Source organism: Peribacillus sp. NPDC058075 (assembly GCF_042885195.1).
In the GTDB taxonomy this organism is placed as follows: domain Bacteria; phylum Bacillota; class Bacilli; order Bacillales; family DSM-1321; genus Peribacillus.
On record NZ_JBHVSL010000001.1, the window covers coordinates 2,490,291 to 2,547,961 of the forward strand.

At 35.3% G+C, this 57,671-nt stretch carries 55 protein-coding genes and 8 pseudogenes (1 of these 63 only partly in view); 10 read left to right on the forward strand and 53 right to left on the reverse strand.

Annotation, left to right across the window (positions count from 1 at the left end):
• Positions 1 to 838 precede the first annotated feature (838 nt).
• The 4 genes and pseudogenes from xylE to xylA form a co-directional block, all read right to left on the reverse strand.
• Positions 839 to 2,259, reverse strand: a pseudogene (gene xylE / locus ACFVS1_RS12350) (D-xylose transporter XylE).
• Between the two features lie 189 nt (positions 2,260 to 2,448).
• Positions 2,449 to 3,495: an aldose epimerase family protein gene (locus ACFVS1_RS12355; protein ID WP_387547731.1), complete on the reverse strand. Its 1,047-nt coding sequence runs from the start codon at positions 3,493 to 3,495 to the stop codon at positions 2,449 to 2,451.
• A 48-nt stretch (positions 3,496 to 3,543) separates the two neighbouring features.
• The gene (gene xylB, locus ACFVS1_RS12360) at positions 3,544 to 5,046 is read right to left on the reverse strand and encodes a xylulokinase (protein ID WP_387547734.1); all 1,503 of its coding nucleotides are present in this window, start codon (positions 5,044 to 5,046) and stop codon (positions 3,544 to 3,546) included.
• A 58-nt stretch (positions 5,047 to 5,104) separates the two neighbouring features.
• The gene (gene xylA, locus ACFVS1_RS12365) at positions 5,105 to 6,442 is read right to left on the reverse strand and encodes a xylose isomerase (RefSeq protein ID WP_387547737.1); all 1,338 of its coding nucleotides are present in this window, start codon (positions 6,440 to 6,442) and stop codon (positions 5,105 to 5,107) included.
• 231 nt (positions 6,443 to 6,673) lie between these two features.
• Here xylA and xylR point away from each other — a divergent pair, with 231 nt between their 5' ends.
• Positions 6,674 to 7,828: a transcriptional repressor XylR gene (xylR, locus tag ACFVS1_RS12370; protein WP_387549334.1), complete on the forward strand. Its 1,155-nt coding sequence runs from the start codon at positions 6,674 to 6,676 to the stop codon at positions 7,826 to 7,828.
• A gap of 486 nt (positions 7,829 to 8,314) precedes the next feature.
• On the opposite strand, the gene ACFVS1_RS12375 is transcribed toward xylR, so the two are convergent.
• The 7 genes and pseudogenes from ACFVS1_RS12375 to ACFVS1_RS12405 form a co-directional block, all read right to left on the reverse strand.
• Positions 8,315 to 8,965: a class D sortase gene (locus ACFVS1_RS12375; RefSeq protein ID WP_387547739.1), complete on the reverse strand. Its 651-nt coding sequence runs from the start codon at positions 8,963 to 8,965 to the stop codon at positions 8,315 to 8,317.
• Position 8,966: 1 nt separating this feature from the next.
• Entirely contained in the window at positions 8,967 to 10,376 is a 1,410-nt protein-coding gene (locus tag ACFVS1_RS12380) for a processed acidic surface protein (protein WP_387547742.1), read from the reverse strand.
• Between the two features lie 769 nt (positions 10,377 to 11,145).
• The gene (locus ACFVS1_RS12385; protein WP_387547745.1) at positions 11,146 to 11,313 is read right to left on the reverse strand and encodes a hypothetical protein; all 168 of its coding nucleotides are present in this window, start codon (positions 11,311 to 11,313) and stop codon (positions 11,146 to 11,148) included.
• A gap of 149 nt (positions 11,314 to 11,462) precedes the next feature.
• Positions 11,463 to 11,702 (reverse strand): molybdopterin-binding protein, encoded by a 240-nt coding sequence (locus ACFVS1_RS12390; protein ID WP_387547748.1) that lies wholly within the window; start codon positions 11,700 to 11,702, stop codon positions 11,463 to 11,465.
• Positions 11,594 to 11,902, reverse strand: a complete 309-nt coding sequence (locus tag ACFVS1_RS12395) for a hypothetical protein (RefSeq protein WP_387549428.1) — start codon at positions 11,900 to 11,902, stop codon at positions 11,594 to 11,596. The genes ACFVS1_RS12390 and ACFVS1_RS12395 overlap by 109 nt, the downstream gene beginning before the upstream one ends.
• Before the next feature lie 18 nt (positions 11,903 to 11,920).
• Positions 11,921 to 11,977, reverse strand: a pseudogene (locus tag ACFVS1_RS12400) (hypothetical protein); the annotation flags it as partial.
• A pseudogene (locus ACFVS1_RS12405) lies at positions 11,964 to 12,280 on the reverse strand (molybdopterin-dependent oxidoreductase). The pseudogenes ACFVS1_RS12405 and ACFVS1_RS12400, both read right to left, overlap by 14 nt.
• A gap of 416 nt (positions 12,281 to 12,696) precedes the next feature.
• Here ACFVS1_RS12405 and ACFVS1_RS12410 point away from each other — a divergent pair.
• Both ACFVS1_RS12410 and ACFVS1_RS12415 read left to right on the forward strand, forming a co-directional pair.
• On the forward strand, positions 12,697 to 13,248 hold the full coding sequence (locus tag ACFVS1_RS12410) for a hypothetical protein (protein WP_387547750.1): 552 nt from the start codon (positions 12,697 to 12,699) through the stop codon (positions 13,246 to 13,248).
• Between the two features lie 785 nt (positions 13,249 to 14,033).
• Positions 14,034 to 14,486: a hypothetical protein gene (locus tag ACFVS1_RS12415; protein WP_387547753.1), complete on the forward strand. Its 453-nt coding sequence runs from the start codon at positions 14,034 to 14,036 to the stop codon at positions 14,484 to 14,486.
• Positions 14,487 to 14,835: 349 nt separating this feature from the next.
• Here the strand turns inward: ACFVS1_RS12415 and ACFVS1_RS12420 are convergent, their stop codons facing one another.
• Positions 14,836 to 15,150: an MTH1187 family thiamine-binding protein gene (locus tag ACFVS1_RS12420; protein WP_352921140.1), complete on the reverse strand. Its 315-nt coding sequence runs from the start codon at positions 15,148 to 15,150 to the stop codon at positions 14,836 to 14,838.
• Between the two features lie 258 nt (positions 15,151 to 15,408).
• Positions 15,409 to 15,642 (reverse strand): annotated as a pseudogene (locus ACFVS1_RS12425) (MFS transporter); the annotation flags it as partial.
• Between ACFVS1_RS12425 and ACFVS1_RS12430 the strand changes: the two are divergent.
• Positions 15,615 to 16,036: pseudogene (locus tag ACFVS1_RS12430) on the forward strand (IS1595 family transposase); the annotation flags it as partial. The pseudogenes ACFVS1_RS12425 and ACFVS1_RS12430 overlap by 28 nt on opposite strands.
• Before the next feature lie 15 nt (positions 16,037 to 16,051).
• Positions 16,052 to 16,639, forward strand: a complete 588-nt coding sequence (locus tag ACFVS1_RS12435; protein ID WP_387547756.1) for a hypothetical protein — start codon at positions 16,052 to 16,054, stop codon at positions 16,637 to 16,639.
• Positions 16,640 to 16,807: 168 nt separating this feature from the next.
• Here ACFVS1_RS12435 and ACFVS1_RS12440 read toward each other — a convergent pair whose 3' ends face one another.
• From ACFVS1_RS12440 to ACFVS1_RS12455, 4 genes are all read right to left on the reverse strand, one after another.
• The gene (locus ACFVS1_RS12440; protein WP_352921144.1) at positions 16,808 to 17,185 is read right to left on the reverse strand and encodes an FAS1-like dehydratase domain-containing protein; all 378 of its coding nucleotides are present in this window, start codon (positions 17,183 to 17,185) and stop codon (positions 16,808 to 16,810) included.
• 147 nt (positions 17,186 to 17,332) lie between these two features.
• On the reverse strand, positions 17,333 to 18,109 hold the full coding sequence (locus tag ACFVS1_RS12445; protein ID WP_387547760.1) for an AraC family transcriptional regulator: 777 nt from the start codon (positions 18,107 to 18,109) through the stop codon (positions 17,333 to 17,335).
• A 16-nt stretch (positions 18,110 to 18,125) separates the two neighbouring features.
• Positions 18,126 to 18,701 (reverse strand): LysE family translocator, encoded by a 576-nt coding sequence (locus tag ACFVS1_RS12450; RefSeq protein ID WP_387547763.1) that lies wholly within the window; start codon positions 18,699 to 18,701, stop codon positions 18,126 to 18,128.
• A 271-nt stretch (positions 18,702 to 18,972) separates the two neighbouring features.
• On the reverse strand, positions 18,973 to 20,349 hold the full coding sequence (locus ACFVS1_RS12455) for an aminotransferase-like domain-containing protein (protein WP_387547766.1): 1,377 nt from the start codon (positions 20,347 to 20,349) through the stop codon (positions 18,973 to 18,975).
• Positions 20,350 to 20,510: 161 nt separating this feature from the next.
• On the opposite strand from ACFVS1_RS12455, the gene ACFVS1_RS12460 reads away from it, so the two are divergent.
• Positions 20,511 to 21,413: a DMT family transporter gene (locus tag ACFVS1_RS12460; protein WP_387547769.1), complete on the forward strand. Its 903-nt coding sequence runs from the start codon at positions 20,511 to 20,513 to the stop codon at positions 21,411 to 21,413.
• A gap of 478 nt (positions 21,414 to 21,891) precedes the next feature.
• Here ACFVS1_RS12460 and ACFVS1_RS12465 read toward each other — a convergent pair whose 3' ends face one another.
• The 6 genes from ACFVS1_RS12465 to ACFVS1_RS12490 all read right to left on the reverse strand — a co-directional run bounded on the left by ACFVS1_RS12465 (position 21,892) and on the right by ACFVS1_RS12490 (position 26,750).
• Entirely contained in the window at positions 21,892 to 22,026 is a 135-nt protein-coding gene (locus ACFVS1_RS12465) for a hypothetical protein (RefSeq protein ID WP_387547772.1), read from the reverse strand.
• A gap of 74 nt (positions 22,027 to 22,100) precedes the next feature.
• Entirely contained in the window at positions 22,101 to 22,484 is a 384-nt protein-coding gene (locus ACFVS1_RS12470; protein WP_241592880.1) for a VOC family protein, read from the reverse strand.
• A 101-nt stretch (positions 22,485 to 22,585) separates the two neighbouring features.
• Positions 22,586 to 22,864 carry an ArsR/SmtB family transcription factor gene (locus tag ACFVS1_RS12475; RefSeq protein ID WP_101221498.1) on the reverse strand — a complete coding sequence of 93 codons (279 nt, stop codon included), beginning with the start codon at positions 22,862 to 22,864 and terminating at the stop codon, positions 22,586 to 22,588.
• Between the two features lie 423 nt (positions 22,865 to 23,287).
• Positions 23,288 to 25,903: a phosphoenolpyruvate synthase gene (gene ppsA, locus ACFVS1_RS12480; protein WP_387547776.1), complete on the reverse strand. Its 2,616-nt coding sequence runs from the start codon at positions 25,901 to 25,903 to the stop codon at positions 23,288 to 23,290.
• A 347-nt stretch (positions 25,904 to 26,250) separates the two neighbouring features.
• Entirely contained in the window at positions 26,251 to 26,466 is a 216-nt protein-coding gene (locus ACFVS1_RS12485; protein ID WP_137019808.1) for a hypothetical protein, read from the reverse strand.
• An 89-nt stretch (positions 26,467 to 26,555) separates the two neighbouring features.
• Entirely contained in the window at positions 26,556 to 26,750 is a 195-nt protein-coding gene (locus ACFVS1_RS12490; protein WP_387547779.1) for a hypothetical protein, read from the reverse strand.
• A 545-nt stretch (positions 26,751 to 27,295) separates the two neighbouring features.
• Between ACFVS1_RS12490 and ACFVS1_RS12495 the strand changes: the two genes are divergently transcribed.
• Positions 27,296 to 27,805 carry a cupin domain-containing protein gene (locus tag ACFVS1_RS12495; RefSeq protein ID WP_387547782.1) on the forward strand — a complete coding sequence of 170 codons (510 nt, stop codon included), beginning with the start codon at positions 27,296 to 27,298 and terminating at the stop codon, positions 27,803 to 27,805.
• 214 nt (positions 27,806 to 28,019) lie between these two features.
• On the opposite strand, the gene ACFVS1_RS12500 is transcribed toward ACFVS1_RS12495, so the two are convergent.
• From ACFVS1_RS12500 to ACFVS1_RS12580, 17 genes are all read right to left on the reverse strand, one after another.
• A complete protein-coding gene (locus ACFVS1_RS12500; RefSeq protein WP_387547785.1) occupies positions 28,020 to 28,538 on the reverse strand; it encodes a GNAT family N-acetyltransferase in 519 nt (172 codons plus the stop codon).
• A gap of 606 nt (positions 28,539 to 29,144) precedes the next feature.
• Complete coding sequence (locus ACFVS1_RS12505) at positions 29,145 to 29,996, reverse strand: DUF1206 domain-containing protein (RefSeq protein WP_387547788.1); 852 nt, start codon at positions 29,994 to 29,996, stop codon at positions 29,145 to 29,147.
• A 253-nt stretch (positions 29,997 to 30,249) separates the two neighbouring features.
• A complete protein-coding gene (locus ACFVS1_RS12510) occupies positions 30,250 to 30,600 on the reverse strand; it encodes a phosphotransferase family protein (protein ID WP_387547791.1) in 351 nt (116 codons plus the stop codon).
• 1,166 nt (positions 30,601 to 31,766) lie between these two features.
• Positions 31,767 to 32,891 carry an NADH-dependent flavin oxidoreductase gene (locus ACFVS1_RS12515; protein ID WP_387547794.1) on the reverse strand — a complete coding sequence of 375 codons (1,125 nt, stop codon included), beginning with the start codon at positions 32,889 to 32,891 and terminating at the stop codon, positions 31,767 to 31,769.
• Between the two features lie 172 nt (positions 32,892 to 33,063).
• Positions 33,064 to 33,438 (reverse strand): MerR family transcriptional regulator, encoded by a 375-nt coding sequence (locus ACFVS1_RS12520; protein ID WP_387547797.1) that lies wholly within the window; start codon positions 33,436 to 33,438, stop codon positions 33,064 to 33,066.
• A 356-nt stretch (positions 33,439 to 33,794) separates the two neighbouring features.
• Positions 33,795 to 34,127, reverse strand: a complete 333-nt coding sequence (locus ACFVS1_RS12525) for a YolC/YozM family protein (RefSeq protein WP_252270610.1) — start codon at positions 34,125 to 34,127, stop codon at positions 33,795 to 33,797.
• Between the two features lie 280 nt (positions 34,128 to 34,407).
• Positions 34,408 to 35,151: a DUF1129 family protein gene (locus ACFVS1_RS12530; protein WP_387549336.1), complete on the reverse strand. Its 744-nt coding sequence runs from the start codon at positions 35,149 to 35,151 to the stop codon at positions 34,408 to 34,410.
• 50 nt (positions 35,152 to 35,201) lie between these two features.
• Entirely contained in the window at positions 35,202 to 35,522 is a 321-nt protein-coding gene (locus tag ACFVS1_RS12535) for a PadR family transcriptional regulator (RefSeq protein ID WP_063596962.1), read from the reverse strand.
• 925 nt (positions 35,523 to 36,447) lie between these two features.
• Positions 36,448 to 37,068 (reverse strand): polysaccharide deacetylase family protein, encoded by a 621-nt coding sequence (locus ACFVS1_RS12540; protein ID WP_387547801.1) that lies wholly within the window; start codon positions 37,066 to 37,068, stop codon positions 36,448 to 36,450.
• A gap of 731 nt (positions 37,069 to 37,799) precedes the next feature.
• On the reverse strand, positions 37,800 to 38,444 hold the full coding sequence (locus ACFVS1_RS12545; RefSeq protein ID WP_252270614.1) for a YczE/YyaS/YitT family protein: 645 nt from the start codon (positions 38,442 to 38,444) through the stop codon (positions 37,800 to 37,802).
• A gap of 354 nt (positions 38,445 to 38,798) precedes the next feature.
• Complete coding sequence (sigH, locus tag ACFVS1_RS12550) at positions 38,799 to 39,446, reverse strand: RNA polymerase sporulation sigma factor SigH (protein ID WP_387547804.1); 648 nt, start codon at positions 39,444 to 39,446, stop codon at positions 38,799 to 38,801.
• A gap of 573 nt (positions 39,447 to 40,019) precedes the next feature.
• Positions 40,020 to 40,208: a hypothetical protein gene (locus tag ACFVS1_RS12555; protein WP_387547807.1), complete on the reverse strand. Its 189-nt coding sequence runs from the start codon at positions 40,206 to 40,208 to the stop codon at positions 40,020 to 40,022.
• 124 nt (positions 40,209 to 40,332) lie between these two features.
• A complete protein-coding gene (locus ACFVS1_RS12560; RefSeq protein ID WP_387547810.1) occupies positions 40,333 to 40,617 on the reverse strand; it encodes a hypothetical protein in 285 nt (94 codons plus the stop codon).
• 169 nt (positions 40,618 to 40,786) lie between these two features.
• Complete coding sequence (locus tag ACFVS1_RS12565; protein WP_387547813.1) at positions 40,787 to 41,200, reverse strand: hypothetical protein; 414 nt, start codon at positions 41,198 to 41,200, stop codon at positions 40,787 to 40,789.
• 443 nt (positions 41,201 to 41,643) lie between these two features.
• Positions 41,644 to 41,916 carry a hypothetical protein gene (locus ACFVS1_RS12570; protein WP_387547815.1) on the reverse strand — a complete coding sequence of 91 codons (273 nt, stop codon included), beginning with the start codon at positions 41,914 to 41,916 and terminating at the stop codon, positions 41,644 to 41,646.
• A gap of 147 nt (positions 41,917 to 42,063) precedes the next feature.
• On the reverse strand, positions 42,064 to 42,381 hold the full coding sequence (locus tag ACFVS1_RS12575) for a hypothetical protein (protein ID WP_387547818.1): 318 nt from the start codon (positions 42,379 to 42,381) through the stop codon (positions 42,064 to 42,066).
• A 121-nt stretch (positions 42,382 to 42,502) separates the two neighbouring features.
• Entirely contained in the window at positions 42,503 to 42,919 is a 417-nt protein-coding gene (locus ACFVS1_RS12580) for a cytidine deaminase (protein ID WP_387547821.1), read from the reverse strand.
• A 243-nt stretch (positions 42,920 to 43,162) separates the two neighbouring features.
• On the opposite strand from ACFVS1_RS12580, the gene ACFVS1_RS12585 reads away from it, so the two are divergent.
• Positions 43,163 to 43,633 carry a hypothetical protein gene (locus ACFVS1_RS12585; protein WP_387547824.1) on the forward strand — a complete coding sequence of 157 codons (471 nt, stop codon included), beginning with the start codon at positions 43,163 to 43,165 and terminating at the stop codon, positions 43,631 to 43,633.
• Between the two features lie 203 nt (positions 43,634 to 43,836).
• Here the strand turns inward: ACFVS1_RS12585 and ACFVS1_RS12590 are convergent, their stop codons facing one another.
• From ACFVS1_RS12590 to ACFVS1_RS12610, 5 genes are all read right to left on the reverse strand, one after another.
• Positions 43,837 to 44,613 carry a VOC family protein gene (locus ACFVS1_RS12590; RefSeq protein WP_387547826.1) on the reverse strand — a complete coding sequence of 259 codons (777 nt, stop codon included), beginning with the start codon at positions 44,611 to 44,613 and terminating at the stop codon, positions 43,837 to 43,839.
• Between the two features lie 173 nt (positions 44,614 to 44,786).
• Positions 44,787 to 45,257 carry a DinB family protein gene (locus ACFVS1_RS12595; protein ID WP_387549338.1) on the reverse strand — a complete coding sequence of 157 codons (471 nt, stop codon included), beginning with the start codon at positions 45,255 to 45,257 and terminating at the stop codon, positions 44,787 to 44,789.
• Positions 45,258 to 45,504: 247 nt separating this feature from the next.
• Positions 45,505 to 45,648 (reverse strand): hypothetical protein, encoded by a 144-nt coding sequence (locus tag ACFVS1_RS12600; RefSeq protein ID WP_387547829.1) that lies wholly within the window; start codon positions 45,646 to 45,648, stop codon positions 45,505 to 45,507.
• 380 nt (positions 45,649 to 46,028) lie between these two features.
• Positions 46,029 to 46,919 carry a hypothetical protein gene (locus ACFVS1_RS12605; protein WP_387547831.1) on the reverse strand — a complete coding sequence of 297 codons (891 nt, stop codon included), beginning with the start codon at positions 46,917 to 46,919 and terminating at the stop codon, positions 46,029 to 46,031.
• Positions 46,920 to 47,185: 266 nt separating this feature from the next.
• Positions 47,186 to 47,692, reverse strand: a complete 507-nt coding sequence (locus ACFVS1_RS12610; protein ID WP_387547833.1) for a hypothetical protein — start codon at positions 47,690 to 47,692, stop codon at positions 47,186 to 47,188.
• A 429-nt stretch (positions 47,693 to 48,121) separates the two neighbouring features.
• Between ACFVS1_RS12610 and ACFVS1_RS12615 the strand changes: the two are divergent.
• Positions 48,122 to 49,288, forward strand: a pseudogene (locus ACFVS1_RS12615) (MFS transporter).
• Positions 49,289 to 49,521: 233 nt separating this feature from the next.
• Here the strand turns inward: ACFVS1_RS12615 and ACFVS1_RS12620 are convergent.
• The 8 genes and pseudogenes from ACFVS1_RS12620 to ACFVS1_RS12655 all read right to left on the reverse strand — a co-directional run bounded on the left by ACFVS1_RS12620 (position 49,522) and on the right by ACFVS1_RS12655 (position 54,644).
• Positions 49,522 to 50,205: pseudogene (locus ACFVS1_RS12620) on the reverse strand (DUF554 domain-containing protein).
• A gap of 62 nt (positions 50,206 to 50,267) precedes the next feature.
• The gene (locus ACFVS1_RS12625; protein WP_387547835.1) at positions 50,268 to 51,086 is read right to left on the reverse strand and encodes a MerR family transcriptional regulator; all 819 of its coding nucleotides are present in this window, start codon (positions 51,084 to 51,086) and stop codon (positions 50,268 to 50,270) included.
• A 210-nt stretch (positions 51,087 to 51,296) separates the two neighbouring features.
• Positions 51,297 to 51,908, reverse strand: a complete 612-nt coding sequence (locus ACFVS1_RS12630; protein WP_387547838.1) for a sunset domain-containing protein — start codon at positions 51,906 to 51,908, stop codon at positions 51,297 to 51,299.
• Between the two features lie 231 nt (positions 51,909 to 52,139).
• Positions 52,140 to 52,700 carry a hypothetical protein gene (locus ACFVS1_RS12635; protein WP_387547840.1) on the reverse strand — a complete coding sequence of 187 codons (561 nt, stop codon included), beginning with the start codon at positions 52,698 to 52,700 and terminating at the stop codon, positions 52,140 to 52,142.
• 36 nt (positions 52,701 to 52,736) lie between these two features.
• Positions 52,737 to 52,917 (reverse strand): annotated as a pseudogene (locus ACFVS1_RS12640) (IS1595 family transposase); the annotation flags it as partial.
• Between the two features lie 176 nt (positions 52,918 to 53,093).
• Entirely contained in the window at positions 53,094 to 53,552 is a 459-nt protein-coding gene (locus ACFVS1_RS12645; protein ID WP_387547842.1) for a GNAT family N-acetyltransferase, read from the reverse strand.
• Between the two features lie 159 nt (positions 53,553 to 53,711).
• Positions 53,712 to 54,059 (reverse strand): VOC family protein, encoded by a 348-nt coding sequence (locus tag ACFVS1_RS12650; protein WP_387547845.1) that lies wholly within the window; start codon positions 54,057 to 54,059, stop codon positions 53,712 to 53,714.
• A gap of 237 nt (positions 54,060 to 54,296) precedes the next feature.
• A complete protein-coding gene (locus tag ACFVS1_RS12655) occupies positions 54,297 to 54,644 on the reverse strand; it encodes a cupin domain-containing protein (RefSeq protein WP_387549340.1) in 348 nt (115 codons plus the stop codon).
• A 419-nt stretch (positions 54,645 to 55,063) separates the two neighbouring features.
• Here ACFVS1_RS12655 and ACFVS1_RS12660 point away from each other — a divergent pair, with 419 nt between their 5' ends.
• Positions 55,064 to 57,671, forward strand: partial view of an efflux RND transporter permease subunit gene (locus tag ACFVS1_RS12660; RefSeq protein WP_387547847.1) — the 5' portion only. 518 nt of this gene lie beyond the right edge of the window; only the first 2,608 of its 3,126 coding nucleotides appear in the window; the start codon lies at positions 55,064 to 55,066; its stop codon lies off the right edge, out of view.

The window sequence follows — 57,671 nt, forward strand, 5'->3', positions numbered from 1 at the left end:
GACTCGTGAGTTTTACTGTTTTACTCGTGAATTCGTGCTATTTACTCGTGAATTCATGCTACACTGGTGAATTCGCTCCGCTTACTCGTGAGTTTTACTGTTTTACTCGTGAATTCACACTGTTTACTCGTGAATTCATGCTACACTGGTGAATTCGCTCCGCTTACTCGTGAGTTTTGCTGTTTTACTCGTGAATTCGTGCTATAATCGTGAATTCGGCCTATTTACTCGTGAATTCCTGCTGTACCCATGACTTCGCGCCGTTTACTATAACACCTGCCAGTTCTCTTGCATCTCTGGTTTTAAGTTGATAACCTTTTTTAGATATACAATAACCTTTATAGGAAATTCCATATATGTCCGTAACCAAACCGCAAAGCTTAAATAAGTTTGTCTTATTGATGGATTTATATCCTTTTCACAGCTGACTCTTAAACCTAGTAGTAGATATTGCACATCACTTGTGGTCATATCATATAGTTACCTTTAATTTCATTTTATTGCATAATTCGCTATCTTACCGAAATTTCCTTCTCCCAAACCTGCCCCGTTAGTAGCATAAGAAAAAGGCTGCCTCAGCAACCTTCCTTTTTAGAGTAAGAGACCCATTAGGTGAAGATCAAAGTATTATTATACAAGACATTTTAATCCAGAAATACCCAAACAGAATTTGTCCTAAAGATTCGACTTTTTGTTTTTTCTGAATGAAAATTTGCTCTTTGTTGTTGTCCACCTGTCCATGCTCCGATAAAAACCCTGAAATAACAATACTTATTATCCCAACAATAGGAATTCTTTTATTTTATAATTTGTGTCCAGTTTAAGTGAATTTTACTATTTAAATAATTTGACTATCTTCTGAACTTTTAACATTTCTTCTCCATATATTCTCCATTTGTTCAAGAGTCTTGCCTTTGGTTTCAGGAACCATTTTCCAAACAAATAGGGCAGAAAGCACGCTCATCAAACCATAGAAACCGTATGTTAATCCCCCACTATATTCCATCATCATAGGATATGTAGAAGAAATAAAATAGTTAGCCGCCCATTGGGCAGCTACAGCAATAGCTACAGCCCTACCTCGAATTTTATTAGGGAAAATTTCTGAAATTAGCACCCAGCAGATGGGACCCCACGACATCATAAATGAAGCTGTATAAATAATGATAAACACAAGCGTCCCTATTCCAATAATATTTAAAAAAGCCATGCTTGCTACACCTAACATACCCATTGTCATTCCAATAGAACCTACTATTAATAATGGTTTTCTTCCCCATCGATCAACTGTTAAAATCGCGATAACTGTAAAGATAACATTTACTAATCCCATAATAATGGTTTGCAGCATAGAAGAATCTTTTGCTGCTCCCATGCTTTCAAAGATACGCGGTGCGTAGTATAAGGCTACATTTATACCTACAAATTGTTGAAATACAGAAAGCAGTACACCTACAATAATAACTAATTTTCCATAAGCGAATAATTTTTCGGAAGAAATATTGATAGTGGTCGTTTTTTAATATCACTCAGAATCGCTTTCGCTTCTGAAGATCCATTGATTTTTGTAAGTATAGCTAAAGCTTTTTGATCTTGATTCTGTATGGCCAAATAGTGGGGTGTTTCTGGAACTAATAACAAAAGTACAGCAAAGATTAAAGCTGGTATTGCTCCTGAAGCAAACATGTATCTCCATCCTACATCATTTATCCATTCTAACGTTTCACCATTTGCAATACCCCAGTTTACAAAGTAAACGACTAACATACCAAAAATAATCATAAACTGATTAAATGATACCAATCTGCCGCGAATATCAGCCGGAGCAATTTCTCCTATATAGATTGGACAAATGGCAGACGCTAATCCAACACCAATCCCCCCTATAATTTGATAAAAGTTAAAAGCTAGTAATAAAGAAAGTGTTGGTTCACCTTTTGTAAAAAATAAAAATTCAGGATAAGAAGCACCTAATGCTGATACTATAAAAAGAATCGCTGCAAGTATAAGTGATTTTTTACGTCCTAGTCTTGATCCAAAATAGCCGGAAATTAAACCTCCGATAATACATCCTATTAAAGCACTTGATACGGTGACGCCATGTGCCAAAGGTCCTAACCCTAAGCTATCGATTAAATAAACCTTTAAAGATTCTTCAGCTCCAGAAATTACAGCTGTATCATATCCAAACAGCAATCCTCCAATTGCGGCGACTAATGTAATCGAAAAGATATATAATGAGTTTCGTTTTTGCTTCATGTTTTATTAAAAACAGTTATGAATGAAGTTTATTTAATATTAAAGCGCATACTTTTGGTTGCGCTTTCAAAATTAATGAACAAGAAGGAATTCTTCCCTCACCCATTCTACTAACTGCTTTTATCCTCCCTTCCATAGTAGATTTTCATTTCACTAAAACAACATTAGACCTTTGAATACCAAAGGTTTTTACTCGACGGTAAACGTAAAACGAGTTTTAGAATGATATTCTTTATTTTTTTCTAATAAAATAGAAGGTAATTGCTGATTATGAATGGCATTTGGCGGATGTTGAGTTTCGAAACATAAGCCAAGGTTTTTTTGACAAGGAACCCCTCTAATTAGAAAAGTATCTTCTAACATATTTCCCGTATATAAAACAACATATGGCTCATCTGTTTCCACTATCATTTTCCGTCCGTTAGAAGGATTAACCAAACAAATTTCCTTTTGATGATTTTCACTTAATAAGAATGGATGGTCATACCCATTTCCAACTATTTCATTTTGTTGATGTTTGGATTTTACTCCTTCAATAATTCGCTTTCCCGCTCTAAAATCAAAAGGTGTATGTTCAACGTCTATTAAATTGCCTGATGGCAGTAAGGACCGATCGAGCTCTAAAAACTTATCACTTTTCATAGTTAATTCATGCTGTAAGATATCTTCTTTTAAATTGCCACTCAGATTAAAGTACGTATGATTGGTTAAGTTTAATAACGTATTTTTATCTGAAATACCATGATAGGTTATTATAAGATCATTATTATCAGTGAGAGTGTAAACGACGCTTACCTCAAGATTTCCAGGATAACCAGCTTCTCCATCTGCACTCATATAAGTAAATGTCACACTAGCCTCATCTACACTCTCACTAGTAGAGGATTTCCAGATTACGTTATGGAATCCCTCAGGACCACCGTGTAAATGAGTTCTCCCTTCATTCTCAGCGAGGAGGTATGTAACCCCTTCTATATCAACTCTTGGTGGATTAACCCTCCCTGCCACTCGACCGATTACCGCACCAAAATAAGGGGAATAAAGTAAATAATCTTCTGCAGAATCAAATCCTAACACGATATTTTCTATATTCCCTTCTTTGTCTGGTACATCAATTCTAGTAATCGTACATCCATAATCAATACAGGTTACTTTTATGTTTTGATTGTTCATGATTGTATAAGACTTTACCAATTCTCTATTTATTTCACCGAAAATTCCCTCTTCTACTTTCATATTACTCTCCTTTTCGAAGAAAGGGATGCATGATTCAAATGCAACCAGTTACTTTCTGCTAAATTGATTCAGCTTTTTGCTTAAGTCTTTTGTTTGGTAATATACCTCTTTATATAAAGCATAAAGTTGTTTATAAACTGGAACATTTTCTAATTTAGGTTGATATGTTTTTGAAGTAGATATGAATACATCTGCGCATTCTTCTAATGAGTTGTACCACCCACATCCATAAGCGGCTAACATGGCTGCCCCTAGCGCCGGTCCTTGCTCAGTAGATAGTTTTATTATTTTTGTGTTAAAAACGTCTGCTTGAACCTGAAGCCAACTATCGTTTTTTGCTCCCCCGCCAATTGATACAATTGATGTAATTTCTTTTCCATTTTCTCGAATAATTTCTATTGATTCATTTAATGAGAAGGTAATTCCTTCAATGACTGCCCTTGTAAAATCCCTCTTTTTATGAGAAGCATCCATTCCTATAAAGCTTCCACGTATAATAGCATCTGCATGTGGTGTTCGTTCCCCAACTAAGTATGGAGTAAATAGAAGCCCATTTGAACCAATTGGAACATTGTTTATATCAGCCAGTAGTTCTTCAAATGACTCATTTTCAGCAAAATTATCTCTAAACCAACTTAAACTGTGACCAGCAGATAATGTAACTCCCATCGTATAAAAAGCATTTTCTTTTCCATGGTTGAAATAATGCAATTTCCCAGCAAAGTCCCTATCATTTCGCTCCTCATAAGAAAGTACGACACCAGATGTCCCGATGCTGCATAACGTTTCTCCTGATGATAGAATACCGGCTCCAATTGCTCCACAAGCATTATCAGCTCCACCCGCAAATACCTTAGTTGATAATGTTAGCCCTGTTTTTTGAGAGAATTCTTCATTAATTGTTCCGACACATTCACTGGATTCCACTAGCGATGGGCAAATGCTGATATCAATGCCCACTAATTTACAAAGCTCTTCGCTCCATTTTTTCTCACTCACGTTCAACAATAATGTACCGGCAGCATCTGAATATTCACTATGAATTAAGCCTGTCATTTTGAAGCGTAAATAGTCTTTAGGCAGCATAAATACAGCTGCTTGATCAAATATCTCCGGTTCATGCTCTTTAACCCATAGCAGCTTAGGTAGTGTAAACCCTTCCAAAGCTTGATTTTTTGTTATTTCTAAAAGACGTTTCTCTCCAATCGTTTCATATAGCTGCTGACACTGTGCTGTCGTCCTTGTATCGTTCCATAATATAGCATGACGTAAGAGATTATGATTCTTATCCAACAGTACTAGACCGTGCATTTGTCCAGAATAACTTAATCCTTCTATATCTTCTGGCCTTACATCGGATTTGGAGATTAGCTCATTTAAAGCACTAGCAGTCTGCTGAATCCACTCCTCTGGATTTTGTTCACTATATCCTGTTTTTTCATGCAGAAGAGGGTAATTTTTAGAAGCCTCTGCACAGATCTCACCTTTTGTATTAACTAAAACAGTTTTGACAGCGCTCGTTCCTAGATCAATTCCTATAATATATTTCATCTTGATTCCTCCACTTTTATAAAAGAGAGCAGAATTTGTTTCTACTCTCTTTTATCTGTTAAACTTCTAAAATATATTGATTTAAGGTGGCCTTAATTCGTTCCTGTCTTCCTGAATTATTCGTAATGTTTGGATTTTGTAATGCATACTGCTCTAGTGTTTGGAAGTTGGCTCTTCCTTCAACAATCTCAAGACCAATTCCTTTTTTGAAACTGCTGTAGCGTTCATCAATGATGTTTTCAAAAACACGGTCTTCCAATAATTTATGAGCCACTTTTAAACCTCTAGCGAACGCATCCATCCCAGCTACATGGGCATATACTAAATCTTCTTGTTCAAAGGAACCTCTGCGCACTTTAGCATCAAAATTTAACCCTCCACTACCTAATCCTCCATTTTGTAGGATCTCATACATTGCTAAAGTAGTAGAATATAGATCTGTTGGGAACTCATCGGTATCCCATCCTAAAAGAGGATCACCTTGGTTTGCATCCACTGATCCCAAGAAGCCTTGAACTCTGGCTACGCGTAATTCATGTTCAAACGTATGGCCAGCTAAAGTAGCATGGTTAGCTTCAAGATTTAATTTAAAATGGTTATCTATTCCGTATTGTCTTAGGAACGAAATGGTCGTAGCTGCATCGGTGTCATACTGATGCGTTGTTGGTTCCTTTGGTTTTGGCTCAATTAAGAATTGACCTTTAAATCCAATTTCCTTAGCATAATCTACAGCCATATGCATAAATCTAGCCAAGTTATCTAACTCTAACCTTAAATTTGTATTGAGCAGTGTTTCATAGCCTTCACGGCCGCCCCAGAACACATAGTTTTCTGCTCCTAATTCTTTTGCCGTTTCGAGTCCTTTCTTTACTTGGGCTGCTGCATAAGCAAATACATCTGCATTACAAGAAGTTGCTGCACCGTGAACGAAGCGAGGATTTGTAAACATATTAGCTGTGTTCCACAATAACTTTACGTTACTTGTTTTCATATATTCTTTAATCATGCTAACGATTACATCAAGATTTTCATTTGTTTGTTTCAATGTGTTTCCTTCAGGTGCGATGTCTCGGTCATGAAACGCAAAGAAAGGAACCCCTAATTTTTCGAAAAGTTGAAAAGCTGCCTCTACTCTAGCTTTTGCTAAGTCCATTCCATCATATTTATCCCATGATCTTTGCATCGTAGCTGCACCAAAAGGATCTGTCCCATCAGCTGTAAATGTATGCCAGTAAGCAACTGAGAATCGCAGTTGTTCCTTCATTGTTTTACCGCCTACTACTTCTTCTGGGTTATAGTATTTAAAAGCTAAAGGATTTTTAGATTCTTTTCCCTCATATGAGACTTTGTTTACGCTTTCAAAATAATTAATTTTGTTAGTATCAGTTTGAAACATGTGTTACTTCCCCCTTTAATTAAAGTGAAAAACTTTCTTCAGAAATACCATCCGAGAAAGTTTGTTGTGTCAATAAACTAACTTAATTTCATAATATACAAAGTAATTAGTTATTTCAATGTTTTTTTAAGAAAATTAACGTTATAATAAGAAATATACTATGTCCATAGTATATTTTAATTTAAAAACAAAAAACACTTAGTTCAATGGTAAAACAAAGGAGTGATTATCATTTCAATAGCAGATCAAGCATTAGTAAAGAAAATGAATCAAAAGTTGATTTTAAATGAAATTTTAAAAAACTCACCAATCTCAAGGGCAGCCCTTTCTGAGATTACAGGGTTAAATAAATCCACTGTTTCTTCCCAAGTAAATGAATTAATTGAAAAGAATGTTATTTTTGAAATTGGAGCAGGACAATCTAGAGGTGGCAGAAGACCTGTGATGCTTGTTTTTAATAAAAATGCAGGCTATTCAATAGGTATTGATATAGGTGTTGATTTCCTTAATGGAATTTTAACCGATTTAGAAGGCAACATTATCCTGGAGAAGGTTTCTGACTTGTCTAGCCCTTCAGCTGGTGAAGTGAAAGAAATTCTGTTTGCACTTATACATGATTTTATCATTCATATGCCCGACTCTCCTTACGGTTTGGTGGGAATAGGTATTTGTGTACCGGGTCTTGTGGATAGCAATCAAAAAATTATTTTCATGCCCAACTTGGAATGGTACATTGAAGATTTGCAACTCTTAATTGAAAGCGAGTTCAATGTACCTGTTTTTGTTGAAAATGAGGCTAATGCAGGCGCATGCGGTGAAAAAGTGTTTGGGGTTACTAAAAACTATGAAAACATCATTTATATCAGTATTAACGTTGGAATTGGAGTCGGAATTATTATTAATAATGAATTATATAAAGGAGTAAATGGCTTTTCTGGAGAAATGGGGCATATGACGATAGATTTTAACGGTCCCAAATGCAGTTGCGGAAACCGAGGATGCTGGGAATTATATGCTTCAGAAAAAGCATTACTGGATTCTTTTTCTATAGACGAAAAGAATATGTTACGAAAAGAAATTGTTGAACGTGCAAATAAAAATGATGTAGCCGTCTTAAATGCACTCCAGAACTTTGGCTTCTACGTCAGTATTGGCTTAACTAATATTCTCAATACCTTTGACGCACAAGCTATTATTTTGAGAAATAACATTATCGAATCTCACCCGATTGTGTTAAATACCATTAAGAATGAGGTTACTTCTAGGGTAAATTCTCATTTAGAAAGTATGTGTGAACTATTGCCCTCTACATTAGGAAGAAATGCACCTGCATTAGGAGCTGTTTCAATTGTGATCGAACATTTTTTAAATGTTACTACAAGCTAATCTATTTCAGAGTATAGATGTCTGAATATCTTTCCTAAGATAACAAGAGAGGTTTTTCTCTACCTAGAGAAAGACCTCTCTTGTTTGTTTTCGTCCCTTACATACTTATTCCTGGCTTTCCGAAAATCAAGGAATGGGCTTATGCAGGTTTTGTATTTGATTTGACGGGTGTTATGTATTCAAGCATATCAGTGGGCGACCCTGCCAGTGGGTGGCTTCTTTTCATTATCGGATATATTTTGATAGCCGGCTCTTATATTTATCATCATAAAATATTAAAATCCGCTTCATTGGGCACTTCAAGCAATAAGAATAGTTTAACAATATAAATAAATTGGCAATGAAAAAGCACCGTGATCGGTGTTTTTCTAATTGGTTTAAAAGTGGAGGAAGTGATATCACCTTCGCTTTCCTTTCTAAAAAGAAAGAAAATCAAAAGCGTCCCAATAGTTTTCCTTATTGGGACGCTTTTTTTAGTACATTTGATTAACTTACTGTTTTTGATGTCAAATAAGCGACAAGTATATAGCGTTCAGGTGCTGACCCGATATAATCAAAGGGGTAACAGGTACTGACGGTTAGCGTTGCCCGTGGCTTTGGTACGATTACCGTTCGATCATCCTCATCCACAATTCGAACTTTGTTGACTTTGTATGTGAATTCCCCTGCCGATGTTCTTACTATCAACAAATCTCCTTCGCCAACTTGCCCGAGTTTACGGAATACCGTATCTCTATGACCAGAAAGAACGGAATTATCATTTTCACCAGGTAGCACGCTTCCTGCAAAGTGACCAACGCCTTTTTCCAATTCATCCTCGTTTGTGCCATGGAAAATAGGGAGTTTTGTTTTTAGTTTGGGTATATACAGTTCCCCGATTTCTTCACCCTTTTCAGGGCGGACAGGATATAGATCTTTCTTTGTTGTTTTATTACTTGCTGGTTTATCACTTGCTGGTTTATCACTTGGTGTTTTCTGTACTGTTTCATTTACTTGGCTACTTGGAGCATGAGTCTTGTATAGAAAGTAGCCTTTTGCAAACTTATACATATTGGATGTGGAAAACCAAATCCCAAATAAAATGATGGCAATTGTACAAGAAAGCAGCAGCAGCCGCTTTTTCTTTAATTGTTTCATATTAAGCTTTCCTAATTTTTCGATACATCAAGCTTCCGACCAAGACAAGAAATAGTCCTAAAAGGGCACTAGGCAAATAATCGGAAGCGGTATTTGGCAGTTTAGCCCCTTTTACGGTTTGATGTTCTGAATTAGTATGAGTACTGATCTTTTGTTTTACTGGTTTAGCAACTGGTGCCTTTTCAATGGTTTTTTGCACCTCTTTTGCAGATTCCTTTATTTGCCCGCCTGCATTGGTCAGAGTGTCAGAATCGACCATTTCACCTGTTATTAAAAGATCAGCCAAGAACTTCCCGTCTGTATTATATATATTTATTTTCAAGTTAGCACCCTTCAATTCTTCCAATTTCATTAAATCCATAAGGGATACAGGTGATTCCGAGCCACTTTTCACAAGGGAATAGGATACATTAAGCTTAAAGATTGAAAGTAATTCTTCATAGATTGATGCCATTTCAGCTATCTGTTCAGCTGTAAGCTCTGTTGCTACATCAAATTCCTCGAAAGCCATCATGCGGTTTCCCAAATCTTCAAGTTGCTTGACTGTTTCCGGATTGGAAAGATGCTCTTCCAAAGACATTAAGTGGTCTTCAAGCCGCTGTAGTTCCTCTTCCGTTAAACCGAGCTCTTCCTCGAAAATGGGAAGCAGATCTTCTGCAACTTCACCGTCCATCCCGCCACCAGTAAGGTTCCAAACAGTTTCTTCAAGATGATCCATGTATATATAATCGCTAATATCTTCACCATTTTTTTCCAACATTTGAAGCAAGGCTTGTTTATCCAATCCATAATTCTCATTAAAATAATCTAAGTTGCTTAGATCTGCCTTTATGACGTCACCCAAGAATTCGCTAAGTTCTTCGACAGATTCAAATTCTTCCAGACTAAAATCATAAGATTCCAATGACGCTTCGATATCTTCTTTTGTTACTTCGAAGCCTCTTTCCTTGCTAACTTTGGCTAAATAACTGACTAATTCTTTATCAAAGTTTGGATCGCGTTCAAAATCGCCCTCTTCAGTAAAGAAATAAACAGCTTCATCTAAGTCCCAGATAAAGATATAATCGTCTAGTTCTTCGCCATTTTCTTGTAATAGATTATTTAGGCTCTCATTAGTTAGATTATAATCTTCATAAATGGCATCTAAATTACTTAAATCTGCCTTAATGACTTCGCCTAAGGCTTCTTTTAAATCACCAATAGATTCAAAGTTTTTAATACTTTCATCGTAAAAAGAAAGTGATGTTTCAATATCATCCTTCGTCACTTCAAAACCCCTTACAAGGCTTACCTCTTTTAAATACTTTGTAAGTTCTTGGTCAAAATTTTTGCTTGGTGCCGCCGATGCTAATTGCGGGAATAAGCTAATTAACAACGCAAAAGAAACTAAGATCGTCCACAGTTTTTTCATACTTTTCTCCTATTCATAACATATCATATGTTTCTAGAAAATTATAAGGTAATAACAATAATTTAACAATGAAGTTTTTTTAAAATTACTATTTTACTTACTTTGCTAACAAGCATTTTCAGCTTCTGCTTAATAATTAAGAATATAAGGAATTTATTAGGGAGAACGATGATGATAACTCTAAATTCCCTAAACTGGACCAAAAATCAACGGTTATATAGACAAGAGTATAATTTTTTAATTCATTCACTTATATCCATGTACTTCCCTTAACTATGTGGATGTTAGTGATGGTATGTTCCGTTTCAATCATTCTTTTCTCAAAAGATTTAGCTGTCGAGCAAGAGATTGCAGAAATAATTGGTGAAGAAGCACCGCCCGGCAGCTAAAGGAATACCTAGAAAGATATATCCAGTTAATGATGAATTGGAGACTAAAACGGAATAGATCGATTAAAAACCCAGGGCACTTAATTTCTAAGTGTGAAATTCTCACATCTCACCTTTTAAGTTAGATTAGGAGCATAATGCTCCTTTTTTGTTCAAATAGTAATCGGAAGTTTTAAGTGTTGCATGTTTTCTTGTTAACCTCATCGGGGTCACTCCTATTAAAATTCTCTATGCATTTTAGTCCCAAAGTAATTTCACATTTAAAATCCTTTATTTTACATTTAGAGACAAGAGAATTCTATACTGCTTTTAGCCTCAGTCCTTTGCACTACTACACTTCTTGAACCTACCCTGCCAGTAGTCAGGAATAATCTCCTCTCTTATTCAGTATTTAATTGGCCATGCCAAATAACCCCCCAAAACTCTTTTGGAAGGGTGTTTTTCTGTAACACAAAACCGTTATTTGGCCAAATCCAGGAACGACTTTTTCTTAACGCTATATCCACTGAAGGAGTTTCTTGATAAGGAAACGGGCGACTCTTTTTCAAACGTTCCTCTTCATTTTCAACGATTAACTAAATGGATTTAACCAATTTCAAAGAAAATCACGGCTGCTTTTTTTTCGATCGTTTGGATCACTTATATTCTTCTTCAATAATTTATTCTCCTGTTTCTTTCCCTAAAGATAATTTGATAGTCATTCTACCTTAACTTCAATTTTATCAATGGCATTATACCCATAACCTTTTTTATTCCAAAAAGGAAAATTCGGTTGAATTTGAACAAATGAATCTGTTGCTCTGGATTTAATCGTAAACTCACCTTTTTTTAGTATAGTCCATTCAAATGACCAACTAACCCAGCTGTAAATAATATTCTGTCGAGGTAATATATGGGCGTTTCTCCATGAATAGCCACCATCATGACTAATTTCCACCTTTGTAATACTCCTTCTCCTGTCCAAGCAATTCCTTTTATTAAATGCTTACCAGTATGTATCATTTCCATATCCAGCGGCTTTTGGATTGTCGAATTGATATTTATTGTAGTAACTGGAAATGCAACATGATCATTGTCTTTTTTTGGATAATACACATAATTAATTGTTTGAAACGGCCCATTGAATGTAGAATCCATAATACTTATCTGCTTTATCCACTTAACGGATGCCATTGCATACCACTGCGGAACTATTAACCTATGGATAGCCATGTTTAAAAGGAATTAGCTGGTTATTATATTCATATGCAATAATGATATCTGGAAGCAGTGCTTTCTCGATAGGCAAACTCCTGGTATAGGTAAAAAACGCCTCTAGATCTTTCCTATTTCCATAATGATAGCCCTCTACGACAACTTCTTTTGCCCCTTCCACCTACCTTGGCTGATAGCTCTCTTTCCCCATTGTTCTCCAAATATTTTGGGTTCGAAGAGATTACGCTTGTCACCCGAGCATTCAAGGACAACTTCCACGGTTTTTGATTGATATTGAAGAATGTCTTGCATGGACAGCATTTATAGGCAGCCCTTAGTTTGAATAGGAAAGAGTCGGATAAGAAAGGTGGTTCCTTCTATAAAATAATTGATTTTCCATGCTATCATTATTGATGAAATGAATCGGTGTCTCCTGTTTTCCGGCTGCAAACTACGTGTCAATAAATAGGGTTTCACTTTATGTGGATTTGTCATAATTCTCCCCAAATTAAAATGCTTCATTATAGATGTATACGTTCGGTACAGCCTAATTAGTTTATTGAATTTTAACTTCAAATACAGGCGAGCTTTAAGCCGGCTAAAAATGGCCGCTTCTCGAGAAAGTTATTGTACGTATATTTTTTATTTGAAATAATTATATTGGACTAATTGGCTATTCGGGATAGTACAACAGTGATGAGTGGCTGTCTATCATATTTTAAGAAGGAGTGTTTCTAATGGACCGTACTATACAAACTTCTTTTGAAAATTTACTTTCTCAAGATAAGGACTTACAATTCGAAGCCTACAATCATATCCTTGCTTCTACCAAAAAAGAGGTGGACTGGGCTTATGATGTATGGGAACAATTGAAGGAGGATTTAACTCATTCTGATAACCATCGAAGATCTAGGGCGGCACAATTTCTTTGCAGTTTGGCGAAAAGTGATCCTGAAAAAAGAATGATAAAGGATTTCCCATTGGTTTGGGAAGTGACAAAAGATAAAAAATTCGTCACCGCAAGACATAGTCTACAATCTATATGGAAAATAGGTCTAGCTGGCACTGAGCAAAAAGAAATGGTAATAAGTAGTCTTGTTGATCGGTATTTAAATTGTGTTCATGAAAAAAACTACACGTTAATTCGTTTTGATATCATTCAAGGACTTAGGAACTTATTTAATGAAATAAAAGATGAAGAAATAAAGCAAATCGCACTGAATTTAGTTGAAAAAGAAGAGGATGCAAAATATCAAAAGAAGTATGCAACTGTATGGAAAAATACGTAGAGAACGCCAACGTTGTATCATTGTAAAATGGAGAATACATATCAGACCTTTACAATATGTATTCTCTTCTTGTTAAACAACGCTCGATTTTGTGGAATGCATAATCCTTTAGGATATTAATCCAATTGCATTTTTCAGAACTTTCGGTGCCTTTTTTATTCCTTCTGTTCCAACAAAACTGCTCGCACTCGCTATTAATATGCTTGAAGAAATGAATTTGACTACATAAAAAATTCCTGATCCAATAATTAGATCTAGGATTAAAAACCTTTTAATTGTTGAGCCTTTTATTATATAAATAACGATTTGGTCGTTTTTCTTCATACTCAGAATTGTCACACCCTTAGCTTTTTATAAAGGGTATGACAAAGAGGGGTTGTCATATTCTTCGGTATCATGTCTTTCCTATTTTTTTACGCAACGGCTTATGGACCATACTTTTAACTATCATTGGTTCTATTTATATTGTCGTATTTGCCCCTTATCATTCACTTGAGGAAACTAATATTATCGATGTAAGCATTAATGCTATAGTCGAAACGATAATGAACATTATGTTTGTTCATTACTTTAAGAAGATATATAACTAGGAAGCACCTATTTTGGTGCTTTTTAATGTCACTTCCTCCTACCAGTTCCATCCATACCTTTATAGGTTTCATGTTTCATTCCTATTAATTAAAAGAGAATCAGAAATGAAAAAATTTTGCCTATTATCAGTTTCTTAGTACTAATCTCTTTTTCTCCTAATAAACTTTATAAACTAACTATTTAGGAGGGGTGCAATGTTTAATCAAAAACTTGATAGTAATAGTCCACTTATTTGTAAAATTAATGACATCACTTACCAAAAATACAAACTTTATAAGAAGTCATATGAGCGGGAAGTATTCGTCATAAAAGATTACGGTGATAACCGCGGTGTTACCAATAAAAGTATTGCCTTATTCGAAGCAGTTAAAGATCATTTTGACCGTTTTAAAATTGCAAAAATAGTTAAAGAAATTAATAAAGATAATAATTTGCTTGATAGCGATCTCATCCTTATAGACAAAAAAGGAAATGAGCTGCACCTATCAGGTTGTAGTTGCGGGTATGGTGGCACAGGTTCGCATGGAACCGTTGAAATTTTGAATAAGGCTGGATTCGAGATAGATAAAAGGTTTGTATTTTGTTCAAAAGGATTCACTCTTTTTCATCCCATTGAAGAAAAAGAACTTTATGGCGAACGTTTATGAATTATCTACACTCACTACCTCAACTCATGCAGTTTGCAGATGAAAGCCGGTAACGAGGAAACGGTAGTATGCTAATGAAAAGAAAAAAGTGAAATGGTTTTTCAAATACAAGGATTATGCAAGATAGAATAGGAAAATCTATGAAATGGGATCAGCCAATCGGCTCCCTTTCATTAAATCATAAATAAAAAAAGCCTTGGTAACTGAGAAATCAGTAATACCAAGGCTTTAGAGCTATTAATACATTGACACTAATTGAAAATCGGGATATATCTCCGAAAACTGCAATATAATATATCGATGAAAGACGAAAAACGAGGTATATCTGTCCCTATTACTAAAGAAGCTGTTATCCCTCAAGCATGCCCTTCACTCGCTTTACTTTGTCTTCCATCTTGCGTTCTTTATCACGACGGTCATCGATTCGGATATTCGTACAGACTCTAGCAAGACCTTTTTCAAAAGGTACTTCGTGCATCGCTTGGATCACTTCAAACAATTTAGGCAGGTCGCCTTCAATGATTGTATTCATGGGTGTCAGTTGAAAACGGATTTCTCCCTTCTCTTCATATTGCTTTAATACTCTTTGAATATCTGCCACATAGCTGCTAACACTTGGAGTTTGTGTACCGACAGGAATAACCGTTACATCAACAATTGCCATTTTTATTCACCAATCCTTTTTATGTATTAATCATGAAGCTTGCTGACATTCATCTATATAGACGGATGTTTTTTACTATTATAACTCAAACTTCGCACCTGGGAAATTTGATATGGTTTTTGGGCTTGAGATACGTAAATCTGGCAAGAAAATTACTGTAGAATCGGTCAAATAAAAAAGGAAGCGTTGATTTTTAACTCTGGTCCTGCAGACTAGGTTATTAGCTGCTTTTTCTATACATCCCATATATATGAACGAGTAGACTAGATGTATATTCATATTGGTAGTATATCCAACAAACCTGAAGATCATCTCTAAACTGATCCATTCAGCTAAAATTCCTAATACAAATGCGCTAACTCCAACACCAACGTCGAAACTGGAAAAAAAGATTGCGTTGGCTGCACCTCTTTTTTCTTCACTTACCTTTTGAACGGTCCATGTTTGTAAACATGGCATAACAGTTGATTGCAAGGGACCGTCAAAAACTGACTTATTCCAAAGTCTTAGGACAGGGAAGTATTGTAAAATCCCGATTGGATAAAGCAATCGGCTCCAAGCTATCCAAATCGAATATCCTTTGTACAGATGCGTGGCGAGCATTTAAAACCTATGCAAAAGACAAAGGACTAGAGCATTATCCTTTCAAATCGGATGGAAAGGAACGTGTTAAAGGGCTTTTCCATATACAAAATGTTAAAAAGGCTGGATGGTCCGTTTTAATGACGCAAATACCTCAACCATTAATTGAGTTGGTTTCAATTCTTGGATGTAATTAGATTCCGTAATGATTCTACATCTAAGCAAAATGGTGATTGATAGTTGTCTATTATCTACCAATGCTACTTATGATAAATTAAGATTATCAACATTAAAAATAACCTAAGTAGGAGGTGAAAAATTGAAAAAACAATATTTTGTTCAATTCTCAGACGATAGTATAAAAGATGATTTTGCCCTTCCGAAAGATATGTTTACATCAATGGATGTCGGAATTAGAGACATAGATACGGACTTTCTTTATACATTGGTTCAAAATATATTAAGCTTTCCTGTATTCTTTGTGCTGGAATCTGTCATTTTTGAACATATTAAAAAGATTATTTTGGAAAGGAATATCCCTTACTATAAGTTTGCTTCGGACGGTATTATTATTAAAATTGATTCGGTTGACACACTAGAAGTGATTTGTAGTAGTACGGTTGATTTAGTTTTAAATGGATTGAGCGTGTTTATTTTCTTTGGACAAGGACTTTCTGAAGGGAATTTAGTCCCAACAAGAAACTGGGATAAACCTATTGAATTTAAAAATCTAGATTTTGAAAAGGTCGATACATTTATTGATGTACACGAGGTTGGACTCACTATATTTAGTAAGAATGACAAATACAACTCCCCTAAAAAAATTACACACTTTATATCAGAAGCCTACTCGCTTGATTTGGAGAACAGCGACATAAATAAGAACAAAATCAAGGACCTTGATTGAGGTCCTCAATTTATATTAGCTTATATCAACAATATTATTTATCAGAGCCTAAAAATCAAATGACTTTAATGTCATCCTATAGGAATTAACATCACAGTTTTTTTCCAATAAAAAACACCCTCGACAGGATGCTTTAAAATGACTAGGCTATAGAATTAGTTTATACGTTTATAATATGACTCCCGCAAAGCTTCCTCTTAATACTTGTTCCTCATTCTGATTTGCGCATAGGAAAGTTGCCAATATAGATATTCGACCATTATCTTTCTTTTCAAACTTTTCGATCGTTACCTCACATATTATTGTATCTCCTGTAAAAACTGGTTTAATAAACTCAAAATTCATGGTACGAGCCAATACATTGTTTTCTCCACCCACTTTTGTTGGTAAACAAGCAGTCAACAACCCTTGAATAACAAGTCTCCCCTGTTCATCGGGAGTAATATGGTGATCCCCCTCATCCCATGATACTTTTGTGAACAATTCAACATCCTCTTTAGTGAAAGTCCGTTCAAATGTAATAATATCCCCTACGTTTAAAGACAACTTTATTCCTCCTTTTATTTTTATCTTAATTTAATCGTGTAGACTTAAACGATTGCCGTCATTATATTTCTTGAAGTTTTCCAGTTTGGATAGCCGTGGTAACGTCTAATGTGGAATCATTAAAAACTCTGTAATATTTACCCATTTTCATTTTAAATGTGACATATATTCAAATGCAGTTATTCCATATACGCTTTTAAAATGTTTATTTAAATGGGTTAAATCCACAAAACCACAATCAGCAACAGCTGAATAAATATCTCCGTTTTTTTCTATTAGCTGCTTTGCACGTTCTATCTTGCAGTTAAGAAAGTATTGGTATGGTGAAATTCCAGTATGGGCCTTGAATAATCTGATAAACTGGAATTTAGATAAATTAAGCTCTTTACATATCTCGTCAAGTTTTAGTACATTGTCTAAATTGGTATGAAACATTTCCTTTGCTTTTCTAATTGGAGCGTTATCTTTCTTACAGTCTGTTGAAAGATTAGTTTGAATAAGGCTATCTGCGAGGGATAAGAGTAATTCACTGCACAAAGCCTCATCTTTTTCACTTAAAATAGCATTAGAAAGATTTAATATTCTTTGTTCAATACTATAATCATACACAATGGGAGTTGAAAATCGTACTAAATCCTTTTTCTCAATAACCTCTAAAAGCAATTGTGGCTCAATATATAGCATAACATAATCAAGACCTTCCTCATCATGTGCCATTCCGTCATGTGCCTGTTCTGGATTAAAAAGCATAATGCCATTTTGATATGACAAATGTAAACTTCCATCCAAGTTATAATGTTGAATACCACGCAATGTTACACCTATCGCATATTCCTTGTGAGAATGCTTTTTATACGTAAAATCAGTAATACTAGCTGACAACGCCGTAATACCTGCAGATTTTTTATAGATAAATTTGTCCATTAAATTCACCCCTTAACTACAACCAAATCAGTATAGCAGAATAAGCTAAAAATAATGCCATCACGGCATTAACAAACTTTTCATGCTTCTGTAAAAACTCCTTGAAGAGCGTACCGAAAAGAACCCATGTAATAAAAGCTGAAAATCCTACAATAGTTATAGAAACAACACTTATTGTCATTGCAGGCATTGCAGGATAGTATGGCATAATGAAGCTGGGAATTACAGTCATTGTAAATAGAACCACCTTAGGATTTAAAAACTGCATAAGGAAGCCTGATATAAAAGTGGCAGTTTGGTTTACAGTTGGTTTTGATGGATCCATTTTGTAAATTTGATAAGCGAGATAGAACATATAAAAGCTTCCGATTACCTGCATTACAATTAAAATTTGGGGGATTATCGTTACTAGCATAGTATTCAGCATAGCAGAAATAACAAGTAATAAACCAAAAGCAATAGTTGCTCCATACGTATATTCCATTGCCTTTTTTGTCCCCATATTATGCACCGTGGATAATATCACGATATTAGTAGGTCCTGGTGTAAAAGTTACAATAAAACAGTAAATTAAAAAAGATGTAATATTCATGAGGAAAACTCCTTTCAAGTAACCCATATATTACATCTTAAAATCAATTGGTATATAGTATATTATTGCAGGTTTATTTGGTTACCTCAAAGACCTCACAGAAAACGCATTAACCCTTCATCCGCCTTTTGTAATATGGGAGTACATAAAGGTTTATTTCAAAAAGAACATCAAAGGATAGTCTCAAATTCTAAGTTCATAATCGACCGTTTTGATATATGCTTGGAAACCGTACAATCCTGATACTGCCCTCTATAAAAATTCACCATTACTATATGAGTAAAAAGTTATTGGGAGTATTATGATTTTTTCTACTGTCAATTAAAGCGATACAATGAGCCAATCGTTCTATCCCTAGTTTAATTTGACTCTCGTTCACTTGAGAGATGCATAATCGAATGAGATTTTCCTTTTTATATTCCGCTAAAAACATCCTTGAGGCATCATCAACATATATATGCTGTTCGTTTAGCATATGAACCACCTGTTTTGCTTTCACATTCTCGGGTAAACTGATGGAAAGATAGAATCCTGAATTCGGTTTAGAAAAAGAAGTATTGGCCGGCAGCAATTCATCACATGCATCTTGAAGGATTTGCATTTTAGTACGGTATACCTCTTTTACTTTTTTGAGATGGCTATTAAACATACCGCTTTTTAAATAGATTTCTAGCGCACCTTGAGAAAGTGCTGAACTATTAAAATCAGAACTGAATTTATATCGCAAAAAATTGTTAATCATTAATGCCGGAAGAACGACAGTACCAATCCTTAATCCTGGGAGAAAGATTTTCGAAAGGCTTTTAATGTAGATCACTCTCCCAGAAGGATCAAAGGAAAATAAAGGATCAGATTTTGGATTTGGATCAAGGTCTCCTAAAATATCATCCTCCACTATATATACATCGTATTTTTCAGCTAACTCAACGATTTTTTTCTTTTCGCTATTCGTGTAACTATGTCCAAGTGGATTGTGAAATCTCGGGATCATATAGAAAAATTTTATATCATTATTTCGAAAAATGTATTCAAGTCGATCCAGATCAATCCCTTCCATTGATAATTCAATACCAAAAGTAGTAGCTTGATGCAGATAGATCGACTCTATGACTCCGAAATAAGTAGGCTGTTCTATCAGAATATTGTTTTTTCCATTTGGGAATGGCATAGAAACTAATAAATTAAGGGCTTGCTGCGAGCCAGAAACAACCACTAATCTCTCAGGTTGAGTGAACACCTGTAAATTTTGCAAATATTTCACCAACTGTACTCGCAGGGAGTAAAGCCCTTGTTGATCTGAGTATGTAAAAAGCTCTTCTTTATAATGGTCGATTGCTTGATTCATACAATGTTGAAATTCCACATAAGGCATAACATTTTTATCTGGACCGGCAGACAAAAAATCAATCACCTCAGTTTCTACCGTCTCTTTTTGATATTCATTCACAACATAGTAGCCGCTTTTAGGAACAGAATAGATTAAATGCTCTTTTTCAAGTTCTACGTATGCTTTATTGACCGTATTTTTGCTGCATGAAAAATACGCAGATAACTGACGAACAGAAGGAAGTTTGCTGCCTGCAATTAGCGAACCATCTTCGAGTCGAAGCTTAATATCTTCCATTATCTTCATATATTTTGAGTTCAATATATTGGTCCTCCTTCATCTGTACCAGGACAGATAGGTGAAAAAATGGTTTATTTTTATTGAATGTACTCATAGTATGTTAATTATATCAAAACTGTTTTTAAGATAAGCAAAAAATGGTACAGATGTGATACAAAATATAAAGATTGGGGTTGGAAGAAATGCAGGGAGTAACCAGGGAGAAATTAGGATTATTGTTGGGATTAGCAGGCGTCATTTGTTTTAGCTTAACGCTCCCCGCTACAAGTATTGCTGTAGAGTATTTTGGGACTACGGTCGTCGGTTTAGGAAGAACGGTTGTTGCTGCTATTTTAGTAGCTGTGGTATTGATCGGTCGAAAGGAAAAACTGCCTTCTCCAAGCCAATTCAAAAGTCTACTTATTGTTGCAGTTGGTGCAGTTTTAGGATTTCCGCTCCTCACTTCCTGGGCAATGGAATCCTTGCCTGTTTCTCATGGAGCTGTGGAAGTAGCACTGTTACCGTTAGCGACAGCTGGATTTGCTATGTTTAGAGCGGGGGAAATCCCTTCAATCAAATTCTGGGCTTCAAGTTTAATCGGCTCTTTAGCTGTCATTATGTATGCCCTCCATCTTGGGTTCGGTCAATTGCAATTTGCCGATTTAGCTTTACTAACGGCAGTGATCATACTGGGCCTTAGTTACGCTGAAGGGGGGAAATTAGCGAAAGAATTAGGCAGCTGGCAAGTGATTGCTTGGGCAATAATGATCGGTGCTCCATTTTTCATTATTCCAGTTGGACTAAACCTCACGACTGAAATGCTTCATGCCCCATTACAAGCTTGGATCAGTTTCATTTATCTCGCAGTCGTTAGTCAATTTCTAGCATATGTTGCTTGGTATAGCGGAATGGCTATGGGCGGGATAGCAAGGGTTAGCCAGATTCAATACTTACAACCATTTTTAATGATTCTATTTGCAACAGTATTTCTAGATGAAACCATCACAATTTTCACTCTTGTAATAGCTGTGATTGTTGTCTTTTCTGTTATATTAGGCAAAAATGCTCCTGTATCAAAAAAAGGCGCTGTATCGGGGAAAACCTAACTGCATGTTAAATTGAGATTTTTGTATAATTAAATAAAAATGTATATTTTTCTGCACAATTTTACGCAAAGACAAAAGTTCATTGTTTAGCAACTGGAAAAAATCCCAAATGCTGAATGAGGAACAGATTTATATTATTAATGAAATTAACCTAAAAAATGAAGTGAATGCCACTGCCCGAACGGGAGTGTTGATCAAATAAAGATTAACGCTCTTCTCCTTCACATATAGTGGTAAGTTGAAATTCATTCTACTTAGTAATTCTATATTCTTTTTAAGGATCTTCTCGCTCTTTAATATTTCCGATTTGTTTAAGGCGCAGTGATATTTCCACATTTGATAATCATGCCTCATCCAATCATCACGCCATCTTTAATTTTTCTAGTTTATCTTTTCCCATAATTCTATGTAGAGTTGCTACTTCAACAAACCATATAAGAATATGCAGGCGCAATTCGTTTCTGCCCTTATTGTTTCACTAAATCAAAATAAGCTGGGCTATTCCAGTACATTTTTCTCCAAAATCCGGCTTACCTTGTAGATTTGTCACGATTATTTCCCCGCCAAGAAAGGGTGGTACATATTTGTACCACCCTTTTACTTCTCGTTCCACAATCATGTCCTCTAATTTTATTGAACAGAAAAGCTTCACTCTCATATACCAATTGCTTCTATTTCATCATACAGTTACTGCTGCATTATCTGAATAAGGTTGCCGCATGTATCGTCGAAGACAGCTATTGTGACTTCGCCCATTTTTGTCGGCTCCATAGTAAACTTCACGCCATTTTCCAATAATCGTTCGTACTCTTTACGAATATCTGCAACGCCAAACATTGTTGCTGGGATGCCTTCGGAAAATATCTTCTTTTGATACTCCTTTGCCGCAGGGTGCTCATTCGGTTCGAGTAAAAGCTCGGTACCGTCATGATCATCGGGAGAAACAAGCGTAATCCACCTGAATTTCCCCATAGGAACGTCATGCTTTTTTTCAAATCCCAGCTTTTCTGAATAAAATTCCAGTGCCTTGTCTTGGTCTTGTACGAATATACTGGTAACAATGATTTTCATATCGTTTTGCCTCCTTGGATATTTACAACGTATGGTGAACTGCTAACAGTTGGCTGCAAGCAAAACAACCCACATTCGTCAGAAGTCCTGCTCCGAAAAGTTTACTCTATCCATCCTTTCAACAAGTTTTTAAGAGGTTCGTTGTTGAACATTAGTACTCGATATTTTCCCTTCCGCTTTGATTTTACGAGACCTGCATCTTCCAATGCAGAAAGATGCTTAGCTATCGCCTGTCTCGAAATGGAAAGGTCGTGCTTCATAATGAGACGTACCGTAAGTTCATACAACGTCAACTCGTTGCGTTCGGATAGTTCGTCTAATATAAGTCGACGAGTCGAATCGCCTAGTGCTTTGAATATAGCGTCTTTGTCCCAATTCATATTTCGATTATAAGCAACTCTACGGTTGCTTGTCAACCATAAGCAACTGTAGGGTTGCTTGAAAAAGGAACGCATCATCCCATGTTAAAGTCACATAATAGTTTGAACCATTATAGAAAATTAAACTTTTTTTCAACAAAAGGTAACACACTAGTTAAAATTATTAGCACCTTGTATGTTTTTTAATACGTTTCTTATTCAACTCCAGTTAGTCTAATTCCATACAATTCAGGATATCCATCTCATATGAAGTGTTTCTCCATTGTAGTGTTTTTAAATCAATTACAATCATTTAACATAGAAAAAAATCCCTGATCAAAAAGCAGAGATTTTTTCTTTGTTAAATGGCCTTAGAGAACACAAAAATGATTATTCGATAATAATTTCAATATAACATCCTTTATACTGTTAGGTATTCAGCATTTACAATATTTCGATATACCCCTCTGTCCCATGCACTCGAATTCGTTGCCCATCTTTTATCAGTTCAGTCGCATGTTCTACCCCAACAACTGCTGGCAAGCCATATTCACGTGCGATAACTGCTCCATGGGTCATCAGTCCACCAACTTCTGTGACTAAGCCTTTTATGGAAACAAACAATGGTGTCCAGCTAGGGTCAGTAAAGGAAGTGACTAATATATCTCCATCCTCTAGATTTGCTTCTTCCATGTTTAAGATGACACGTGCTCTTCCCTCAATAACACCGGAAGAAACAGGCAGACCTACAATAGCTTCGGCTGGGAGATTTTCTCGTTTGTACTCACCTACAATAATTTCACCATCAGACGTGATGACACGTGGAGGAGTTAGTTTTTCATATAATTTGTACTCGTCTTTTCGTTTGCTGATGATCTGGTAATCCAGTTTGTTTGTGCGTACTACTTCGCCAAGTTCTTCAAAAGTGAGATAAAATATATCTTCTTTTTCATAAATGATGCCTATTTCTACGAGTTGGTCGGCTTCTTTCAGTAAAGCCTGCTTATAAACGAAATAGCGACTAACCATGCCGTATTTGGGATATTCACGATAACCGATGAAATTCCGTATTAGGTCGATCATTCGTTTTGTTTCCTTGGCTTTTTGATCACCATCCGGTAATTGCTTCAATCGATCTAATAACTCTTGTTCTTTTTTCAAGGCTGCCTGTCGCCCTTGCTCAAATTTCCGTTTACTAGCATTAGGCTCAAAGTTTTTGATGTTACCCAGAATCAACGGGACAAGTGTAATTGGTTTTTCACTCCAACGAGTTCTAGTAATATCGATTTCCCCGGCACCTCGCATGCCGTATTTGCCGAGATAATCATAGATAGCTTCTTGCGTTTTTTGTCCACCTTCAAACTTAACCAGCTCATCCAAAAAGTTATCATCTTTTACATGTTGTAAATAATCAATGACTTCCGGATAAGGACGAATTACATCTGCGACCTCCATAAGCGCCAGACCCATTTCCGAGGTAATATTGTTTGGTACAGACTGAGAAAGCGTATCTGCTGCGTTTTTTTCACCTAACCACTCGTTCATTTTTTCATTGATCCATGATGAAGCATCCATAGCAGCCATAAAAACAGCTGAACTTTCTGGGTCAAATAAAATCTTCTTTAATATCTGGATATCTTCCAAGATAAAATCAAATAAATCTGATCTTGATTTCGTTTGGATGTTTTGTTTTAACTCTTCTATCGATGTTTGACTGCTCTTAATCAAATCAGAAACGATTGTCGGCTCGTTTTCGATTTGTGCCCTAGAATCCGCAGACATCACACTTTTATTGCTTTTACCGGAACTCTGTTCTTGCTTATGACTTGGTAAAGATTTTATGAAATCTCCTCGCTCTATTATGGTAATGAGTGCGTCTTTCATGAGCGGATCGTGTTGTCCCATGGCATCTAATAACATTTTTCTGCTGTCAGGTGAAGCCAGCATATGTGTGACATCAACAAACAGCCTCCCGCCAGCTTTACGCATAGGTGCAGGAGTGGTTAACAGGAAAAAAGACAATCCCAATGGTTTCATGGGGTCGGTCATCATTTGTTGATGACCGACAGATACATAAACGTGATTTACTTGATCATTCGCCTCAGGAATCGGGTATAAAGTAGTGATTGGCCGACTTTGGACTATATAAAATGTATCATCAACCAAACACCATTCGATATCTTGTGGACGACCAAAATAAGCTTCGATCTGTCTTCCAATGCGTGCCAGTTGTAAAATCTGTTGATCAGTAAGTGTTTGTGTCTTTTGCTGATCCGGATCGATCTGTTGTTTCACTGTTCCGCCTTCTTTTAGTCCATGGATAACCAATTTCTTGGTTGCTATCATCTTTTCGACGATTTCCTCTTCCTGTACTTTATAACAATCGGCAGAAACCAAGCCAGAAACCAGTGCTTCTCCAAGTCCAAAACTGGCATCAATCGATAGCAGCTTTCGGTTAGAAGTAATCGGATCAGCTGTAAATAAAATCCCTGAAGCCTGTGGGAAAACCATCCTTTGAACGATAACGGATAAAAGAACTTCACTGTGGTCAAATCCATTTTGCATACGGTAAATTACCGCACGATCCGTAAATAGGGAAGCCCAACATTTCCTGATATGCTGCAAGATGGCATCGACGCCGATGATATTTAAATAAGTGTCATGTTGACCAGCAAAAGAGGCATGTGGTAAATCTTCAGCAGTCGCACTGGAACGGACTGCATATGCTTGTTCATCACCAAACTGGGAGAGAAAGTGAGTAACTGCTTTCACAACATCGGAAGGAATTTTTACATCCTTAATGATTTGTCGAATCTTCCTGCTGATTTCACCAATTTGTTCACGATCTTCTACTTTTAGAATTGTCAGTCGATCCAACAAAGCATGGTACGTTTCGTTTTGTTCGATGGCTTTTTGATATCCCACTGTTGTAACACAGAATCCTTCTGGTACTTGTATTCTTTCAATTTTTGATAATTCCCCTAAATTTAATCCCTTTCCGCCAACGAGCAATAGCTGTGTTTTTTCCATCTCCTGAAAACCGAGAACCAATGAACCCATTCTAAATCCCTCCCACAAATCTCAATAAAGGTCTATTGTATTTTAGCAGTAGCAATTAAGAATAAATAGTCTATATTTACCATTTCTTATATGCTATAATTAAATTAGGAAGAGTAAGAGTTCAATTATCATACAGTAACCAAATGCCCCGGTTTCCCCTTAAAAGCAGTTCATATACCTCGATTGATTTACAGTTCCATACACAGTTGAACGCGAAATCGGCATGGAGTGAAACCTTTCAAATATGCTCCTTGAGTATCTTAAAACAGACGGTAAGCCGTATAAGAAATACCACTCGCAATCGGCAGGATAAAAAAAGCATCCAAATTAATGGATGCCTTCTGCTTTTATTCACTACTCTTGACATCTTTTATTAAATCATCTCTAAATGACTTTGCATCTCTTTCAAACACTTTTTCAAAACTTTTTTCATACTCTTCGTAGGTTATCTGACCTTTTTCAATCAGTAATTCTACTATAGCTTTAACCCTTACTCTATTCGACACTAGTTCATTCGTCATATTGGACAATAAAATACCGATTTTCTCATAATCATCATTCATTTTTTGTCATCCCCTTCGTTTAACCAATACGACAAAAATGAGACTTTTTCCTGCAAATAATCAGCACATATATGTATAAGTGCCCTATTTTAATTAAATTCATAGCGATTATCATATGTTCTTTCTAATTTGCTCAAAACGCAGTATTCCTTTTTTAATGTTTGCAACTGATTCTCCAACTCTGAATTTATACCGTTTCCCATTTTCTCTATAATTTCTTTTTGGGCTTTTTTATTGTCAAACAACTTTTTTAGCACTTTCGCATGTTCATCAAATATATCCACCTTTTCTCCCCCTTAGTTTTCATACTATTTATATTCAACTAAAAGGCAAGGATTCCTAATTGTTTATTCACTCTAAACTAGACACAAAACATTACAATCACTTTAATTGTTGTAGGTTTACATGGAACATATAAAACGCCTACCTGATGGTTAGACGGTTATGATATATATTCAACAAAAGAGGGAATACGTAGCAAACCATTCTTTGCATAGTTTCTGAACTTAACCCTATATTCAATCTTGGGATCCAAGTATTTAATTTATCGCACTTTTTTGGCTGAGAGGAATATAAAAACTGAACACCTAGGCAGCGCTTGTTTGCAAATGTGCGGAAGGACAATTACAAGCTTACTTCGATGATAACGAAGAAAAACCGAAATAAGATATTTTTAGTTTACTAATGAAGTAGGCTTTTTTATATTATACACATTGTGTAATTGTGTTATTGTGTAAAATATAAAACGGAAGAGAACTAATGGCTAATTATTTTGATGCACAGTCAGGCCTTTAGGGAATTTATCTATAAAAAGCTTTGGAGGTTATCTATGAATAGTAATGAAGTACAAGCATATTGGTTTGAGGATGATGGCATAATTCCAAACAACCCTACTCTTCCCATTCTCCTTTATCCCGGTGCCTTAACAGAACAGGCTGAATTGACAGAGAAAATATTCAATAAAAATAATTGGCGAAATAGCTGGATAAATGGCGTTTTTGATTTTCACCATTATCACAGCAATGCCCATGAAGTGCTTGGTGTATTACAAGGGAATGCAATCGTTCAACTTGGAGGGGAAAAGGGAAAATCTGTAGAGATAAAAACCGGTGATGTACTCATCTTACCGGCAGGAACAGGACATAAAAGACTGGCTTCGAGCAATGATTTTAAGATAGTGGGTGCTTATCCCGAAGGAAAGGAATACAATCTGAAAACGGAGAATGCCGAAGACAGGCTTCAATCCTTGGAGGATATCCCTAAAGTAGCCCTTCCCGAAACTGATCCTGTTTTCGGCGATCATGGACCATTACTATCGGATTGGAACGTCAGCAGTTAAAACGAAAGCCTTCTTTGTATCGTAAATATTAAATACTTTCCCAGTCCCCCTTCTAAAAGTCACGTCCATGGAGGTACTTCTTTAACAGGATTTAAAAATGCACGTGCTTCTTCCTCACGTTTCTCCCTTGCAGCCTTTTGAAGGTTGTTTTTTTACGATTTTCTTCAATCGAACTAATATATTCTTCCTTCAATATGGAATAAACGTGGAGATCTCAGTGTTTCCCCTTAATCTTCATCCCTTTACGCAAAATGCCCTCGTGTTTCATGCCCGCCTTTTCCATTACCCGTGCAGAACCAATATTTTCGGTAAAACAACGCGCCTGAATCCATATCAAATCCATATTTTCAAATCCAAAACGGATTAATTCCTTAGCTGCTTCTGTTGTAATCCCTTTCCCCCAGTATTCCGGAGAAAGCACATACCCAATTTCGGCACTATTTTGACCCGGATTCCAGGATAAAAAGTCGATTGTTTCTATCATTTTATGATTCTCTTTATATTCAATAGCCCATGGAGCTACTTTTCCATGTAAATATTGATTTAAAACAAAGCCAATAAATTCTTTTGTATCGTCTAAAGATTCATGAGCATCCCAGGTTACGAAGCGGGATACTTCTTGATTTGAGCAATATTCAAACATATCATTCACATCCTGGATAGTGACCTTCCTCAATATCAGTCGTTCTGTTTCCAGGATTGGCAAATCGCTGTATATTTCGCCTGTTTCCATGCTTCCACCCCTATTTTTAACTTTCTATTATTATACAAAATTTTCTAAAACGGTTGAGTTGAGGACCAACAAACAATCATAATGCAAAATGATATGGGCCACAGGTTTCTCTCCAACCTTCGAATGGATAGCAATCTCAGGGTTATTGGATAAAAAGGCCATCCTATACATAATCGTGGTGTTACGAATATAAGTGGATTGTATTTCCTGGGACACCCCTGGCAGCATACTCGCGGATCTGCTCTACTCTTGGGAGTAGGTGGGGATGCCGCTTACATTGCCAGCCGGCCGAAACAATAAAAGAACAACTAAAGGATATAACTGGTAACTTAATTGTTATAAATCTGCAACGTGTTCAGCAACAGGATTAGGTAGGTTTTCACGAAGATCCATCCTTCTTTCTTGAAAATTCACTGTCGTTGCTACTGACTTTATTCTTTTTACCGGTTAGGGAATGTTGGATGTTTATGATATTCCACCTTCATGGTTTATGAAAAAAAGGAGTGCATTTTTAATGAAAAATGCACTCCTTTACTAAACAAATAAATACATTTAATTGTGTGAAATAAGGGGATTCAAAACCTTACCGCAATTACCATTCACTTTTTATCTACCAAAGTTAAAATGTTCATATCGGCCTCTAATTATTCCGTAAACTCCATATAACATAAGACCAAGTCCAACAATTCCAAGTAACCAAAGGCCATATGGCTGCTTAGCCAGTTCTGACAATGCTCCGCCCAGTCCTTTTGTCTGATTTGGATCTGCAGTTACAGCTGTCTTTATGAAAAAAACACCTATCATTCCCAGTACAATTCCCCGTGATAAAAGTCCGATTTTCCCCGAGTTACGTGCTATTTTAGTTTCATGTTCATTCATTTCAGATACTTTAAATTTCTTCATGAATTTTTCTTTTACTCCACTTAGTATTTCATGAACACCGTATCCAATAATGATTGCTCCTACTAAACCAACTATCCACTGGCCGAACGGCTTCGATAATAGGTTTGCTGAGATCGTTTGTTCAGAACCACCACCCGCATGACCAGCATGAAGGGCCAGCTTAAAGGCGCTAAAAGCCAAACTTCCATAAATTATTGCACTTACTAAATAGGCTGCTCTTGTTATAATTCCTTTTGCGTCATGGCCTTTATTTTCGGGATCCTTTATGGCTTTTATGATCTGCCAAATAATGTAACCTAAAAGCCCAATGCCAATTAGCCAGAGCAAGACTTCACCAAAAGGAACCGCCGCTATCGATTGCAGCACACCATTTGTTCCTGTTACTTTTCCCCCTATACCAAAGGCTGCCATGGCTGCAAGTAGTCCTAACAAAACATACACCGTTCCCTTTGCCATGTACCCAAAGCGTCCAAAGCGCCGTATCCATGGTTTCAACTCATGATTCGCTTTCGAAACCTTTTGCTTCGCTTGCTCCTTCGTTAATGAAACGCTCACCGTCAACACTACTTCCGTAAGTTATTTACTACTTACTGAATTCCCCTTTCAAAGGTATAAGAAACCTGATTTCAATTCTTTCTAGAAGGTGATAAATAAAAAAGGCAGGTCATGCGTTGGTAATTCAAAAAAAAAGGCTCTGTTATTATTTAATATTGATAATGTGTAAAATTTAAAGGAAGCCCTAATAAATAGGGTTTCGGTTTCCTCTATTCTTTTTTCAACTAACGTCCCCGTTGAAAAGTATGTTGCTTTAAAAAAAATCATATAACCCGTTGGCGAAATAATCATAATCATCGTTATCAATTATCTTACCTCCATAGCCTTCAAAAAAGAGTTGTTTATCTATTTCATTTTCAAAGGCATTTGGTTTAGGGCGAATAGCTAAAGATACGTCACATCGTGGGTCACCATAAGCTCCACTACTCCAATCGATGACTCCAGTAATTACTCCAGTTGAAACCATAACATTATCAATCGTAAAATCTCCGTGAATAAGAGTTTGTTTATATTCTTTTGGTTTCTTTACTTTCAATCTTTCTAATAACTCTTTAGTACCGTCAACCTCGTAATTATTGAAGTTATACTTGGCTTGATATAACATTTGGTCAAGCCACGGTTGTTCAATAATAAGTTCATCGGGACACGGAGTTGAATGAAAAATTTTAAAAAACTGATAAATTTATCCAAAATAGGAAATCTGATGTGTAAAAGTTACGGTTGAAACAAAGGAGGATTCTTTTACTGGTTGGGTTGAAGAGTCCAAGGTTATTAAGTTTAAGTTAGAAGGTAAGCCGGTTGATAAATAAGGAAAAAAAACAACTCAAAGAAAAGTATGAGCTGCCAAATTGTTTTGACAATAATTGAAAATTAACATGGAATATTAAGCTACTATTATTAAACTAAGAATAGAGGATTCATTTATGTATAGAAAATGTAATACGTGCTCATTTATTTCTAAATTCAATAAAAATGAGGAATTAAAATGCAAGCAATGCGGTAGCGCAGATGAGTTGACTATATATCCAGTTCAAGCTGCTGTAGACTTCTTAGAAAGAGTGGACACTAACATCTACGATTTGGATGATCCAGACGTTCTAATTGATTTGTACAATTTTGAAGGTTTTGAAACAACATCTCTATTTTTGTGTACTGCATATGAAGTCTTGCTTGAGACATTAATCTCCGATGAATTAAATCAATAAAATTACCTAATTATGTTTCTGAATTACTTTTAAATTCTAATCAAGGTCAGGAAAAAATGGGCAGACTTTTCGCCAAGTTGGTAGGTGAAAAATCAATAAAGGCAGTGTTTAGACTCATTTGCTCCGAGGATTTTCATGATAAGATAAAGGAGATTATAGGCGCAAGGAATTCATACATTCATGGTAATCCTCGAGCTTTTAAAGATTCAGATTTAGAGGCTGAAGACTTAAAGATTATTGCTAATTCAATGATGGACATCATTGTAATATTGAATAATTCTTTTGTTAACAAAGAACATAAATTATCCAGTTGAAAAGCCTAATTAATTTAAATATATATAAGAACAATTAGTTACCTAAATATAAAGCCTGTATCTTAGATTACCAAGTAATCATTGATACAGGCTTTTTTTACTTTTTCTTATAGAACTAACGCACCCGTTTGTTTAAGTACAAAGCTTCACAAGCTTTGAGTTCAATCTTCCTTTTTTATTAATGTCTCAAATACCTAAAAAGCACCCCAAAAAAGTGGGGCTGAAAATAACAGTAACATTTCTATTCGATTTTAATCTTCAATCTTAAACCAGGGACCTGAAGCTTGAATGAAATTCCAAAGTTTTTCTGGAAGCTCAAGCTCGCTTACTTTTGAAGTCTTAATCGCTGTCTCAATTTCAGCTTCTTTTCCATTCTGAATCTTTTCTACCCAGTCTGGATTCATGATTAATGTCTGACCAACTGCTGCTAGGGATAGACCCTTATCTAATGCGGATGCAACATCATTAGCAGTTACCATAGAACCCGCAGCCATTACAGGAACTCTGTCGTTTACATGTTCAACAATTAATTCAAGCCGTGTTTTTCCATCTTCAATGCCTCGTGGTTTTGAAGATACATCATCAAGCGAAACATGGATGTAATCCAAACCCTGTTCAACCAGACGGTCAAATAATTCATAGGCATCTTCCATCCCATAACCGCCATTTTCTTCGGGTGATATTCTATACCCTAAAATAAACGGCTTTGTTGCGTGATTCTTAATCACATTTTTCATTTCCTGAATGACTGCCAATGGGAAACGCAAGCGATTTTCTAGAGAGCCACCCCATTCATCCTCACGTCTATTGAAGAAAGGAGAGAAGAAGTTTTGAAGTAAAAATCCGTGTGCACCATGAATTTCAACACCATCAAAACCAGCTTCAATAGCTCGTCTGGTTGTTTCTCCAAAAGCATGAATCACTTCTATTATTTCATCATGTGAAAGTTCTCTAGGTAAAACTGAAGGAGCAAATGCAGTAGCTTCAGTCTCTACAGCACTGGAACTAACCACCTCACCATTTGGAGTTAAAGATGGCAGTGCTTTGTTGCCTGCATGAAATATTTGAAGCAACGCAGGAGCTCCTCCACTTTTCGCCGCATCCGCCAATTTTCGTAGACTTGGAATAAATTTATCATCATAAGCTGCGAATTCATGCGTAAAACCTATACCGTTTGGTTGAACATGAGTACATCCTGTGATAACAAGTCCTACTCCATTGACTCTTTTTTTATAATATTTTACTTCTTCATCTGAAACGGTGTAATCATCATTACTGCTCCAAGTTGTCATTGGTGCCATAACGACTCTATTTTTTATGGTGATACCATTTTTAAATGTAAATGATTCAAATAAGTTGCTATATTTTGTGTTCATTTTTTAACCTCTTTCTTGTTCTAGTTAGTTTTGCACTATTTTGTAAAGGTGAATCAAATGGTGCAAGAATAGGTTAATCCTTAGAGAGCACTCTAAGGCAAGTGTTTTTTATTTTTATTTTTTCGATTACGAGTTTTTTCAAAAAGACGCAAATGGAAAAACAACTGGTTGTTTAATTTTTAGAGAAACAGTCTCCTAATTCATTTTCATAAAAATTAATTTTATTATCCAGATGTTCTAAACTTTGACGAAGCTTCTCAAATTCTTCCACTACTTTTTTTCGATGATTTTTAAGTAAAGCTAACCGTTCTTCCATTGTTTCATCCCCAACATGCCCCCACATGGCAAATTGTTTCATGTCTTTTAGAGACATCCCCGTATTTTTTAGGTGGAGCAATGATTCAATCCATAATTTATTTTCATCAGTGTAGATTCTGAAATTGTTATCGTCTCTGTTTACTTTTATTAAGCCTTCCTTTTCATAAAACCTCATTGTATGTTCACTTAACCCAACAATTTTAGAAAATTCTCCAATAGAATATGTCAATATAATCGCCTCCATTAAATCTGATATGTCTATATCTTCTTTCATTTTAAATTTTTGACACAAAGTAAGTGTAATACTTAGAGTTTACTCTAAGTCCAAAATTATTAATTCTTCTGCCCGTTTTGAGGTGCTTTCCCAAAGTTATAACCAAAATGACAGTTGCTTTAACTTCGATATTGACATACAAAAAATCAAAACTCGCCACAGGTATATTGGCGAGTTTCCTTTACTATATTTTCCGATTCCTTATTCAACTAAACTGCCCCGTTAGTTGCATAAGAAAAAGCTGCCTTAAAGACAGCTCTGATCTTCAGCTAACGCACCCGTTAGTTTTAGTACAATCCTTCACAAGGCTTTCAATAGACAACTGGGTACCCATCTCTTATAGCTCTAACTATGACTTCATAATCCTCCATACCATACTTTTGGGCGATTTGAGCCAAAGAATAGGCCAGTTCATTCCGTTGTTCTTCTTCTATCGGCACATGGACTTTAATCGTTTTGTTATCTGGATTGACTCCGAGCGCTATAATAGCATATTCATTAATTACCTTATTGCTTTCTTCCATGAATGCTCGGCTCTGCTCTTCCCTTTTCTGATTGTCTAAGTAATCATAGACTAAAAAAAGTATAAACGCGGCCATCAGCACACCTAAACCTAGAAAAACTCGTTTTTTTAATTTCTTCACTTTATATCTCCTTGTCAAAATTCTGTCTCTTTTACATCCTTTTTAACTTTATCATATTTATCTACATATGGAACTATCTGGTATTAGGATGATCAAAAGCGACATAAAATAGGCTTTTCTCTTATGAAACTAAACTGCCCGTTAGCCATCGCTACTTTAAAGACAACTCTGATTTTCAGCTAACGCACCCGTTGGTTCATTAAGAAAAGCGAAACTTCTTCAAGAATCGCGCCCGATTGTTGAAGATTATTGCTTAGAACTTATTCAAAATAAGCACTCTTTAGTTAGTTTGTTGATTGGTCATTTTATGATTAACATATAAATAGATTACAATGCCGCCAAATGTGACAATGGTTGATAGTATTAATTGTGTATCTGGATTAACATTTATGTAATTAAAAAGAAAATCTGGTAATACGAGCAGAGCCAAAATAATAAGCACAACCCATGTCTTTGTCCATAATGAAACTCCAATTAAAAAGCTAAGTGTCAATATCACAGTAATAATTGTTCCGATACTACCAAAATGGAATGTAGGAGTTTCTATAAGTCGATTTAAATAAAATAATCCTACAAATAGAACTATTGGTAACAAGCCAATCAAATAATAAAGTGCATATTCTTTTGCTCTTGATAAGCTATTTGCAGCAACGTATTTAAAAACACTTCCTATTGCAATGATAAAAATTAAGCTAACAATAACAGATCCGATGATTTCAAATAGGGAGTACGACAGATGTCCTTTGACAGCATCTGTTAAGACTAAAAAGGAGAGAGCACCAAATATAATCATTAACATGTATTTAAATATGTTTCTTGTGTTTGTGGTCATCTCATTCGATAACTGCTTCATATATTGTTTAGGTGACTCTCCGACAATATGATCTACTGTTTTTCCTCTCGCTTCAGCCTCAATTAAATGATCTTCTAATTCTTCAACAATTGCATTAATTTCCTCTTCCCCTTTGCCATTGGAAAATAGATAAAGCCGTAGGTTTCTAAAAATGATTGGCTTTTTTTTGATAAATCTTGCTTAATAATCACTATACTCTCATCCCCTTAACGTAATTAATTTCATTTCATACGTAAAACTGAGTTTACGGTACTTTGGAGCTTATCCCATCTGCTAATAAATTGCTGTAATTCCTCTTCTCCTTTTTGAGTAAGTGAATAATACTTTCGTTTTGGACCGGCAGTAGATTTTTTTAAGGTTGATGTAACCAGTTCTTCTTTTTGCATCCGTATAAGAAGGGGATAAATCGTCCCTTCACTAAAGGAATCAAAGCCATATTGCTCAAGTTTTTTTGCAAGTTCATACCCATAAACTTCTTTCTCATGGATGATTGCTAATATACATCCATCTATAATGCCCTTTAACATTTGAGTTGTAGACAAAAAGTGTTCACCTCTTCATTACTCTTGCATTGCAAGGTATTAAAAATATGATACCACCCAATATCTTGCAATGCAAGATATTGGTAAACAAAAAAAACGTTTAAACTTCATATTCAAGCCTGCTTATCATACATTTTATGCCGTTTCACTTAAATAATCCCCATATATTAACTACTTCGACATCCTTCCAAAAGTAGGTACTTATTCAATTAACCTGCCCCCTTAGTTCGAATCGAGTATTGTTTCCTCAATAGCTTGCTCTTGTTCTTTATTCATGGATTTCCCCCTTTTTGAAATTCCTTACCATTGTATTAGTTGATTAGTCACTTTGTGCCTATACCTAAGCACTAGTAAACTCGAGTGTAGAGGTAGATATGCAGAGCTAATACAGATTTAAACATTTCAGTCGATTAATGCATTTTCATGACAATTACCTTGCAATTCCTTTCATCGGTTCAACACAATCGTTATCCTTATTTAATCCACAAATACACGACCTTTAAGGTAACGAGTGGAGCGAAATCCCTATAGTTCACTACATATGAATTAAAGTATTCCCTTCCCCATAACCGTCAAATCCCAAGACAGCACAATCAGAATACATATGGGTGATTGACTCCTCCGCAATTCGTTCAATTTACAGTTGCCGGACAGGATACAGCTTGTATTGATCAAGTACTTTGTTATATTCCAGAGGATCAATTTGACTGCCCTGTAGACTATTTCAATCAAAAATTTCTGCGTAAAACACAAAAAAAACTACCTGTCGGGGGGAGTTTTTTTCTGCTACGTGATTGGATTCTATGAGCTGATGCCTCACAGCGTATTGAGTAGTTTACTCAATATATAAAATCTTAATCATTATAGATAAAGAAAAAACTAGCTTACTATTGAAATGAATCTAAAAAGTTAGATACTTTTTTTATTAAGACCATTTTTCAATTTTGAATGCAACTTGATGAAACTGCGGAACTGTTAGAAAACGATAATTATTTTCCAATAAATATTTAATGATTTTAGGTAATGCCGTAACGATTTGGTCTCTAGGTCCACTACCGTATTGATCCCCATCATGCATTACAATGAGACTGTTTTTTTGGATTCCTGAAATGACATTATTTTGTATACCCAAAGGAGATTTTTCATACCAATCTCCACTATCTACATTCCACAATACAGAAGTCATCCTAAATTTTTTAATAGCATCAGTATTTTTATCATTTATTGAACTATAAGGAGGGCGAAACAGATTTGGAGAACAGCCTATTATTTTCATAATCTGAATATTTGTCGAATTAATTTCTTTCCACAATTCATTCTCTGAAAGGGTTGTTATGTCAGGGTGACTCCATGTATGATTGCCAATGATATGCTTTTCTCTATGAATTCTTTGTATCACATCTGGGAATTTTTTTACCTCGGAACCAACAACAAAAAATGTTGCAGGTATATTATATCTTTTTAGAATATCTAAAATGGAGACTGTATAAGCTGACGGTCCATCATCAAAAGTTAGAGCAACATACTTAGGTGGATTTTGATTCATACTTTCACTTCTTTTCTATAATAATTAAAGATATTAATTATATGAATCAATTTCATAATAGGTGAATCAATAGAAATACACGAATTAGATTTATGAAAATACATTAATATCCTATTTTATCCAAATGATTAAACTAATTTACTTTATTATGTTCGTCTATATCAATAAAATTGTGACTTATGAAATTGACTCACATGTAAAAATCCCTTGAGTTGTATAATTTAAGGGATTTCTAGTGCAAGATAATTCTTACGACGATTATTGATTAAAGTGAATGTCTATTATGTTAACTACATTGGATTACCTAATATGATTAGCATAGGGGTTGTAAATTCCCAATCACAGGGTTGCTGCGGCATCCTTTTTTTATGGAACTATCCTGCCCCGATAGTTCCATAAGAAAAGAGCTGCCTTAAAGACAGCTCCGATCTTAAGCAAACGCACCCGTTAGTTCATAAAGGATTATTGTACAGTTGACACAAACTGTGAGGAAGTAAAAAAAAAGAGCCTGCAAAAGCAACGGCTCAAAGTTTAACATCCTCAGATATTCGATCATATATCTTAGATAAATAATTAATTAGTTCAATTAAATCATTTTCGTTGTGAAACTTATTTTCATGGTAGTTCATCAAGAAAAAGCTGCCATAAAGACAGCTCCGATTTTCAGGTAAAGCACTCGTTAGTGGAATAGAGCACGAAAAGGAGGTGACCAAAGGTCATCCTCCTTCCAATTATAACCGAATCTCAAATTGTTCCTTTCTCTTCTGCTCCAAACTAGCGATAAAGGAACGCATCAGCTTCATGGAAAACTGAAAGATCGGGCTTTGAATAAAGGTATATGCAAACGTCATAATAAACACTGGACCTCCAAGGATGAACCCGATAATCAAGATGAGGCTCTCGACAACGATTCTTGCCCAACTGATCGATAACCCGGTTTTTTCCGAAACGGAAAGCATGAAACCATCCCTGGGACCTGCCCCAATTCCCGCAGCCACATAAATTCCCCCGCCAATTCCGGTTATGATGATACCCGTCAACAATATGAGTATATTCAACCACCAATGCTCTGTTTCATGAGGAAGAATGTTGAGATGCAAAAAGAAATCCATGATCGGGCCGATTGACAAGGCATTTAGAAAGGTACCAATATTAATATACTTCCTATCCACGACAAAGACGATTAACACAAGTACTAAACCACACATGACACTCCACGTCCCAATTGTGAAACCGAACCACTCGAACAGGGCGACGTTTAAAACCTCCCAAGGATGCAGCCCCAAGGATTGAACATTCACCGCAATCGCATTCCCTAATCCAAAGAAAGTTAATCCAAGAAAAAAAATAAAATACCGTAATAGCCGCAATGCCATCTCTTCCCCTCTACACCTTTTATATCCATCTACTATAGATGAAGCAGGTTAAATGAACTTTAGATGATCTATCCAAATCAAAAGTTGTTACCAAATGATTAACAGTGAAGTACATAATGACGTACCTAAGGGTGGTAGGTACTCTAAATCCTATTTATGTTTTCAACTAACCTGCCTCAACTAACCTGCCCCTTTAGTTCATTAAAAAAAGAGCTGCCGAAGCAACTCCCTTATTGAAGTAAAGCACGCGTTAGTGCCATAAGAAAAAGGTTACCTCAGCAGGTTGAAATCATTTTTAATATTCACAAAAATAAACGGGACTATATACCAATTCAGAAAATTCCAATGAAATAATCAGATAGCCACCCTTATCGCCAGTTGCCGTTCAAGTTTTCTTTTTACTCGCTGGAGAGCATTATCAATGGACTTTACATGCGTGTTTAGTTCTTCAGAAATTTCCACATATGATTGTCCATCCATATATAAGGTCAACACACTTCTTTCCAAATCACTAAGCAATTCTGATATTTTAAGTTCTATATCATTAGCTTTTTCTTGGTTAATGAACAATGCTTCCGGATTCGTTATTTTTTCTCCGGATATCCTATCCATAAGCGTATAGTTTGATTCTTCATCATAAAGAGGCTTATCCAGAGAAACATACGAGTTTAGAGGTACATGCTTTTGACGAGTAGCCGTTTTGATCGCGGTTATAATCTGTCTGGTGATACAAAGTTCAGCAAAAGCTTTAAAAGAGGCCACCTTGTCCTCTCTAAAGTCACGAATAGCTTTATATAGACCAATCATTCCCTCTTGAACAAGATCTTCTTTATCTGCACCAACTAAAAAATATGATCTTGTCTTCGCGCGAACAAAATTCTGATATTTATTAATTAAAAAAGCCAATGACTCACTATCTCCACTATGAACCATCTTTACTAAAACTTTATCTTCTAATTTAGCATAATTTTCAATCGGCTGTACTCCGATGTTTACACTCACTCATATCCCTCCGCCAAATTGAGTTATGATGCTTTTTAATAAACTGATAGATTGGGAAACTAGCGCTTGTTTAATCCACTTTAATATCTCTTGATCTTTTCTAAAATTATAAAGGACAACAAATGAAAACGCTGTCGAAATATGAAACAATTAAAAATGCTATAAATCTAAGATAAAGATATAAGCATTTTTGTTAAGATTCTTTTCTGCTAAAGGATGGCTTTATGGATGGTTGAAAAAGATGGGAAACTTTTTGACCACCCCCAAAATTATATTCGAATATATGAAGCGAACCACGAAAGAATGGAAATCCTGTAAAAAGACAATAAAGTTATTTAATTTTAAAACCTAAAACAAGCATAACCCCGTCTAAAATATAGTTGTTTAATTTTGGATATAAGATACTTCACTGTAATCAAAAATATTGAAATAAAGTCATTTAAAAATCTAAGGTTTATTCAATAATAGCGCCCAATTGTTGAAGATCATTAATCAACTAACGCACCCGTTAGTTTAAGTACAAACCTTCACAATCTTGCTAACCTGCCACGTTAGCTTAACAATGAAAACAAACTACAATACAAATATCATAGAAGCCATAACTAAAAATGGAAATAAAACGAGTAGCAATATTAATACTCCTGTCTTCCAATTATTTTTTAATTGAAGTAATTCCTTCTTAGCCTTTTCCTTATTTTTAAGCGACCATATAATAATTCCGACCCAATAAATTGCTAAAAATATATAACTTGAAGTATCCATAAAATGACCTCTTATAACAATTTTCCGTAATAAATGCTTAACAATCATTCTTTCACAAATCTGCCCCGTTTGTTCAATAAGAAAGGCGATCCTTTCATATTAAAGGATTGCACCCTATAGATAATTAACGAAGTGAGTTAGTAGTCTTTTTTTTTAATCCTTTAATTGTTGTATAAATAGGATATAACAATAACAAACCTCCAAATTGCAATATCCCATATTCTTCATTAGGAAGATATTTATCTAATAAATCATTCAAAAATAGATTTCCTGTTATGATGAAGAACAGACCTGATGTGAAAAATATTAAAGACGTGTTGAAAAATCTTTTTGTTTTAAATTTCTTGTCCTTAAAACCATTTATTAAGCCTAAAACCACAGACAAAACAAGCAAATCAGTGATATCCATACGCCTTACCCTTCTTTTTTACTTTCAGCATAAGCGAAAAAACATCTATTTCATATATGAAAACATTTCCATCTTATTAAACTAACCTGCCCCGTTATTTGCATAAAGAAAAAGCTGCCTTAAAGACAGCTCCGAACTTCAGCTAACGCACACGTTAGTTCATTAAGGATTATCTTCTTTTCAGAAAAAACCTTGGTGGAGGACCATATGACTGTTCTGCTTCAAAGTAGGCGAGTTTTCCAGGGATACACGAGATTATTGAGGGAAATCCTTCACCGACTGCCACCTCTAAAGCCGAAGTTAAAGACATATGCTTTCCATCGATAGAATCATTCCAAGACATTACGTAACAATCATTACCAGCACCTTGTTTTTTCAATAGATTTTCTATTTCTTCTGGGTCAGAATTAGGCTTTGGTATTTCAATCATAAATTCCTCCCTGAGTGTAGTTAAGTAATTATGATTTAATCTACCTATTGCATCCATTCGTTTTTTTGCCGAAAAAAGTTCGAACAAAACTCTTTGTTGGATTCTTTTATTAAAAAAAGATTTAACAATTATATCTTCAAATTCTTTATCCATTTCAGCCCCTCCCACAACTTAATTTTACCAAAAAAACCAAATATTTAAGGGAATTCGTCTTCAACTATTCTGCCCCTTTAGCTCCATAAAAAAAGCTGTAAACTGCCCCAATCAATCTATGTTCTATAACTAATGCGACCCGTTGAAGAACAAATCTAGTTTTTACTTTTTCGACTATAATAAAAAGAAATGAGAAGATAAGTACCATAGAGGCAAGATATAAAAAATGTTATAAGTTCTAAATTAACTGTTCCAGTCTTAAACCAAATAGTTAACGCAGCTAAAATGACTGCTATAAGGCAGGCGATAAAACCTTGAGTATGTGGTTTCAACATCAAAACCTCCTGTCCTGTTCTTAAAGGCTTACCTTAACCTATATTAGCTTATTTTTCTATTCTCCTATATGGAAATGATTCACAATATCCCTCAACTAACCTGCACTGTTAGTTCATTAATATGTCTATCCCCATTCCACAAAACAATATCGTTAGGATGAACCAAAATATATATTCTCTTTTTTTAACAATATAGTTTTCAATTCCTATTAGAAGGGTGATTATTCCTGCAATTAGTCTTAAAATTCCAGAGTAAAAGTAATCTATACTGTCATAAGTTTGGAAATATAATATTATTGCAAAGAGTGTCAATGCCCACTGTATAAACAGAATAGGTTTATTTCTATCATCCCAAAATTCTTTTCTCAAAAAAGAAAGCATTATTTTATCTCCTCAATCTAAATCAAAGTCTACTCATATTATAAACTGTAATGAACTACCCCGCCCCGATAGTTACATAAAGAAAAAGCTGCCTTAAGACAGCTCCGATCTTCGGCTTCAGCTAACGCACCGGTTAGTTTAACTAGATTACATTTTATTAGTTCCATTTCTATACGGATATAGCACTGTATCGACCCAACTACGAAACATTACATAGGCTTGTTCGTCTGTTTTTACATTACCTAAAAATACCCCCATAAAGTCATCATAATAACGTTCCTTAGCTCCAAATAATGTGTTAAACTCCTTTTCATTTTCAAAATCATCGAAAAATATATCCATTGTCTTATCTTGTCTTTCCCAAGCAATGGCCTCGATATAAGGAGTAAACTCGTTTTGGAAATTGTCTATATGTAGGTGGTTACCTGTATAATTTTCATTGTCAAAATATCCGTAATCATTCATATCTAAGCCTCCTAAATGAAATACCAGATTATTGTACCTTTTGTTCAACTATCCTGCCCCGTTAGTTCCATAAAGAAAAAGCTGCCTTAAAGACAGCTCTGATCTTAAGCTAAAGTACCGGTTAATTGAATAATTCTTCATCTCTGTATGCGTGAGACCAATGATACGGCTGGACTTCTTCTAAGGTTTTAAAAATTAATTGTTTCTCTTCATTAGTTACTGCGACTTTTACATCCCTTCCCCAATAAAATAATCTTTCTTGACAGACCCCACAAGGAGTTAATACTTTAAATTCTTGGTTTTCATCATCTCTTACAACGCAAATTGAATGAGTAATTTTTGTGTTAAATTTATGTGCTTCCAAAATCGCACCTGTTTCTATACATAACTCTGTTGAAGCATTTATGACCTCTGGTGATACACTTGTCAATATTTCACCATTGATAGTGTACATTGCTGCTGCTCCACCCCAGCCAGTAGGGTATCTTTTTTCTATAAGTTCTTTCGCTACTTGATATAAATTTTGTTCAATATTCACTCTTTTCCCCCTACTTTTATTCTCATTCAAATATCCAAATTAATTGTAACATCTTAAATCGTTCTTCAACTAACCTGCCCCGTTAGTGCCATAAGAAAAGGAGTGCCGCAGCATCCTCCTTGTTAAACCCAAACACAGTTAGACTTTATTATAAATGTACGAATTCAAACGTTCTTAATTTTTAGCATGATTTTCATTTTAAAAAACATACTAAAAATAATGTCTATAAAAGGAGGATTTAAAATGAAGAAAAGTATTCTGTGTTATATATTTGCCTTTTCAATAGTCCTAGGCATGAATATGAGTACCATAACAGCCCTAGCTCAGAGTCCAGAAGAATTAAAGTCCGTAACTTCAGATACTGAAACAACAGAATTTTGGGAAATTTCAACAGAAAGAAGCTCAAAACAATCGGAGGAACCTAAAGTATATTCGTATTACAATTTAAAACTACAAAATAACAGCAAAAGAGAGCTTTCAAATGTAATGCTTGAAGGGTATAGGACTAGTGAGAAAAATCAAACTAAATTAGCTCTATTTACACCAGTCAATATAGGTACATTACCAAATAATGGGGATTTCACATTTGATAATTTTTTATTATCTACAAATGCAAAGGAAGCTGAATTTGTGGTTTCTTGGGAAGAGAAAGGGAGGAAAATCAAGCAAAACTTTGTCTTTAATACAAACAATAATCTTATGGAAATTCAATAGGGGAATTTTTTGCGAATATGGTAATTATCAAGACCTAAATCGTAAAAAGTGATACATATTAGCCATGTATGATAAGTATCACCTTTATTATCCGTAAACAATTTACACATTAGTCCATTTCCTTAATGAACTAACCTGCCCCGTTAGGTCATTAAGGAAAAGCTTGTTTCAGCGACCCTAATTTTAAATCCTCTACCAGTGGTTTAAATAGGTAAATTTAAATTTTCTATCAATGAGTCATTAAATTCTGGAGAATGTTCAATGAAAAATGTATAATTATCCCTATTTAAAAATAGTTTCTTAGAGTCTAAAAAAGAGTTATCAATTTTTTTGGATAGGTCATTAATAAACCTTTTATTGGGTGTGCCGAATGTCACCACCATCTTTGCTGGTAATGCCTTCATAGCAATAGGAATCCAAGGTCTTTGTTTTGAAACAACTATTGCATGTGCTGTTCCACTTATTACGAAGTTAAACATATCTTGATCTTTTTCCGTTTTCATTCCCAAGTCACTTTTCAACCAATCTCGAAAATTCGGGACCGAATCCACAGGAAATCCAATCTCTCTTAAATACATTGTTTTTAACATACCGGATGTGATTATTTGATTCTCATTTACATAATCATGTGCAATGATTTCGAGTAGGTGACCATCTCCATCACGAAAATATAAATTTTTTCTCCCATTCGTTTCGTCGATAAACTGACCATGTTCTTGTCTTAAAATTAATAATCCAGATTGTTGAACAAAAGATGCTACTTCGTCAAATTGAGAATATGGAACTTGAAAAGCAAAGTGCGCTGGAGGAATAGGTTCATACGCTTCTTTAAAACTTAATGTCGTAAATGGCGTAAGCTGAAACCGAATAAAATCTTTAGATTCAGATACAATGGGGAGCTGCAGGCGATTAGCGTAACATTGTTTTACACCTTCTATAGATACTGTTATTAATTCTAAATCTGAAAAATGAGTAATCAACTTCTTTCCCCCTAATATAACTGCTTCTTATAAACTAGTTCTCTGCACTTACTATTTTTTACTAATTTTACTCTTTATGCAACTATCCTGCCCCGTTAGTGCCATAAGAAAAAGCTGCCTTAAAGACAGCTCCGAACATCAGCTAACGCACCCGTGAGTTCATTAGTAAAGTTCTATTCAAATAATGTAACTTTTGGGTCTATCCCATAACAATGAACAAGCATAGAGTGTAATTGGCCTCTGTGATGATAAACGTGAGCTACGATTTCTAACAACCATTCATATCGTGAGTATGTAACACCCCAGTAAGAAGTAATTTCCTCTTGAAGTTCGACTTCTGTAAAATTCATAAATTTATCTTCTAAAAATTGATGATTTTTTATCAATGCTTCTTTCATCTCACTTAGACTCTTATATGAAACATTTGAATAAAATTTTTTCATCGTGTCTTGAGATACCCCATCTGAAATAAGCGAATCAGCTTCACAAATAATAGCAATGTGTTCTAACAGCTCTCCTATGGAATGCTTATTGGGTGTAGGTCTTTTTTGTAAGTCATTTTCTTCTAACTTTTCTATCATCTCAACAATTGTCGATACAGCGACTTTAATTTGATGCAATGCACTCTTACAATATGTATTCATCTTATCCTCCTTTACTTCAATAAATAAGAATATAATTTCATATTTCATTTTAGCTTAATCCTTAGTCAACTATCCTGCCCCTTTAGTTCCATAAGAAAAGAGCTGCCTTAAAGACAGCTCCGATCTTCAGCTAACGCACCTGATCCATTATTACCATATATTTTTAATTTGTACTTAAAGATAAAATATAATAGTAGGGATTATCAATCCTTACTATCTTTACTCATAATATTCATGTGTCTTTAACTTATAGGGTCTTTTTCTTGTTTTCTCTTTTAACTAGTAGGTATATCATTACCCCGTAAAAAGTTAGGATGCCCATTACCTTTGTTGACGTCACCACCATAGCACTTGCAATAGCTAAGAACATCTGCAATAAAACCAATTCCATAAAAAAAACCCCCTAATTTTAGTTAGAAAAAGTGCCCCTACCTTTAATGCCGCGCGAGTTACCGTTTTCGCGCAACCTACTAAATAATAGGCACGACATCAAAAAGTCGCGCACTCTCTACACCCCTATAGAGTGATATGGATACAGCAAAGGGGTAAATGGATGTTCGTAAAATATTTTTTAACTTTAACGAACGTAAATACCGGCTGTTTTGAGAAGAAGCTCCACCGTTCGAGAAAGTCTACTTTTACGAACGATAGCAACAATGCTATACCTGTAGCTTTGAAATGAAGTTTGATTAAATTAACGTTATAAACATTGATACAAGCGCAAATAGAAAAAGCGTGTTTTGAAAAATAATTAATCAAAACACGCTTTTTCTATTTACCATTTATTGATCCTAGATAGAATGAGGTTTGCGATAATATTTCATTTGCGTAAACTTCGTTATTTTCATCAATAAGTAGATGAAAACGCAGCTCATGACCCATATGGTGTCCCTTTTTTTTTGCAGCTTGAGCAAATTTACCAACATTTGAACGAACGTGATTTTCAAATTGTCGTATTCTTTTAGTATAGAAATCTACCTCTGTGCCTATTTGAACACTTGTTTTTGCAGTAGTTAATCCCATCCCAGGAGGTGCATAAACTACTCCAGGTTCTACTTCAATTAATGATAGGACACCTGATTTTCTGAAAGAAGCAATATTGTCGTCTGTTAGTTTACTATTTTGCTTATGTACTCCTTTTAATCTGAAATTTTCAATTGAATCAGGCCAATTTCGGTGAATAACTTTGATCATTTTTTGTTTCGTGAATGAATGATGGTCCATTACATCGATTAAATAAGCATTTGATTTATCAAATCGTGCAAATAAAACTAGACCTGTCCTTTTTATATAGCCATCTGATTCTACCTTTTCCCCAAGGTGTAGGTGGTGAATTCCCCAATCGTTAAGTAAATCATCGTTATAATCTAAATCCTTCAATTTTCGGCTGAGGTGGGGCCATATATGCTCACCTTTAATAATTTTTTCTTCGAGAAGTTTTAATCCATTAAGATGCTTTTGAGGACACGTAAATTCATTTGATTTATAAACTCTTCTTATTTGAGGTAAAACATTTCTTCTAATCCAATTAAAGTAATTGTAGCTTATTTCTTGCAAATCCAAATTTTCATCAATTTTATAGCCTAATGTCTCTAGTTGCATCTTTAGGTATCTTTTCCAATCCTCTGAAAAATTTATATGAACCTGGTAATTAAATGGCATTTTATCAATTCCTTCACTTATTTAACTAACAATTATCAAACTGGTAAAGCAACCATAATTAACAGGGTCCTGCAAAGATTCCGAATGGTTAACGCTATACCGTAAAAAGTAAAAAAGCCCAGCCTATTACAGGCTAAACAGATTTACCGCAAGATTAATCAAAACATGCCCTTAAAATATTTAATTGGATTATTCTTTTATAAAAAAGATTGATCATTTTGTTTTCCTTAATGAACTAACGCACCCGTTAGTTCATTAAGGATTAATTAAAACTTAATGTTCAATAATTCTTTCATTTCAAGAAGAACATCAGAATGTTTTTCTTTTGATAGATACATCATTTTCTGTCCTGCTCCATTTGCTTCTTGCTTCTTTCCGTTCGGTTCTTGAAACATAATCCTTCCATCACTAAAAAAATTCATAGTGTACACTTTGTTATCCATGGTTTCTTTATCGGATAATACAAAAAAGTAATTCCCTTTTTTATTTAATTCTTTACTCTTCTCCAATAACTCCTTATTAGGAGGTTGCACAACTTCCATTTTGTTCACTTTATCTATAAAATCATGTATTTCATTAATATCTGTAATAACCTTTGAAGTTGACTCGGAAGATACCCCTTCCTCATCAACACTTTGCACTAATAAGGTTGTATATTCATCTATATTAGGTATTTCTAAAATTTCACTTTTCGTTTTTGTAGTATCTAAACTACAAGCATTTAAGAATACTATCATTAAAGTGCAAAAAGAAAACATCTTGAAAAATCTCAAATTTCATTCCTCCATTTCTTCCTTCTACATTATATGAAAATTGGAAAATTATCCATAATTATTAAACTAACCTGCCCCGTTAGTTGCATAAAGAAAAAGCTGCCTTTAAAGACAGCTCCGATCTTCAGCTAAAGCACCTGTTAGTTCATTAAGGATTATTGTAGAGTTGACACAAATTGTGATGTTAATTTCTGCATAGTGACAATAAAGTTGTTACACTATCAAGAAAATCATTTAATTTATAATATAGTTGATTAAAAAAGGAGCTTGTTTATTAGGGGGAAGTCTGATATAGTTATTTGATAAATTTTTAAGGAGTTTTAGAGAGGGTGAGTCAATTGACTAAAAACCTTAGACAATTGAAAAACGTTTCAGTGTTCCAAACGCTTCTAATTTAGAAAAAATAATTTAGAAGCGAGGAATAATTATATGAAAAATCAAAGAATCTTTAATAAATCATTTCTTTTTTTATTTATAAGCAACTTTTTAGTTTTTATAGGGTTTGAAATGTTGCTTCCTATTTTACCAGCCTATTTGTTAAGCATGAATGCATCTTCCATTCAAGTAGGTTAGTGACATCATTATTTACGATAGGTGCTGTTCTAATCAGACCTTTTGTAGGGTACTATTTAATAGATAACCAACGGAAAAGTCTAGCCATTTGTGCAAGTGCAGCTTTAATAATTATTACAATGCTGTATACTTTTCTTAATATTATATGGCTTTTTCTATTGTTACGACTTTTCCATGGCGCAGCGTGGGGAGTATCAACCACAGCCAATAGTACAATAGTAGTCGATTTAATTCCTAAGACACGGTTAGGAGAAGGAATGGGGTATTTTTCTATTTCAACAACGGTCGGGGCTATCATTGCTCCGAGTATAGGTATCGTTATCTATGACTCTTTTTCTTTCTTATATTTTAATTTGGTCATCAGTAGTACTCAGCCTATTGGCAGTAATTGCGCTTCAATTTGTATATTCACCTACAACTCTAAAGCGTGAGAAGCAACCATTTCGATATATGAATATGATTTTTGAAAAGGACGTATGGTTCCCAGCGTTACTGACGGTTATCACAACACTTGGTTTTGGAGCGATCATTACATTTTTGGTTCTTTTCGGAAAACAAAAGGGATTAGATCATATTTTTCTATTCTTCCTTGTCAATGCTACTGTTGCAACTTTACTACGTCCGTTTACCGGAAAATGGTATGACAAAAAAGGACCATGGTCTATCATCATTATGTCGGCTGTGTTAGGATTTTTGTCACTTGTTATGCTGTCTTTTACGACAAATGATCTTCATCTTATTATTGCAGCGATTTTATTTGGGGCAGGTTATGGAACTGTTATGCCATGTTTACAAACATGGACGGTTCAAATGGTAAGTGAAGAAAAAAGTGGCGCAGCCAACGCAACCTTTTTTTCCAGTTTTGACGTTGGTGTTGGAGTTAGCGCATTTGTATTAGGTTTTTTAGCTGAATGGATTAGTTTAGAAATGATCTTCCGGGTTATTAGTCTAAGTTTTATTGTTGTTGCTGTTTTAGTCTATAAGGATTTTTTAAATGAAAAGAAAAGGTATAAATCGATCTAAAACAAATCCACCTCTATTAACATAGAGGTGGATTTGTTTGCAAAAAAAGTCGATTATAATATGGCTTTTACGATTGAAGGCTATTCAAAAAACAAACCTTTAGTACATAGTACGAAGACACTGTGCTTGTGGAACTATCCTGCCCCGTTACTTCCATAAAAAAAGCTGTCTTAGAGACAGCTCCGATCTTCAGCTAACGCACCCGTTAGTTTAAGTGTAATATTTCACAAATATTATAAATGAGAAAAATGAATAACTAAAAATACAATAGGAGGAATTATTATTGAAGGTAGAAGATTTAAAGTATTAAATTTCTTAATCCCCAAAATATTTAAACCAGATGCGATTATCAATATACCTCCTACAATCTTCACTTCGTTCAGAAGATCATTATTTATGGAGTTCTGCATTAAAATAGCAATTAAATAAATGGCACCTTGCCAAATAAATAAAACAATTCCTGCAACAGCTATCCCAATACCAAATGTGGATGCTAACACAATCTAGGTAATCCCATCCAACACCCCATTTGCAAGTAGATACGTATAATCTCCCTTTAACGCTGCCTCTACAGGACCTAAAATAGATAACGTTCCAATACAAAATAATAGGATAGCAGTCGCTAACCCCTCAGCTAAATTACCTCTGGAATATTTATTAACTAAAGCATTAAATTTTGATTCTAAATTCAGCCTTTGACCGAGCAATCCCCCTACGGCTAAGCTTACAATAAAAAGTACCTGATATTTGCTGGAAGGTAAATGTTGCACTAGTGCATTTATTCCTAACCCCAACGCAACTAACCCCATAGCCTGCATTAGAATGTTGTGATATTCATCTTTTATCCCCTTTTTAAAGATGCTTCCGATAATGCTTCCGATTACTATCATCATTGTATTAAAGATTGTTCCAAACATAATCATTTCTCCTTTTAATTATTGTTCTATCCAAAAATATAGACCCTCCTGTAACGGGAGGGTCAACACTTTATTGGTATTTGTATTTCTGTCAGATAGTCTTCTTTACTACCGGAGATATAATGATCAATTATTGTTCTTTCAATGGAATCCCCGATAACTTGGAACCCGTTATCTTGAATACAATTGAGTAAGCTTCTATAATGTTCGGGTGAATCGCTGTGATTTCCATTATAATAAATGCAGGCATACATTCCTTCGGGAATAGTTGTCACTAAAGGATTTTGAATATCATCTTCTTCGACTAAAATAAATAACGAGTTATATTCATTGAACTTGTTGTTTAATGTATTATTTATACTTATCGTAAGACCTACTCCCCCAATAAATATAGAAGAACTCATATTAGACAGACTCTCTAATCGTCGTAAGGAAACTTCCATCTCAGGTTCTGAACTGATTATTTCCATTAATCTTACTATCCTTCTCTCTTTCCTCTCCTGTATGAATGGCACTTCCAATTCTTTTATTTCTCGTGCTAATTTAATGTCCTTGATTCGATTTTGGAACCTTCGGTTAATTCGTTCCAGTTCTTTCATTTTTTTTTCGGTTAATCGTTTTTGTTCCTCTAAGAGATACAAAAAACCATCGATATTCCTGTAATCCAGATGTCCCTTGATCTCCTTTAATGAAAAACCTAAATCCTTTAAATAATGAATAGTGTTCAAATGTTCAAATTGTTCCGTTGAATAATATCTATAACCGTTGTTTAGATCCGTATGTATAGGTTTTAATAAATCAATTTCATCATAATATCGAAGGGTTTTTAAGGTCGTATTATGGAGTTTAGCCATTTCTCCAATTGAAAATCTATTCTTCAATTTAATCTTCCTTTAGAAAAATTTTTATTATCACTATAATACACAATTTTACGAAGTTAAACTAACCTGCCCCTTTAGTTCCATAAGAAGTAAACAACTTTATTATTTTTTATATAACTATATTGTAAATTAATCATCTATATTATAACTGCACAAAACCTTGATAAATGAAAAAGGGTGCTACTTAATTAACAGTAGCACCCTTTTTCCTTACCTTTTAGATTCTCTATAACCAGCAGACTTTGCTTCTCCTTCAGTACAAAAAGTCTGTTCTGGATTTGTCTTGTCATAGAATTGTCCACCTGGTACATGATAGATTTTTTCTCCCGAGCTTGATGTATTACCTTTAATATTAAGGCATGCTTTTTCAGTTTTCGCCTGATCTGCTTCCTTTTTATCCAGTTCTGCCTGTTGTACCTTTTCTTGTTCCTCTTGTTCTTTCTTAGCTTGTTCAGCTTTATCCTTTTCTTCTTGTTCCTTTTTAGCTTGTTCAGCTTTTTCTTTTTCTTCTAGTTCTTTCTTAGCTTTATCCTTTTCTTCTTGTTCCTTTTTAGCTTGTTCGGCTTTTTCTTTTTCTTCTTGTTCTTTCTTAGCTTTGTCCTTTTCTTCTTCCTTTACATTGACGACTTTATTATCTACCTTTTTATCGGAATCATCTTCATCGGTACCACCAAATAGTGCAACACAGCCCCCTATGAGTACTATTAAGATGAAACCTAAACAACCGCAACCACCACAGCCCCAATACCACTTTTTCTTTTTCTTTTCTTCGCCTTCTATAGGTATTGCAACCTTTTTCTTATCTTCCTTTTCTTCTGTCATAACTATATATCCCCTTTAAGTAACTAACTTTCCTTTGAATATAGCATAGTATTTTAATAAATAGGTAATCAGTCTGAGATTTCCCAATTTAATTTTGCGAAATTTTTTTTCAAAAAAACGGATATACAACGTAAAGAGGTACTCTGTTAAATAATATTGTTGATAAAAGAATATAAATTGAGGACCTCAAATCAGTCCTTGATTTTGTTCCTATTTAAGCTAATCCGCCCATCAAATGTCACTGTTTTCCAAATCAAGCGAGTAGGCTTCCGATATATAGTGTGTAACTTTTCTAGGGGAGTTGTATTTGTCATTCTTACTAAATATAGTAAGTCCAACCTCGTGTACATCAATAAATGTATCGACCTTTTCAAAATCAAGGTTTTTAAATTCAGTAGGTTTATCCCAGCTTCTTGTTGGAACTAAATTCCCTTCAGAAAGTCCCTGTCCAAAGAAAATAAACACGCTCAATCCATTTAAAACTAAATCAACCGTACAATCACAAATTACTTCTAGTGTGTCAACCGAATCAACTTTGATAATAAAACCGTCAGAAGCAAATTTGTAGGAAGGGATTCTCTTTTCTAAAATAATCCTTTCAATGTGTTCAAAAATCACAGATTCCAGCACAAAGAAAACAGGAAAGCTTAACATATTTTGAATCAACGTAAAAAGAAAGTCAGTTTCTATGTCTCTAATTCCAACATCGATTGATTTAAATATATCTTTGGAAAGGGCAAAATCATTTATTATGCTATCGTGTGAGCTCTGAACGAAATAATCTTTTTTCAAATTCTCCCCTCCTACTTAGGTTATTTTTAAGGCAAGCTATAACTTAAATGTCGATAATCTTAATTTATCATAAGTAACATCGGTGGATAAAAAGCAGCTTAATTAAATCCAGGAATTGAAATCAACTCAAATAATGGTCGAGGTATTTTGTTGCCACACCATTAAAACGGTCCATCCAACCTTTCAGACGGCTGTGATAGTTATTGACATTTTGGATGCCTTTTCAATAATAGATTTATTTAATCCTAATTGTCTTATGCAACTAACCTGCCCCGTTAGTTGCATAAAGAAAAAGCTGCCTTAAAGACAGCTCTGATCTTCAGCTAACGTACCCGTTAGTTCAACAAGAAACTCAACTTGTGTTCCTTTTATGTACTTTAAATTCGCCTTAAATTAAATACATTTTTCATACTTAAATAACAAAAGCTTTTCAGTTAGTTGAACTTCTCCTATTTTTTCATAGCCAAATTTCTCATAAAAATATTGATTTCTTTTGTTTAAATATGGAGTATATAAACGCCATATTTTTATCAATGGAAATTCAGCCTCAATTAATTTCATTATCTTTGTTCCGAGACCTTTATTTTGATATTCGTTTGCTATGAATAATTTGTCTAATAACAGTGTATTTTCTTTTTTGTGGAGATCTATTCCACCGATAATCGTGTTATTTGACCATATTGTGTAATGTATAAAGTGTTCTATATTTTCGATTAATTTCTCAGGTGTCTCATTTACAGGAGTTGTATCGTGGTCTTGGTATAACTTATAGTCTTCTGCAAAAGCCTTTTTCTGAATAGTCAACAACAAATCTACTTCAGTTAAACTTGTTCTTTTGATGGTCATTTCCATCTGTGATGCACACCCTTTATTTGAATTTCTTTGTTATCTACATATTCTATACAAATTGTGAAATATCCTTGTTGAACTATCCTGCCCCGTTAGTTCCATAAGAAAAGCTGCCTTAAAGGCAGCTCCATTCCTCAGCTAACGCACTTGTTAGCTCAATAGTTATTTCTCCCAAAGCTCGATCAGTCGACCTTCAGGATCTTCTATCCAAATAAACTTTCCAAATTCACTAATCTCTTCTTTCTTTGCAAGGGGTACACCAATCTGTTCAAGATGCTTAATAGTCTCATTTAGATTATGTACTTGGAAATTTAACATCACTTGTTGTTCTGTTGGAAAATAACTGTCTTCATCGGTAAAGAAAGAAAAGATGGTCTCATTTCCTGATTGGGGCTTTATCACAGTCCCGTTCCAATTATCTATTTCAAGCTTCAACACTTCACTGTACCATTTTTTCACAACTTCAAGATTTTTAGTTCTCCAAAATATTCCTCCGAAACCTTTGATCATCGTATCTAGCTCCTATTTGTCATCAAAATTTTTATCTATCTGATTATTATATATTCGAGATTTAAATTCAAGTTCCTTTTTTAACTATACTGCCCCGTTAGAGCCATAAGAAAAAGGCTGCCGTAGCAACCCATGTTATTGAACTAAAGCACCCGTTTGTTTAAGTACAATCTTTCACATAGTTAAAGAAAAAAGTCGAATTCCTCGTGGAAAATTGGCTTTTTATATACACTAGTTTCATAATTTATTATACCATTCATCATCGACTGGTTCTAACCATTCAGTTTCATCTGGTGTCATTGCTAAGTGAACAAACCAACTGTCTTTTGTGGCACCATGCCAATGTTTTACATTCGGCGAAATGTTGACCACATCACCCGTTTTAAGTTGTTGAGCTGGTTTACCCTCTTCTTGATACCAACCTTCACCACCAGTAACTAACAAAACTTGTCCAACTTTGTGTGAGTGCCAGTTATTTCGGGCTCCTGGAGTAAAGGTAACATTCCCGATAGATGTATTAAGTGGCGTTGGATCGGTAAACACCATTTGTAAGTAAGCATCGACGATAAAGGGAGGCTGAAAAATGAAAAAAGAGTAGTTAACATAAAACCGTGATGGGAACCAATGTTACAAACAAAACCCTGAATCTGGCCGTTTTCGGTCAAATTCAGGGTTTTTTATCTTGGGAAATAACGCAAAAGTTAACTCTGGAAGGCAAAAGACAGATTTCTATATTTCTCTTGTTTTCTTTGATTTTTAACAGGAATTATTCCTTGACAACGGGGGGGTAAGCTTGCCTACGCCTATGGTATCCCCGGCACTCTTTGGGCAGGGTCTTAGGAAACATGCTGCTGAATTTCTTTGACGCTTCTGGTTAGTGCTTTCACATTCATTTATTTACATTCCTTTCCGTTTCTTTAATACGCTGTAACTTCTTCTTTACAATTAACGAGTAACCTTAATATATAAAGAATATTGCTTGAAAAAGGAAGGAATAGGGTCCCATGAATACATTTATTGAAGGAACGATGAAACGGTCTGTCCTTATTTTAACATGCGTTATTCTCCTCTTGGTGTGGGGCGGCTTATCCGCCTTTCAGATGCAGCGCGATTACTTGCCGCCGATTAACAATACAACATTGATGGTCACCATCCAGGCAGACCAATATCAGGCCGATCAGGTTAAACGCAACATTACTGCAAAAGTGGAAGAGGCGGTCCATTCCGTTGATAATCTGGATAATATGGAAATGAACTCGTTTGATGGAGGGTTGATGGGAAGCTTTTATTTTCCGAGCCACACCAATATGAGAAAGGCAGAAAATGAAGTAAAAGCGGCTGTTGATCAAATTCGCTTCCCGGCGGGTGTGAATAAGCCTTTAATCACACGGGTCAGCACAAATTCATTTCCGGTGATGCGTTTAAGTTTGACAGGCGGTTCAGCAAACATCAATGAAAACAAGCTTCGTTCTTCCATTCAGAAAAAAGTAGCGACTGAGCTAAAACGGGTGCCAGGTGTGCGAGAAGTGAAAGTCACAGGCGGTGGGAATGACGGTTATATACTGACATTAATACCTGGCGCGCTTGAAAAATACGGTATAAAGGAAAAAGAGATCAAAAAGGCTTTTTCCTCAATCCATCCCATTTGGCCTCAAGGATCGATCGAGCAGAACAATGGATCAAACCGGCATGTAACGCTGCCCATTAGAGTGACAGATTGGGCTATGAATAAGAGAGACCTCAGCAACCTTAAGATTCCGGCAAAAGATGGACAAAAAGTTCCTTTAAAAGAAGTGGCAAAAATTAATAAAAGCATGGTGAATTTGAAGTCCGTTACCCGGACGAAAGGAGAACCCAGTGTCCTGCTAGAGGTATTGAAAACCCCTTCTTCAAACATTACGGATGTCACGCAACGCATTAACGAACGGATGGAAATGATTCCTGAAATAAAGTCAAAGATGGTTGATTTCACTGTTTTACTGGATCAAGGAAAAGAGATTGACTCAGCTTTACATGGATTGATTAAAGAAGGATTGTTGGGCATTGGATTTACGGTTTTATGTATCTTTTTCTTTTTCAGGAATATTCGATCCACATTGATCGTTGCCTTGTCATTACCTATCTGTCTACTTACAGCTACAACACTGTTAAAAGCTATGGGTGTCAGTCTGAATCTATTAACCATATCAGGATTGATTGTTGCGATGGGCCGGGTAGTTGATGATTCGATCGTTGTCATCGATAATATGTACCGAAAACAATTGGATAAGGTGGGTGGACCATTACGTCTCACACAACTGGCGAACGGGGTAGTGGAAATGATTCCGGCAATTGTTTCATCAACAGCGACGACGGTAGCTGTTTTCATCCCTATCTCGATCCTCGGGGGAATGATCAGTTCTGCTTTTTCAGGATTTGCATGGGCAGTTGTCATTGCTCTGATCACATCACTTGCAGTCTCGATCCTAGTGGTTCCGGCATTGGCTCATCTGCTATGGAGCAAACGGGACAGCCGCAAGGTACCTGAGATTGAAAGTAGGGCACTTACCATCCTGCACTGGTCTTTTCATAAGAGGAAATGGGTGATGAGTGCCGCTCTTGTTCTTCTAAGTATCACCATTCTCGTTGCTGTTTTCCTGCCCGTTAACTTTTTTCCAAGAGGAAACTCGAAGGATGTGGCAATTCAGATTGAACTTCCAGAGGATTCGCAGCTTTCCGATGTTGACGCAGAGGTGAAAAACGTGGAATCCATCCTGAAAAACAACATAAGGGTGGATACGTATTCGTCAACTCTTGGATCAACGTTCACTCCAATGTTCGATGATGTCTTCGATGAAGGCGGTGGATGGATGCAAAAGCAAAACATAGCCAATATTTCGATTGGAATTAAAACGCAAACTGATCCGGATGTTTTTATAAAGAAGTTGCGTCAGCAATTGACGCTGTTATCAACATCTGCCGTTTATACCGTTTCCAATCAAGCGATAGCGGGGGATGATTCCAGATTAAAGGTTATTTTGACGGGTGCGGATCACCACGAATTAAATAAAGCAGCGATTCTGGTGCGAAGCAAACTCCAGATGATTCCCGGACTGGGTGTGGAGGGAACGGCGAGTGATTCAGATGAATCGATAAAATACCAGCTATCACTGAATCAGGACAAAATCGAGCAGCTGGGCATCAACATTGACGATGTTCTTACCCGGATCCATTACTATCTCCCGCAAGAAGATAAGATGACGTTGTCGGCAGGTGATATGAAATTACCGGTTGCGATTCATTCGAGCGGTATAGGAATCCCGCTACAAACAAACGATCCGGATCCACAAAAAACGATTCTCTCCAAAATAGGACATGAGATGTTTACAGCGAAAGACGGTTCAAAAGTATCTCTTGCGGAGATCACCACCTTGAAAATGGACACGCAGGCGGTGATCAGCGAAAAAGATGGACGCCCGTTTACTACAGTTACCGGAAATATTGTGACAAAAGACATCGGCAAGGTGACGAAGCAGGTAAAAGAAACAATGAACAATCTCGATCTTCCTGCAGGAATGGAATATTCAGTCGGGGGAATCTCAAAACAGATGAAACAAATGATAGCGGAGATGG

Bases quoted from the DNA above. Each gene is read 5' to 3' on its own strand.
- ACFVS1_RS12395 (WP_387549428.1), bottom strand. From the start codon at position 11,902: ATGGATTCTACATTCAATGGGCCGTTTCAAACAATTAATTATGTGTAT.
- ACFVS1_RS12565 (WP_387547813.1), bottom strand. From the start codon at position 41,200: ATGGATAAAGAATTTGAAGATATAATTGTTAAATCTTTTTTTAATAAA.
- ACFVS1_RS12605 (WP_387547831.1), bottom strand. From the start codon at position 46,919: ATGCCATTTAATTACCAGGTTCATATAAATTTTTCAGAGGATTGGAAA.
- ACFVS1_RS12650 (WP_387547845.1), bottom strand. From the start codon at position 54,059: ATGATCAAAGGTTTCGGAGGAATATTTTGGAGAACTAAAAATCTTGAA.
- xylB (WP_387547734.1), bottom strand. From the start codon at position 5,046: ATGAAATATATTATAGGAATTGATCTAGGAACGAGCGCTGTCAAAACT.
- ACFVS1_RS12450 (WP_387547763.1), bottom strand. From the start codon at position 18,701: ATGAATATTACATCTTTTTTAATTTACTGTTTTATTGTAACTTTTACA.
- ACFVS1_RS12600 (WP_387547829.1), bottom strand. From the start codon at position 45,648: ATGGAATTGGTTTTATTGCAGATGTTCTTAGCTATTGCAAGTGCTATG.
- ACFVS1_RS12355 (WP_387547731.1), bottom strand. From the start codon at position 3,495: ATGAAAGTAGAAGAGGGAATTTTCGGTGAAATAAATAGAGAATTGGTA.
- ACFVS1_RS12415 (WP_387547753.1), top strand. From the start codon at position 14,034: ATGTTTAATCAAAAACTTGATAGTAATAGTCCACTTATTTGTAAAATT.
- ACFVS1_RS12555 (WP_387547807.1), bottom strand. From the start codon at position 40,208: ATGGATACTTCAAGTTATATATTTTTAGCAATTTATTGGGTCGGAATT.
- ACFVS1_RS12475 (WP_101221498.1), bottom strand. From the start codon at position 22,864: ATGAATTGGGACAAAGACGCTATATTCAAAGCACTAGGCGATTCGACT.
- ACFVS1_RS12575 (WP_387547818.1), bottom strand. From the start codon at position 42,381: ATGAATGATTACGGATATTTTGACAATGAAAATTATACAGGTAACCAC.
- ACFVS1_RS12560 (WP_387547810.1), bottom strand. From the start codon at position 40,617: ATGGATATCACTGATTTGCTTGTTTTGTCTGTGGTTTTAGGCTTAATA.
- ACFVS1_RS12380 (WP_387547742.1), bottom strand. From the start codon at position 10,376: ATGAAAAAACTGTGGACGATCTTAGTTTCTTTTGCGTTGTTAATTAGC.
- ACFVS1_RS12485 (WP_137019808.1), bottom strand. From the start codon at position 26,466: ATGAATGATGATTATGAGAAAATCGGTATTTTATTGTCCAATATGACG.
- ACFVS1_RS12630 (WP_387547838.1), bottom strand. From the start codon at position 51,908: ATGACAGAAGAAAAGGAAGATAAGAAAAAGGTTGCAATACCTATAGAA.
- ACFVS1_RS12595 (WP_387549338.1), bottom strand. From the start codon at position 45,257: ATGAATACATATTGTAAGAGTGCATTGCATCAAATTAAAGTCGCTGTA.
- ACFVS1_RS12500 (WP_387547785.1), bottom strand. From the start codon at position 28,538: ATGGAAACAGGCGAAATATACAGCGATTTGCCAATCCTGGAAACAGAA.
- ACFVS1_RS12515 (WP_387547794.1), bottom strand. From the start codon at position 32,891: ATGAACACAAAATATAGCAACTTATTTGAATCATTTACATTTAAAAAT.
- ACFVS1_RS12445 (WP_387547760.1), bottom strand. From the start codon at position 18,109: ATGGACAAATTTATCTATAAAAAATCTGCAGGTATTACGGCGTTGTCA.
- ACFVS1_RS12410 (WP_387547750.1), top strand. From the start codon at position 12,697: ATGGACCGTACTATACAAACTTCTTTTGAAAATTTACTTTCTCAAGAT.
- ppsA (WP_387547776.1), bottom strand. From the start codon at position 25,903: ATGGGTTCATTGGTTCTCGGTTTTCAGGAGATGGAAAAAACACAGCTA.
- ACFVS1_RS12495 (WP_387547782.1), top strand. From the start codon at position 27,296: ATGAATAGTAATGAAGTACAAGCATATTGGTTTGAGGATGATGGCATA.
- ACFVS1_RS12420 (WP_352921140.1), bottom strand. From the start codon at position 15,150: ATGGCAATTGTTGATGTAACGGTTATTCCTGTCGGTACACAAACTCCA.
- ACFVS1_RS12470 (WP_241592880.1), bottom strand. From the start codon at position 22,484: ATGAAAATCATTGTTACCAGTATATTCGTACAAGACCAAGACAAGGCA.
- ACFVS1_RS12585 (WP_387547824.1), top strand. From the start codon at position 43,163: ATGAAGAAAAGTATTCTGTGTTATATATTTGCCTTTTCAATAGTCCTA.
- ACFVS1_RS12540 (WP_387547801.1), bottom strand. From the start codon at position 37,068: ATGAATCAAAATCCACCTAAGTATGTTGCTCTAACTTTTGATGATGGA.
- ACFVS1_RS12645 (WP_387547842.1), bottom strand. From the start codon at position 53,552: ATGGAAATGACCATCAAAAGAACAAGTTTAACTGAAGTAGATTTGTTG.
- ACFVS1_RS12570 (WP_387547815.1), bottom strand. From the start codon at position 41,916: ATGCTTTCTTTTTTGAGAAAAGAATTTTGGGATGATAGAAATAAACCT.
- ACFVS1_RS12545 (WP_252270614.1), bottom strand. From the start codon at position 38,444: ATGGCATTGCGGCTATTACGGTATTTTATTTTTTTTCTTGGATTAACT.
- ACFVS1_RS12375 (WP_387547739.1), bottom strand. From the start codon at position 8,965: ATGAAACAATTAAAGAAAAAGCGGCTGCTGCTGCTTTCTTGTACAATT.
- ACFVS1_RS12460 (WP_387547769.1), top strand. From the start codon at position 20,511: ATGCAGGGAGTAACCAGGGAGAAATTAGGATTATTGTTGGGATTAGCA.
- xylA (WP_387547737.1), bottom strand. From the start codon at position 6,442: ATGTTTCAAACTGATACTAACAAAATTAATTATTTTGAAAGCGTAAAC.
- ACFVS1_RS12510 (WP_387547791.1), bottom strand. From the start codon at position 30,600: ATGTTATATCAAGCCAAGTATAACTTCAATAATTACGAGGTTGACGGT.